Here is a 48,918-nt window from a genome sequence, read left to right on the forward strand (position 1 = left end):
TTTATTCGCGGTTTAGCTAAGTCAGAATCGTTCCGCCGCTTGGTGGTAGAAACAAACTCGAACTATCGACTCGTAGATATTGCCCTAAAGCGGTTGCTAGGACGTGCATCTTACAACAAAGACGAAGAAATTGCTTGGTCGATTAAAATTGCTACCCTTGGCTGGGGTGGTTTTGTCGATGCACTAATTGATAGCGAAGAGTACCAGCAGAATTTTGGCGATACTACCGTACCCTACCAGCGGCGACGGTTCAAAGACAGACCGTTTAACTTGGTGACACCACGTTACGCCGACTACTGGCGCGATAAAGAGGAAACCGAACGCTATAAATCTGGTGCGATTAGCAACTTCTTTGATATGGCGCGATCGCTGAATATTAGAACCGTAACACCCCAGCCAGTTAGCACGGCTAATATTAGCATTCCTGATACGTCACGGAAGGAAAAATCAGCAACGCCAGTTTCAATCAATCCCTCAGCAAGTTTTCCCGTGCGGCTGTAATTTTGCAAGTTTAATAGTAGGAAAATCTAACAGCCACAGATTGACTTACTCACGAACCAACATTCTGCCTACCCTACGTGGGATAATAAGCTAGAAAGCTCTATATATATAGGCTTTGCTTGTTTCAAAAACTTTCCAATTCATGGAAAGCGATCGATAAATTCAGTTTGAATTTATCTGTTTTCATTTTGTGCGATTAACCTAGACGGGAGAATCCCTCATGGCACTGCCGTTACTCGATTACAAACCAACTACGCAAAATCACAGAGTTCGCAGCTTCGGCATTGCGGATCAAAACGAAGACACTCCATACATCTATCGTGTGGAAGATGCTAACTCTCCAGCAGAGATTCAAGAGTTAATTTGGGCTGCTTACCGTCAGGTATTTAGCGAACACGAAACTCTTAGAATCAACCGCCAAACTCAACTAGAATCGCAGTTGAAGAATCGTGCAATTACCGTGCGCGACTTCATTCGCGGCTTAGCTAAGTCGGAAAGATTCTACGAAATGGTAGTTTCAGTTAATAATAACTATCGGCTTGTAGATATTTGCCTCAAGCGTTTCTTAGGTCGTTCTTCTTACAACAAAGAAGAACAAATTGCTTGGTCAATTGTCATCGGTACGAAAGGATTCTACGGTTTAGTAGATGCCTTGCTAGACAGCGATGAATACACCGATGCATTTGGGGATTACATCGTTCCTTTCCAGCGCAAGCGGATGGAAGGTAGACCCTTCAATCTCGTTACCCCTCGTTACGGTGACGATTTCCGCGAAACTGCTGGTACAGTCAAAACAGACTGGCGCTTTACCCTGGATCAGTTCTACAGCCGCAAGTCGAAAGAACGACAACTACGGGAAGGCGATCCTCGCAAGTATGCTGATATGGCAGCATCGATTAATAACAAAGGTAATTACGCTCAGCGCGTTTCTGCCTTTGACCTTGACTATCTAAGTCTAGTACCATCCCGTGGTAGAAAATAGAGTTGATTAAATTTCAGCTTTATTTTTGATTTAATTCACTGGGTCTAGTTTCCACGCTGATTCGACTTATAACTAACGGTTTTGCTGTAAGTGATGAGTTGAGTCAAGTGGCGATTAGATCCAGTAATTTTTTGTCCTCGATCTTTAGTCATCTGTCATTGGTAAGATATTTTATAGTCAGCTTGCATGTCTGGGCGGGTAAAGATGCCCAATCCAGAAGAGTGGGAATGGAGAACCATTTTACAATTGAAGAAAGAATTCAGTTTCTAATTAGTAAGTTGCGCAAGCAAGTTAAGCCAATACACAGAGATAATGCTTTGCGATTATCGGCTGATGCCTTGGAACAAGTTGAAACGATCGCCGATATTGCTACTAAAGCACATTACTTAAACGAATTGGCGATCGCGTGTATAGAAATAAAATTAGCAGATAAGTGTTTGGAAATTTTAGATCGAGCCTTAGAAACTACTCAAGCAATTCCCACTCGAATTACAAAAGTAACTGAACTTATTAAAATAGGTAGTATGTATGTCAAGCTCGGTATAGAAGATCGAGGATTAGATCTATTAGATCGAGCTTTACAACTTGCCAAAACATTAGAAAGTGTTGACGAGCGAGATTATGCTTTAAGCGATTTAGTCTCTGCTTGCGAAGACATTGGATACAATACTTTAGCAATTTCGATTGCTAAGCTAGTATAGCAGTTCTAAATGATTTGTAAAGTAGGCTTCTAGCCTGCTCCACGTTCATGAATCAAATAGGATTGCTTATAGAAGATAAATAACAAGCTGGTGCGATCGCAAACGGAACAAACTTACCCTCGCAACATCTCTAGTTCTTCTCTTACAGAAAGCGGCTGATATCCCAAATGAAAAGCCTTAGAACTATCTAAAGAAACATCAGCAGGTCGAGGTGCAGCCATTTTTACATCTTGCTGACGACACGATTTTAACCTAGTTGCAGGAAGTTGAAATACCTCTACCAATAACCGACCAAAATCATAACGCGATAACCGCTCTTTTCCACCTAAATGAATCATACCTTGAACCTGCTTCTCTAACACCATCAACAACCCTTTAGCCGCCGTCGTACCGCTAGCAGGAGTACGAAATTCATCTGTAAATAATGCTAATTCTTTTCCATCTTTTAGAGTTTGCATAAAAGGCTGTATAAAACTAGTAGCTGTTGGCGTTGCCATACCAAACATTAAAGGCATTCGGCAAATTGTTGCTAGAGGATAGCGTGCTAAAATTCCCTCTTCAGCTTGAACTTTTTGTTCTCCATAAGCATTCACAGGAGATACCGGATCTGTTTCCCGATAAGGCGCATTTAAACCGTCAAAAACTAAGTCAGTAGAAGTAAAAATAAAGGGGATGCCAAAATCTGCACACAATCCAGCAATATTTAAAGAAGTCGTAACATTGATCGCGTATGACTCTTCTGCATGAGTTTGGCAATAATTGGGACTTGATTGCGCCGCAGTATGGATTGTAGCTGAAGGTTGAATTTGTTGAAACAGATGCTTGAGTGCTTGAAAATCCCGTAAATCGATTTTAAGCATCGTCACGCCTGGAATTTCTATTTCATGGGAAAAGTATGTACTATATACATCCCATTGCTGTTTTGCCAACTGACATAAATGCCAACCTAAAAAACCACTTGCGCCAGTAACTAGAAGTTTTTTCATGCGATCGCTTTATGATAACTAGCGGATGTTACCCCTTTTTTCAGGGGGTTAGGAGATCGAAAATCTGCGCTACTCACGAAAAGAGCCGAATCGGTTGGATATTTCAGTAGGACGTATGGATGTTAAGTTGTTATTAGATGAGCAATTTTATTGACTATCACGACTATCTAAACATATAATTAGAGATTGTCTGTCTAATTCTGGCTCGGATCAGGTAGACCGAAAACAAAAGCTGAACTGTTCTCAAATCTGAGCAATCAGCTACCTGTACGGCACAATCCTTATAATCTCATGACCTACGCAATTATTGAAACCGGTGGTAAGCAGCTGAGGGTAGAACCAGGGCGTTTTTATGATATCGAACTCCTGGCAACCGAACCTGATGCAACAGTGACTATTGAAAAAGTTTTGTTGGTGCAGCACGATGGCAATGTTACCGTCGGGCAACCGTTAATTAACGGAGCAACCGTAGAAGGAACGGTGGTGCGCCACCTGCGGGGACGTAAAGTCTTGGTGTACAAGATGAAACCCAAGAAAAAGACGCGCAAAAAGCGGGGACATCGGCAAGAAATCACCAGACTGATGATTGACTCGATTAACCTTAATGGTTCCAAGTTGACAGCTCAAGCAGCGGCTACGACTGAGACTTCAGCTAGTCAAGCACCTGCTGAAACCACAGAGGAAACTGCATCAGAATAGAATGAGGGCGCGATCGCTACATTCTTAAATCTTGGGTAGATCGCGCTTGGCTCGCAATAATGAAGTAGAGATAGAAAAAATAGCGCAGAGGACACAATGGCTCATAAGAAAGGAACAGGTAGTACTCGCAACGGTCGCGACTCTAATGCTCAACGGTTAGGTGTTAAGCGTTTCGGCGGTCAAGTCGTGCGGGCAGGTAATATTTTGGTACGGCAACGGGGAACGAAGTTTCACCCTGGTAACAATGTTGGCATCGGTAGCGATGATACATTGTTTGCCCTGATTGATGGCGTGGTGACATTTGAAAGAAAGGGTAAAAGCCGCAAGAAGGTGAGCGTATATGCTCCTGCAACTGCGGCTGAACCCGCAGCAGCTACGGCGTAGAAATATTAGGGGCGAATCGAATTCGCTTCTACACAGGCAAAGTCTGCCAAGCGGACTAAGAGTTATTAAGGCTACTGGCTACGTGCAGTAGCCTTATTTAGTAGCAATGTGTTTCAGCTCAAGTTGACCAAAACAATTCAAAATTCAAAATTCAAAATTCAAAATTTAAGAGAGTACAGTCGAGAACAGCCATCTACGATTGAGCGTGGTTTTCGGTCAGTAGCGTCTACAAGCTCAAACGCGACCGTAATGCGTGAATTTTGAATTCATAATGCGCGAATTCCAAGGGAGGGGTTGACTGCCTACTTTTTTGGTGTTTACAATGTAATTACAATATAAGCATACTCAAAATTATGGGTACGGGTATCAGAACTCGCATTGTCAGAATTGGTAATTCTCAAGGCATCCGCATTCCTAAACCACTATTGGAGCAAAGTGGTATTGATACAGAAGTAGAGATTGAAGTTCAAGACGAGTGCTTAATTGTGCGTGCAGCATCGCGATCGCGTATCGGCTGGGATAAAGCATTTGCTGCAATGGCAGAACAAAAAGATGATATTTTACTTGATGATGTCAATATAACAGAGTGGGATCGGACTGAGTGGAAATGGTAGTTAAGCGTTTTGATGTGTTTCTGATTAACCTCCATCCTCCCACAGTTGGTAGTGAAATTCAAAAAACAAGACCGTGCGTCATCGTCTCACCAAATGAAATGAATCACTACATTGCCACTGTTATCGTTGCGCCGATGACAACAAAAGGTCAGCCGTATCCTACAAGGATCGCTTGCCAGTTTCAAGGTAAAGATGGGCAGATCGTTTTAGACCAAATTCGCACTGTTGATAAAACTCGATTGGTCAAAAAACTCGGTCAAATCAATTCCAACGAACAAAAAGCTGTTTTGGATATCCTCGCCGAAATGTTTGCAGAGTAAAAATGACTATCAATTGCTACCAGCAACTCGCTCAAGCATTAGAAAAAGGAGCAGTCGTAATAGCAACCGCGATCGCCATTCAAGGCTCGGTTCCCAGAGAAGTAGGAGCCAAGATGATTATCTGTGCTGACGGTCGTACCTACAATACCATCGGTGGGGGTGCGGGAGAGGCAAAAGTCATTCGCCAAGCCATGATAGTGCTGGAAACAGGCGAAAAGCAATTGGTAGAGATCGATCTGACTGGCGCACCCCAACGGCAAACTCAAGGAATTTGCGGTGGAGTCATGCAGATATGGTTGGAAAGGTGGTCTGGTCAAGAGGCGATCGCCCTTGTCGATCGAATTCTCGATTTACTCCAGTCGGGACAGACAGCTACTCTCGTCACTCCTTTTACCCTTGACAAATCGCCATATTTATTATCAAAAAATATTTTAATTGCCACCGAAGAAGCTTTTATTGAAACTCTACAACCGCCACCAACTTTATTAATTGTCGGAGCGGGACACGTAGGAGAACAATTAGCAAAAGTCGCTCATACAATTGGATTTCAAGTTATTATTCAAGACGATCGCCCTCAGTGGGCAAATAGAGAACGCTATCCCCAAGCAACCGCAATTTTTAACCAAGCGATCGCCTCAGCTGTGGCACAATTAGCAACTCATACGCAACTTTATGCAGCACTGGTAACGCGGGGTTTTCAGTACGATTTAGCAGCTTTAAAAGTCTTATTAGCTCGAAATCCTGAGTGTAAATATATTGGTACGATCGGCAGTGAAAAGCGGGTACGTCAGGTGATTCAAGCGTTAGAAACAGAGGGTATGGCTGCAAATAAATTGCGATCGCTCTATGCACCAATAGGTTTAGATATTGGGGCGCTGACACCAGAAGAAATTGCTGTAAGTATCTGCGCTGAATTAATTTTAGTTCGTCGAGGTGGTACGGGTCGCCCTTTATCGCAGCTAAGCTTGGGCGAATAGAATTCGCCTGATGCTAAATTTAGCGCCTTCATTATCAGATAGTGTTACTTCGACATCAGATTAAGTCTCATGTAAAATTTGCCGTTTCTAATTGCTTCGCCTGCCTTACCAGCCTGCTGAATACTCATTTCATTTTTAGAGTTCGCAATCAGATTAGCACGCAGCGGAAAAGGGCGATCTAGTTGCATCATCAATCGCCCATCACCTTTGGATTCAAGCGATTTTAGAGTTACAGTAGCTCCATTTGGTATCCCTGGTAGAGTTAATTTTTGTGGGTTAGCGTGCTGCTCAAACCATAGATTTAGAGTTGCTATATTATCTTTTAGATTGACTAACTCATATGTTATTGTTTGCTTAACGCTCATTCGCAAAAGAGAAGGTTTAGTTGTGACACGCCATTTGGCTCCAATACCAATAGCTTCTTGAGGTAAAGGTGAAGACATTTGGTCGAAAGAAGTTGACATCTGCTCTGAGAATTGTTTTAAGTTTGCATCTGACTTCTGAGATGACGCAAATTTAGCTGTTTGAATTTGTCCCCGATTATCAATTATGAAAGATCCACTCGTGCCAACCATCTTTTTCATTTGCGATCGCATTGCTTCCAATACCTGCGGTGGCAAACTGCTAGAATTCATCACATCTACATTAGAGTAAGACGATTTAAAGTGAATGTTACCGTTAGGTTCGACTTTTGTTACTACTGTATCTATAGCAACTGTTATCGGTGGTAGATCGACTTTCGGCATTGTTTGACCTGCCATAGATACATCTGTATCCATTTGTAAGGTCATAGTAGATGTTTGTTTTGCATTTGCCTGGGGACGAAAGCGTAGTTCTTGCCGTGGTTCATTTCCTGCTTCTAAAAGTTCGACTTGAGGCTGTGCCGTAGCAGATGCTATTTGAGTTTTTGCTTGTTGCTTAACTAGGGATGGTGTTTCTGCATTTACCGTTAATCCCGCAGCAGTAACTAGACAACAAATAGAACTGTATAACAATAGTTTTTTCATATGTTTTTGGGTAATTGATAATTGGTAATTGGCGATCGTGTGTCACGCACCAAGCACCATTCTCTACAAAAACATATGCTTTATGAAGATATATTTCCAACAGTGAAAATACAGATTTAAATATCTGGTATTCTCACGGAAGCAAATTTAGCGCGATCGCACGGATTATCGAAATAATTACCGTTTGCATATCTATGGTTTTCTATTTATGAAAAAGAACTCTATCACTTGGTTTCCCGCTACAGGTGCTTGGATGAGTGCCATTCTACTAACACTGTTGATGGGAGTCGTCACGCTAATTATTAAACAAACTAGTATTCCCTTGAGTCGATTCATTGGCGAACATTTATCGACTAAGATGAGTTGGTGTTTATCCGTTTTATCTTTGCTTGCACCAATTCTGATTATTGCCTTCATTCATCATTGGCTCCACCTCTTATTAGACCGCTTTTTCCCCGATACTCAATCTGCTACAACAGAGGAAAGCGATAGCTTTTTTCCTGGTTTAATGAGTTGGTGGGAAGGGCTATTTGCTTGGTTGGCGATCGCAGTATCTACAATCTTGGCTATAGCAATTATTATTGCAATATGTCCCTACGATTCTTCAGAAAATTCTGTAATTAAATACTTATTAATGTTGTCTGCTTGGGACGATCCAAAACATTTATTTTCAGCACCAGTTATCGGGCGGACTATTATCGCCGCTTACCTATATCATTTTGAATATCTCGTTCGCTGTCGCGTCCAGGCTGAAGTCACTTCCAGCCGTTGGTAATGCTATTGGTCTAATTTCCAATTAACTCTACCGCATCTCTGCCATCCAAATCTTGCAAAAATACCTTGACTTGTTCGTCTTTTGCCGTAGGTAGCTGTTTGCCGATAAAATCTGGATGAATTGGCAATTCTCGATGACCGCGATCGACAAGTACCGCTAACCAAATCGATTCTGGTCTACCATACTCGTTCACAGCATTGAGGGCGGCGCGGATCGTCCGCCCTTTGTAAATGACATCATCTACTAATAAGACTATTTTGCCAGTTAGATCTAGCGGAATGTCACTCTTAGCTGGTGTTCGTACACCAATTTTATCTAAATCGTCCCGATAGAAAGTAATATCTAACGCCCCCACATGGACAGAAACACCTTCTAGCATTTCAATTTGACTGGCTAAGATTTGCGCCAAAGGAACGCCTTTAGTGTGGATGCCTAAAATCACCAACTGGGAAAGGTCGCGACATCTTTCCACAATTTGGGAAGCAAGGCGGTTAACTGTTCGCCGGAGTTCATCGGCGGAGAGTATCTCAACGACTTTTGGAGACATATGGGGGACAAGGGAGACAAGGAGGACAAGGGGGACAAGGGGGACAAGGAAGCAACCACCAATTACCACTGGTCACTGGTCACTGGTCACTGGTCACTGGTCACTGTTATTTGGGTACTCCTGCGGTTAAGATTTCGTGTCCGGTTTCGGTGACGAGGACATCATCTTCAATCCGAATGCCGATTCCTTCCCAGCGCGGCTCGATCGCGGGTTGTCCTTCGGCGGGTTGAGTCTGCGGTACAATGTAAAGTCCTGGTTCTACTGTCAGTACTTGTCCTGGTTGTAAAATTTGAGGGGAGTCACCGTGTTGATAAACACCGACATCGTGAACGTCTAACCCTAGCCAATGTCCGGTACGGTGCATGTAGAAGGGTTTGTATTTTTCTTCTTTAATTAAATCGTCAATTTGCCCTTGCAGGATGCCGAGTTCGACTAGACCTTCGGTGAGGACGCGGACGGCGGTATCGTGAAAAGCGCTGTAGGGATTGCCTGGTTGAACTTGGGCGATCGCTTGTTTTTGCGCTTCTAGTACAATGTCGTACAGTGCTTTCTGCTCGCCTGTAAACTTGCCATTCACGGGAAAGGTACGGGTAATATCGGAGTTGTAATAACCGTAGGCGCAGGCTGCATCAATTAATAGTAAGTCGCCATCCTGCATCTGGCGCGTATTTTCGATGTAGTGCAGGATGCAAGCATTGTCTCCCGAAGCCACAATTGAAGGGTAGGCTACACCCGTCCCACCCCGCAAGCGAAAGATGCGTTCCATTTCCGCTTGAATTTCGTACTCGTAACGTCCTGGACTGGCGATTTCTTGGGCGTAATTGTGTGCCTCAACAGAAATAGCAGCAGCTTGTCGCATCAATTCTAATTCTGCTTGACTTTTTACTAGTCTCATGCTGTGTAAAATTACGCCAGCATCTTCAATGGCGATTGGTCCCGTACCGCGTTTGGGATAAGTTGCCATGAGACGCTGCCAGTGGTGCAGGACTTTTTCGTTGAAATTGCGATCGCGTCCCAGACGATAATAGATTTTGTCTGCTTTTTCTAAATACTGCGGCAGCTTTTCATCAAGTTCGGTAATCGGATAAGCTTCGTCTGCCCCATAGATTTCTTTTGCCCCTTCTACGCCGCAACGATAGCCCGTCCAGACTTCTTTTTCTCTTTCTTTGGGGCGGACAAATAAAATAAAGCGATGTTCGGTGTGGTGAGGTGCTAAGACAGCCACGGCTTCTGGTTCGTCAAACCCTGTCAAATAAAAGAAGTCGCTATCTTGGCGAAAGTTATATTCTACATCGTTATGCATGACTGCCATTGGCGCACTGCGAAAAATTGCCGTGCCGTTGCCAATCTTAGCCATCAATTGTTCGCGACGCTGGCTGTACTCTGCTTGCATAGCTGCTCGATCTGTAGGCTTTTATCAGTATTGTAGATGGAACAGCTATTTTCAGTTATCAGGGAGCAGTGACCAGTGACTTCTGACTTCTGACTTCTATACGGGCGGGTTTACCAATTGTCTTTGACTCTGACCAGTATTTCTGGTGAACCCGCCCCTAAAATTTTTGACTTTTAACTTTTGACTTTTGACTTACTAGCCAGCATATCCCTGAATGTTTTCTGGTTCAAACGATCGCAGTATCCGTGTTGCCTGTCGGGTTAGTTCTTCTGTACCTTCTATGACAATTAGATACTTGCCTGCGTTCAGGCGGTTGCGATATGGTAATGCGTCGCTACTACCTACAGATAAACCTACGCCTCCACCGACGAAATACGCGCCTAATCCGCCGGAAACTGAGCCTAAGACACCTGCAATTAGATGGTTGCCGATCGCGCCTATTGCAGGGATAATTTCAATACCCGTGAGTAAGTTGAAGAGATAGCCTGCGGCAAAGCCAAAGGGTACGAGCCAGGTTACGAGTCTACTTGCTCCTTTACGGGCTTGTTCGTTGGGGTTGATGAAACCGAATTCGTCTGCACTTTTGTAGCCTTGACCTAAGATGTTAATTTGAGCTTTGGGTAGTCCTTCTTTTTCAAGTGCTGTATAGGCTGCTTCTGCTTGGATGCGGTTTGGTAAGACTGCTACTAGATAATTCATGGTTTTAAAGAAAATGTCACGCAAAGACTAGCCAGTGCGTTGCGGGGGTGGCGCTATCGCGGACTTCGTCGCCCCCCGTTGTAGCAACTGGCGTGCAAAGGCGCAAAGGGTTGCCTTAGATTTTTGTAGGGATTGGGAAGGTTTTTAAGAGAGAATGTGCTAGTGAAAGTCAATAATAGGTTGGAGAAGTAGCATAATTGCACCTACAATTACAAAGGACAGAGTTGTCCAAAAAAAGATTCTCATATTGTTTTCCTAATTTATTTAGATATTATCTAGCTGAACAAATATAAATAGAGATGACATCTTTCTATAGAGCCACTTACAAAATGTATGTGTCAGACTTTAGATAGAAGCGATCGCTGAAAATAGCGATCGATGATAGTTATAAAAAATAATAAAAAAGATGCGAAATTTCGCATCCTACAGGAAATTTAACTTAGCATAATTTTCAGCAATCGCTACAATAACGCTGATTTCATTACCCCCTTTTTAAGGGGGGTTGGGGGGATCTTCCATGCCGGAGTCTGAAAAAAATGGTAAACCTTTGGCAATCTATCGATTACTATTGGGCGTTTGAACTTTGCGATTTTGGCTGCGTTCTAGCATTTGACGCGCATCAGGACTGGGATTATAGTTATATCCCATAGATGACGATCGCTCTGAATCGTCGATAATTTGAGGAGTTAGCAACACGATAACTTCTTGACGCTGATTCTGTTTATTAGTGCTTCTAAACAATGCGCCAAGAATTGGAATATCTCCCAGAATGGGAACCTTATCGACGCTGGTTCGGTCTGACTCTTGAATGATACCTGATAATATTAACGTTTGATTATCTCGGAGACGAATTAGCCCAGAAGTCAGCGATCGCTCGTTAATTAAAGCAATCAAATTACCAGTTGTATCTCTATATTGATCTTGTACTGCTCTGACTGTAGGAGCTACAGATAGGGCAACAAAACCATTGTCATCAACCCGTTCGATCTTAATTCCAACAGTCAAACCTACTCGCTCTTTTTGAATCGTTGTGGTATCCTGACCGAGACCACCCGTACCCTGAGTAATAGTTCTAGTAATATTACCCACGACTTCTTGTGTCAGGTTGACGGCAGCTTGTTGTCCTTCTTGAACGATCAAGGTAGGATCGGTTAAAACTTTAGCATTGCCACTTGTAACTTGAGCTTGCAAGCGAGATAAAAACTGTCTGGCGAACCCGGGAGGATTTTCTCCTGGAAGACCTCTCACAGCTAGCGGGCTTCTCGTGCCGAAGTTGATGATTCCAGCACCCTGAGCGTTTTGTATAAAAGTGTCACCCAGCCCAAACGAAAAGCTGGTATTAATGTCCTCAGTTGCTAAGAGGTTAATATCAGCAATCTTGACGTTAATTGCAACCTGACGACGGCGAGAGTCGAGTTGGATCAATTGAGCGCTAGCCACCTGAACTTGCTTGGGAGAACCAATCAGCGTAACGGAGTTCGTCCGCTCGTCACCGACGACTTCTAATCCCCGTAGTAGGGGTGTAGAATCTTGAAAATCGATCCGTTGGGTTTCAATCCGCGTCTCTGTACTCGTTTGGGTTTGGGTTGCGGGAGCTTGTCCGCCACCTACAGGTACGGCTTGAACGCTGGTGATCGTGCGTTCGCGACTAACGGCACTTTCTGCACCCATCGCGACTAAAAAGTTAAGTGCTACGCCTACCGTGACTTGATTTAGCCTGTAGCTGCGCGTGACTAGATTACGAGCATCATTAGGCAGTCTGGGACCGACAAAAATCGTGCGTCCTTCCCGATTGGCTTGCAAGCCTGTAATCCGCAGTACGTGATTGAAAACATCTTGTACGGACTCGTCTTGAATATCGAGAGTGACTCTGGGTCCCTCAGCCCCCCCTGCTCCAGGCGCAGTCGGAACTGGTTGACCTTGTTGTCCTTGAGGTGTGGCTGTCGTGTAAGCTAAGTTGAGACCAGCAGCACGGGCGAGTAAGGAGAGGACTTCGCGCACGGGAGCATCCCGCAAGACTAGGCGCGGTACTCGTTCTTGGCTACCAAGATCGATCAGAGCTGGAGAAGCATCGGTGTTGGAAATTGCCATATCTCCCACGGGTGGGGCAACCGCTCTCGGTAAGAATGGCGGTTCGGCTTGATTTCCGCGCATTGGTGAGGGTGGTACTGGCTTTCCGTCAACCGTAATTTCTGGATTGGGAAAAAGGGGTTTTTGAACTGTTACCGATTGCCCTGGTTTAAATGTCGTACTAGATGTTGGAGCGGGATTTGCTTGGGCAATTCTTTCTGGCGTAGAGCTAACGCTAAACGTTACACCTTGACCATTACGTTGCATTTGACCGCTGGGAGCATTGGTAGTACCAGTGACCATCAGCCGGATGCTATTAGAGTCGAGTCGGGTAACAACTACTGAATCAATGCCTGAAGCTGGCTTGGTTTGACGGAAATCTTGTCCTTCTGGTAAGTTCAACTGAGCGTTACTAATATCTGCAACTAGAGTTTTACCCTGCTGGCTGGTTAAGACTTGGGGACGAGCCGTAGTGGAAGTCTCCAAAACCACATTTAAGCCGTTATTTGTTGGATCTAGCTTGACTCCTGTTACCTTTGCAGGTTTTGCCCATACTGGCGGCGCTGCAACGAGTGCGACTGCTACCCCGATAAATAGTATGTTACTACCTTGAAGCTGTTTCACAGTTCTGTTTCTACTTTGAGTAAAGTTTAGGTATTCTACGCGCATTGCAGGCGATCGCCTTAAATTTGAAAGCGAATAAACGCAAATTCGCCTGACAATTTACAGAAATAGAATGAGTTATAACAGTTATCAGTTATCAGTTATGATTTCATTCCTTAGATGAAAGAACTATTTTTTAAGAACTGGAAAGCGCTTTTGTAGGATAAATTCCTGACTATGCACTTGATAACTGTTTGCTGAATTAAGGAGATAATTTCACCTGAAAAACTCCACAAGCAAGCTAACTTTATTTCGGCATTTTTCCCAAGCGAATTTTTACTTATAAATCTTTGACTTCATCTTGGTATTATCTCTAATCTCAGTAAATATACGGTAATTTTGTTACATAATGATATCTACAAAATTAGATAATTAGATTGCGATCGCAACCTCATATTTTAGCTCCAATGCCACATAGCGATCGCAATACCTTTATAGGACGAATATAGTAGTATTCCTCGAATTTATCCCGAGATTTCACTAGAAAATCCACCCCTATTAACAATTCAAAATTATATAGCAAGCCTAAATCATTCATGAATAATAGATGATTTAGCTTTGGTGGGCAACGCCCACCCCTACATCTCGATTAGTGATGCAAAGATCTTGGAAGATCCCCCAACCCCCTTAAAAAGGGGCTTAAGTTCCCCCCTTAAAAAGGGGGGTTAGGGGGGATCTTGTCTTAACCGAAAAGTATTGTTGCCCACCCTACTCACTTTGACGACTTGATTGCAACATCTATAAGGGCGGGTTTATCGATGTCTTCAGTTAAATTCAGCGATTTTTGATAAACGCGCCCCTACAAACTGACCGCTATTTAATTCCAAATTCCGAATTTATTTCTTCGCTTCAGCTGCCTTAGCCGCTGCCGCTGCCGCTGCTGCTGCTTCCTCTGGAGATACGGGAATCAGTGCCTGTAATTTAAAGGAAGTATCGATATTTGGCGCACCGCCAGCACGTTTTCCATCCTTATCGGTAGCAGCTACCATTGTCGATTGATAGTCTCTCACGATTAATAATGGTTGCAATCGTTCAATACTTCGGAAAATCTCTTGAGTTTGGTCAAATGTTCCAGAGATATTAATATCAACTATTCGACGTTTGAGTTTGCCATTGACATCAGAACCAAGCGAACCATCAGCGATCGTTTCGGCTGATTGATTGGCGGGAGTAAATTTTTTCAATTTAGCAGTAGCGTTTTGCTTGCCATTAACCGACTGTACGAGTCGATTTAAATCGATTAGTAGCGTATCGAGCGTACTTTCGTTGGCAAATAAAGTTAAAACATCTGCTTTTTGCTGTTTCGCTTTCGTTAATTCTGTTTCTACTTGCTGCTTCTGCGCCATGCTAGCGGATTTTTGCTGCACCAAGTTTTGCTTTTCATTTTGTTTTGCTGTTAGCTCGTCATGCTTTTGCATTGCTGGCGTGACGAACGAAGTAAACAAGTAACCTCCTAAACCAAGACCAACAACTGCTAGCAGCGCGCCGCTAATCGTTGGAGTTAGAGTCACGCCAAAAACAGTAGGATAGGACGGTGCAGCCTCAAAATCTTCTTCTACAGAAATAAATTCTTCACTAATAGTCATGGTTGAATGACTCCTTTTTGTTGCAGGGTGCGAATCCGAGTCACCAGTCCTAATGTCCCTTTACGCTCTAACTCTTGGAGCAGATCGGCGGCTGGGACATTACTTAAGTTAGATTGAATTGTATATCTCACAAGTGACGGTGGTTTTACGGCTGATTTTTCATTCGATGCCGCAGCCTCGGCTAGTTCTGCTGAAATAATTCGCGTGTCAGTCGCTTGGAAGAATGCTGACTGTTTCAGAGTTAATAGGAAATCGTTCACGTCGCTAAACGATCGCGCTTTGCCAGTAATTTCAATTCCACCCGCTGGGTTTGCAGATGGTGGTGGAGCTGCATTACCCGCTGCCGCAGGCGGTGGCGCTGCGCCAGATGAGGCGATCGCCGGAATTTGCTTGATCGATTCAATTTGCACTGCTCTGGGAATGCGATCGCGCAAGTCTTGTAACATTGCTGACCAAGGGCGAATTTGGTTGAAAACAGTAGCTAATGCTTTTGTATCCGTTTGCAATGTGCTAGTTTCAGCCTGAATTTTTTTCAATTCTTCTTCTTGCAAGCCCAAGCGGTTTAACTCTGCGTCTAACGCAGCTAGTTTGTTTTCCATCTGGGTGTTTTGCGTTTGTAACAACAACCACCAAGCCCCAACCACCACTGGAATCACCGCCGCTACAGCCGCTCCGACAAATAGAGGTGTTTGACCGACCGCTGACATCCGCGTTTTGCTTCCACCAGTCGCAAACCCTGACTTCTGGGGGGCGCGGTCTTTGAGAAAATTGACATCTAAACTATACATTGCCCCATGCACCTCTGAGTCCTAAACCGATCGCCGTTCCCAAACCCGGTCTTTGCATTGGAGTAATTTTCTCCTCGTCTACATCTAAAGACAGTGCTGCTACTGGATCGATTGGCGCTGTGGGAATGTTTAACTTTTGTTGGAAAAATTCACTCAAGTTGCCCAAACCACCGCCAGGTCCGCACAAAAGAACCTGTACCATTTCCAAATTCTCACTTTGACTGAGGTAAAAATCAATCGAGCGACGCAATTCGTCTGCTAATTCGGCTAAAACCCGCATCACTGCCAAAGTGCCAGAATCTACATCTGGCATATCTTCTGGTTCGTCATCATCATCTCCACTAGTCAGTGGTAGATTGAATGACTCCAACATTTGAGTATCCCTAGATGCAGGTAAATTCATCGATCGCAGGAGAGCGCTCTGCATTTGATACGTCCCAATCGGAATAGTACGGGAAAATTGCGGCACTCCATCAACAATAATGGCAATTTCTGTATTATCAAATTGAACATCGACCAGCGCTACGCCTTCATTCGAGTTATATGCCCGTAATTGCTCCCGAATCGTGCGAATTAAAGCAAAACTGTTAATTTCTATGACATTAACTTTTAACCCTGCATGTTGGAAGGTATCCATATAGGTGTCTGTAACTTGCTTGCGAGTCGCCACCAGCAATACTTGTACCTTCTCAATTCCATCTTCATCGACGAAGTAGCCTAGCTTTTGATAGTCAACATCAGCTTCTTCGCGCGGGTAGGGTAAGTACAAACCAGCTTCATGATTCAGTACCATTTCCCTTAGTTCTTGGTCATTTAGCTCTGCTGGCAAGGGAATTAGCCGCACGATTGACTCTCGCCCAGGCACGGCTGTCGCTACCCATTGGGCTTTGATTTTAGTGTCAGTTAGTGCCTTTTGAATTAATTCTGCCAGGGCTGGAGGGTCAGCAATTTGACCATCTTGAAACAGCCCTTCTGGAACCGGGGTGGAGGAAAAAGCTGTCAGTTTGTAACCCTGTCGCTGCTTTTTCAGTTGAGCTATATTAATTCGTTCAGGAGCTAGTTCAATGCCAACTCCACATCCACGCTTTGTCAGTAAACTTTTGAGACGGTCAATCACTGTTTTACTACTTGTCTATGAAGTAAAGAATTAGTCTAGCTGAAAGACTTGATACTCATTACAGCTACTCAATTTAACCTAGAATCACCAAGCTTGTTCAATGAATACATACGATCTTAAAAATGTCAATGACCAAAAGACTCGTAAATAGATTACAACCATCGAAGTTAATAATTCTTACCTTATTAGGTTTTGTTCTGAGTTGGGTAGTCAGTTGCGGTAGTGGGAACGTCGCTACTCAAGCACCTCAATCTAACTCTAACAGCCAAGAAATTGAGTTTTGGACGATGCAGTTGCAACCGGAATTCACCGATTTTTTCAACCAGAAGATTCAAGCTTTTGAAAAAGAAAATCCTGGGATGAAAGTCAACTGGGTAGACGTGCCTTGGTCGGCAATGGAGAGCAAAATTTTAACATCTGTCGCAGCAAAAACAGCTCCAGATGTCGTTAACTTAAATCCAGATTTTGCTTCTGTGTTAGCTGGTCGCAATGCTTGGCTGACATTGGATAATAAAATTTCGCCCGAGGTACGTTCCACTTATTTACCTAACATTTGGCAAGCAAGTACGCTCGACGGCAAAAGTTTCGGCATTCCCTGGTATCTCACCACGCGAGTTACGATTTATAACAGCGATTTACTCAAACAAGCAGGTGTTGCCAAGCCGCCAGCAACTTATGCGGAATTAGCGCAGGTGGCGAAGCAAGTTAAAGAAAAAACAGGCAAGTACGCCTTTTTTGCCACGTTTGTCCCAGAAGATTCATCGGAAGTGCTGCAATCTTTTGTTCAGATGGGGGTAACCTTGGTAAATGACAAAGGCAAAGCAGCATTTAATACACCCGCAGGCAAAGCCGCTTTCCAGTACTGGGTAGATTTGTATAAACAAGAACTCTTACCTCAAGAATCTTTAACCCAAGGGCATCGCCACGGAATTGAGATGTATCAAGCAGGAGAAACAGCTTTATTAGGGACGGGGGCAGAATTTCTCAAAACAATTTCAACTAATGCCCCAGAAATCGCGAAAGTTTCTGCTGTTGCACCAGAAATCACCGGAACCACAGGTAAAAAGAATGTTGCCGTGATGAATTTAGTGATTCCCAAAGATAGCGATCGCCCCGACGCAGCGATAAAATTTGCTTTATTTGTGACCAACAGCGATAATCAACTCGCCTTTGCCAAAGCCGCCAACGTCCTTCCTTCAACAATTCCCGCTTTGGCTGATAGCTATTTCAAATCCGTGCCTACAGGGGATAAATCCGAAATGGATCGGGCGCGGGTGGTGAGTGCTAGCCAGTTAAAACAAGCAGAGGTGCTAATTCCCGCAATGGAGAATATCAACGTCCTCAAACGCGCCATTTACGAAAACCTCCAAGCCGCCATGCTGGGAGAAAAAACAGTCGATGCAGCGATCGCGGATGCTGCGAAAGAATGGGATGCTAAGGCTGGAAAATAACGGTTCTATGTAGTGGCGCACAGATGTGCGCCCCTACCCAGCAATGCGTAAAAAATATCCAACCAAATACAACGAACCACAGAGAATCATTAAATTTGATGATTTTGTCGCCGCTTCTAATCCAGCGAAGAGATCTGAGTAGGTGTGACACGTAGCTAGTTGGGGACATTCACAGGCTAGCTTTGCTAGTGTTTCAGGATCGGCAGTACTATGATCTGGAACAGGGACGAGATGTAACTCATCCTTGGGGCGCAATAAGGCGCGTAAAATATCTGCGTGGTCTTTGGTAGATAGCATCCCCATCACCCAACAAACAGGCTGTTCGAGGGTATCGACATATTGACGTAAAGCTCGCGCCGCTGCTGGATTGTGCGCCCCATCAATCAAGAGTTTACGTCCTTGCCAAGTCGTCCATTGCAAACGCCCCAACCATTTTGCTTTTCCCATCCCATTTGCGATCGCCTCAGCCGAAATTTTCCACCCTTGTTGCTGCAAAATTCGTAAAGCTGCAATTGCCAAAGCGGAATTCATCAATTGGATGTCTCCTAACAGAGGTAGAGGATATTTGATGTCGTTGGTTGTTGGTTGTTGGTGCATCTTCAATTCCGAATTCCGAATTCCGAATTCCGAATTCCGAAATTCTGCCCAACCTGGTTCAATTTGACGCGAGGGTAGGGGAAAGACAGCGGGACATCCAAGTTCTTCGATCCGCGATCGCACGACGGTTTCTGCTTCTGGGGGTAATTGTCCGATGACTGCGGGACAGTTGGGTTTGAGAATTCCTGCTTTTTCTCGGGCAATATCTGCTACGGTTGGTCCTAGCTGTTGCCAGTGTTCGCGACTGATGGAAGTAATCACCGTGACTAAGGGGCGATTGCAAACGTTGGTAGCATCTAATCTTCCTCCTAACCCAACTTCTATGACTGCGATATCTATCTGAACTTGGGCAAAGTACAACCAAGCCGCAGCAGTAATAATTTCAAATTGAGTTGGGGTTTCCTCGTCTAGCGAAATTGCCTGCTGTACTTGTAGCAATATTTGCTGTAGGGTTTCTGGTGCGATCGGTTGTTCGTCTAGACAAATGCGTTCCGTCCAATCTACCAAATGAGGAGAAGTATAGCGCCCAACTCGATAGCCTGCTTCTTTAAGTACGGCAGACAGGTAAGCGCAGACAGATCCTTTGCCGTTTGTCCCCGCTACGTGAATGACTGAAACTTGCTGCTGAGGATTACCCAAATTAGCCAGCAGTCGTTGAATTCGTTCTAAACCAAGATGTACGCCGAAGCGCTGATATGGTTTCAGGATAGAGTCAATGTTTTTGTCGGTCATTGGTCAATGGTCATTTGTCATTGGTTAATTGCAGCCATTCTCCCTTGTCCCCCTTGTCCCCCTTGTCCCCCTTCGCCCCCTAATCCCCACTCCCTTCGGTCGTGGGGTCCCCGAGTTCCCCCTTGTCCCCCTTGTCCCCCTCACTCCTCACTCCTCACTCCTCACTCCTCATGCATCCACTTTTTGACAGATGCAGTTCCTATTTGGGTAAGTAAGGTGGTTATTAGTTACGATTTTGAATTTCGGAGGGTAAATCTATGACTGCTACTGGAAGTGAAAGAGCAATGAGCAATTTAGAATATGATTTGCTCACAGCGTTACATCATAAGGCTGAAGCCGTCAAAGCATATGAAACATACATCAATGACGCTCAGTCAATGGATTCTCAACCTTGTGTAGAGTTGTTCCAAAAATTACGCGAACAAGATAAACAGCAAGCGCAAGAGATCCGGCAACATTTACAAGAAGTGATGCAAAAAGGCAAGATGTAGAATAGTCATTGATCATTGGTCATTGGTCAAAAAGGTGCGTGTAAAACACTTATGTAAGGGCGGGTTTTGACCAAAAATTTATAACTCAGGTTGTCAATCTCTTTGCTAAACTCGCCCCTACTGACTTCGCTAGTTGCTTAATGCATCAGATAGATAATCAGCAGCAGCTTCGACTATGGCGATCGCAGTTTCGTAATCTAAACGAGTTGGTCCTAAGACTCCTACACTACCAACGGGAACTGTACCGCGTCGATAGGTAGATGAAATTAGGGTACAACCACGAATAGGTTCGAGCGTATTTTCTGAGCCGATGCGAATTGTGACTCGCCGCCTGGAGTTAGAATCTAATTCCGGTTCTTCAAAAATAAAAGGTAGTAGCTGCTGCTGTTCTTCTTCTAATAGATGTAGAATCGTTTGAACTTGCTGTAACTCGGCAAATTCAGGCTGACGCAAGACTTCGGATACGCCTCGGATGGCAATTTGCGTGCTAGCCGGGAGTGGCTGAGTTCGCCGACAAATATCTGCAAATACAGTTTTTAAGCGATCGCCATATTGTTGAAATTCGCGGTCTAATTGATTCCAGTCAAGTGATGCTAATTCATACAGCGATCGCCCGCGCAGTTGGCTATTGAGGAAGTTGGAAAGTATTTGTAGCTCTCTTTCTATAACTTCTGGTTCTGATTCTAAGACTGTTTCCGCTTCTGAAGTCGGCAAATCTAACAAGACTGATTGGGTTTCATAAGTATCGGTTACCACAATCAACATTATCCGCCCTGACTCAATTTGAATCAGTTGAATGTGGCGTAACCGTGCCATATTAGCGCTAGGCATGGTAATTAAAGTAATGCACCCACTCACCTTGGCTAAAATCTGCGCTGCGCCTCTTAATAAAGCTTCCAAGCTCCAATCTTCCCACTTTAATTGCTCTTGGAGTAGCTGTTCTACCTGTCGTCCCCAGACATCGGAAGGAGTTATGAGGCGATCGACATAAATTCGATAGCCAGAGTCAGATGGAATTCTTCCCGCCGAGGTGTGAGGTTGATAAAGTAAACCAGCTTTTTCTAGCACTCCCATCGCGTTACGAATGGTTGCAGAACTCACGCCGAGGTTATATTCTTCCAATAAAGCTTTGGAACCCACGGGTTCGGCAGTGGCGATGTAATGTCGTACCGTTGCCCAAAGTATATGCTGTTGGCGATCGTTTAGCTGCACTTGCATAGGTGAAATGAGAATAGTGAGATGAGAAGCGAATTTAAGAAATGTAAATGTAATCTCTAGATTTTTTTAATTTTTAGTTATTCAAGATAGCAAAAAAGATAGACCGTGTTAAATAAATACAAAGTTATATTTCGATTGTGCCTCAACTCCTGCACGGTTTTAGCTATTTCTCAAGAAAGATACCCTGAGTTTACATAAAACTTACTGTCTGTCAATATATACATGTTAAATCTTATGACCTATATCCGGCAGAGTTAAAACTTCTACCTAGACAAATTCGACCGGAGCTATACTCTGTGTAACTTCGGCAACCCTAAATCTAATATAGACTGTACTTTTGCTTAAAATTAAAAACTGTTTGGTAGCAATTATTACTGAAAGCGATTGGAATGGGGAACGGGAAACAGTGAGTAGTGAAGGGTTTGACGGTTGATGGTTGGCAGTAAACGCTACGCTACACTGCGTGAAGACAGTTGTTGCTCCTCTGTCCCTGCTCGTGCGCTCCCTGATAACTATCCTAGTATCTAGGAACAGATGGATCGATCGCAGTGGAGTAAGCATCAATTCCCCCTGCTAAATTTCTAAGATTTGTAAAACCTTGACGGCTCAACCACTGGCACATTTGAGCCGAACGAATACCGTGGTGGCACATAACTACGGTTTCTGCTTGAGGATCGAAGCGTGCGGGGATAGAATCAGCCCAATCAGCAAATTGACTCAAGGGCAGAACTTCAAACCCATCAATACGAGCGATCGCGACTTCATCCGGTTCGCGCACGTCGATCAATTGCAATTGCTCTCTAGCATCAGAACTTAACATCTGAGCCAGTTCTTCTACACTAATTTGGCTAAAAGGATTCATAATGAGGGGCTGTGGGTTAGGGACAGTGACCAGTGACCAGTGACCGATGACGATTAGCAAGACAGTTGTAAATTATCATGAAGCGAAGCTTATTTTTTTCTGCCATAGCAACTGTTGTGGTGGTGCTGCTACTAATTGGCGTTGGCGGTTTTTATTGGATTAATAGCCAAAGTCCTCTCAGCTTACTACGAGGTGGTACGACAAATACACCAGAAGCAGCGATATTTGTGCCTAAGCAAGCACCTGCAATGGTATCTTTGCTAGTCAATCCAGAAAAACTAGAGTCTTTGCGGCAGTTGGCAGCGCGTCCGAGCGATCGCAGGCAGTCGCGTCAGGAACTAGAACGCTTTAAGTCTAGTTTACTAGCTAGTAGCAGTCTCGACTATCGCCAAGATATTCAACCTTGGTTGGGGGAAGAAGTTACTTTGGCTTTGACGAGTCCAGATATTGATCGCGATGTGACAAATGGCAATCAGCCAGGATATTTAATGGTATTAACTAGCAGAAATCCAGCTAAAAGTAGAGAATTTTTACAATTATTATTTTCCCAACGAGCGATCGCGGGTAGAGATTTAGTTTCAGAAACTTATCAAGGTGTTAATATTTTCTCCGATCGCGATCGGGTAAATGCAGGGGCGCACAGCCGTGCGCCCCTACAAGAACGAATCTCTCTTGTCGGCGCAGCAGTGGGCGATCGCTTTATTTTATTTGCCAATCATCCTAAAGTATTGCGAGAAGCAATTAATAACGTCCAAGCACCCGATCTGAGTTTGAATGATTCTGCTCAATATCAACACGCATTAAGTTTATTACCGACTGAGCGAATTGGCATAATTTTCCTCAATTTGCCTCAAGTGACAACTTTGTTGGGGAAAGAACCGCAAGAGCAAATTTATGATAGTCAAATTATTGGCTTAAAATTAAATCCACAAGGAATTGTCGCAGAAACTTCAATCGCTGCTGCTAATCAGATAGAACTCGCTCCCACTGGCAAGATGCTATCTGAACCCGTGCAAGCATTACAATATTTACCTACTACAACCAATTTAGCGATCGCGGGTTTAGATTTAAGCTATTTACAAAATACCAACTTAAATCAGTTGTGGAGACAAATTACAACTGTCTTATCTGGTTCTAGTAATGATGCAATTTCGCGCTTAATCGCTCAACCTTTAGCTAAATTACAAGATAGCTGGGGTCTAAATATCTCGCAAGATATTTTTAGCTGGGTGCAAGGGGAATATGCTTTAGGAATGCTACCCCAAAAAGATGCTAGTACGAGTGCTGATTGGATTTTTGTTGCCGAGAAGTCTGAAGGAACAGATTTAGCGATCGAGCGCTTTAATGCAATTGCTGAAAATAGAGGTTTAAGTATTACACCTCTATTTTCTGGAGAGCAAAAAATCTATGCTTGGACGCAGTTAAATACAGTTCCATCTAGTCCATCCGAGTTAGGCGATCGCTCGCTACTCACTCTTAAAGCTAAAGTTCAAGGTGTTTATACTACCATAGATAAATACGAAATTTTCACGTCTTCAGTTGCAGCAATGGATGCAGCTTTAAAAGCAGCAGAAACCGATTCTCTATTGAAGAGTTCTCAGTTCCAATCTGCCATAAAAGCTATTCCTCAGCCGAATCAGGGTTATCTATATTTGGATTTACCTAGAAGTCGAGAAATTTTAGAACGTCAATTACCTTTAGTCAAACTATTAGAAGTGGCAGCAAAACCATTTTTTGACAAAACACAATCGATTACTGTAAGTAGTTATGGCGATCGCACCGACGTGCTTCAGGGTGGTATTGTTTTGCGCTTAGGCTCGAATTAATGTCTTATCTTGTTTGCAGCAAGGAATTACTGAGGCAAAAGAACTATGCAGATTCCTACTTAGCACTACAATGGCTTACAACAACTTGGGGTTGATTTTGAAGATCTCGCAGATGATTTTGAAACGCACGTTCGGGAAGAATACAGCACTTTTACTTGGATTATAGAAGGAATGCTGGCTCGCGTTGGATTTGAATTTGAATCAAACTATCTTTCACCAACTATGGCTGAATATATCTGTCGGAAAAGATGAAAGAGCAAAATGCGATCGCGATTTAATTTTCTCCTTCCTTAGCATCAAATTTGACTTGGCGATAAAGTGCAGTTACAGGTAAAGATAACCCTACACTTGTCAAAGTTATCGTATCTTCTGTCGCGTAAGGATAAAGCACCCACAAACCTTGTTCGTTGCGCCGAAAACACTCTACACCAATTTGTTCGGAATCGATTAAAACATATTCCTGCAAAGTTTCCAACTGACGATATCGAGCAAACTTACCACCGCGATCGTATGCTTCTGTAGAAGGGGAAAGAACTTCGACAATTAGGCAAGGATGTTGAACGATTGAATTAGATTCCCGATCTCTCAGATCGTAGGTAACGATAACATCGGGATAACAATAACTATTAGCAGTAGTAACTTGTACTTTCACATCTGAAATGTACACTTCGCAACTGCTTTGAGCCAGATGGCTATCTAAAGCAGTATAAAGATTTCCAGCAATACGATTATGGGGTTTTGTTCCCCCAGTCATGGCAAAAACTTCACCCTCGATATACTCGTGGCGTAGTTGTTGCATGGGTTCCCATTCTAAATACTCTTGCGGCGACATCCATTGTAATTGTGGACTAGCAACCATAAGCTTTACTCCGTTAATCAGTTACCCATTACCCATTACCCATTACCTATTACCAAAATGCTGTTTTACCACATCTAATCGCGAACAGTTCCAGTAATCGATATGGGAATCAATTAATCCTTGGGGATTGAGGTGTAACTCACTCCAGCCAGGAATAGCAATGCGGGGTTTCCAGGGGAGGGGAGTATTCCAACTCAACGTCCACTCTGTCTTGATGGTGTCTTCTTCCTGGCGAATATCATGTAAATCCATCTTGACTGCAATAAACCAGGTGTTGATGAAATTAATCATCTGTTTGTATCGCTCGACACCACGAAAACGGTTGAGGGGATCTTGAAAAAAGACATCTGAAGCATAGATGCTATATGTCTGGTTGTCTGGGAATCTTTGGTAATCTTGCCGGAGGATTTGAATAATATCCATTATGGTTCTACTTCCAACCACAACCTTTCTAGCTGATATTTCCATGCTGCCATGACTTGCTCCCGCGACTCCGCTGCTTGTTGTAAGTCGCCTAGCAATCCCTCGTCGTACATTCTGCTCAGATTTTGCAGGGTAGCTTCTAGAGATTGTCCTTGCTGCTTTTGCGCTGTGACGATTTGCCGTAGTTTCGTTTCTACCAATTGGCTAAATGCATTTGTTAACCCCGCTTGATTTAAGGAAATTAAGCGCGCGATCGCCTCGGTAAAATCTGTCGTACTCAAACTTTCACGACTGTGCTGAAAGACTCCCCACACGACTCCTTGATGTAAGGCGTAGCGCACTTCCTGAGTTTCGTCAAAGTTAGCTTCGAGTAACTGTTCCAAAAACGGTTGAGCTGCCTGCGCCGATAAAATTGGTAACAATACTCGCAGCCAAGAGCGATCGTCTGATAGCAGTACTAACAGGCGAAATTCCGGTGTTTCGATTTGCCAGGAACCAGGAGCGATCGCTTGTACGGGTGCAGAATGAAATAAATCTGTTAGGGTGTTGGCAATTTCTTCGGGTGTCATGAATTGCTAATACTATCGTTCTTATACGAGTAGTTTAGCTAATCAGTTGTCAGTGTAGAGACGTTACATGTAACGTCTCTACACAGTTGTCAGTCCATTTCCGATTTCCAATAGCTCATACAGCCTGAATCTGTGACGGTGATTTTTGAGCGATGCCAGCACGTTGACTCAGTTCTTCAGTCACAAAGCTAGGAACTTTTACTGTTGCTTGTAAAGCCATGCAGCAGTCTCGTACAGATAATAAAAATCTCTTCATCGCCACGCAATCGGGAACGGTGTCTACTCGCGCCAAGAACTTGCGCCAGTTGTTTTCATTGTCGCAGCATAATTCTACGAGATATTGGCTAGCTAGATATTCTGCTAACAGATCGTGAGTAAAGCGCACTTTATCTTGTGCCTTACCGATCGCTTGCAGCAAACCGAGATTCTGTTCTAAATGTTCTAGGTAAATTTTAGCGGTATCGTATCCCGCGATCGCCCCAATCTCACTGAGTAATTGTTCGCGTTTGACTGCGGCTGGCTGAAATGTCTGCTTGATACATTCCCAGGCGATCGCTTTGGCATATTTTTGCACGCTGTCTGCTTCTAACAACGGCACATCAGTAGGTTTGCTTGCAGAATTAGATTGAGCGAGTGCCTGCTGTGTCTGAGGATCGAGCGTTTGGGTAGCAAACCAAGCATTCAGCACTCTGGGATGATAGTGGAAAAAACCAACTAAAACTAACCAGTTAATTGGCAATTTCATTCTGCCGGAAAAACCAGGTAACCCAATGCTAGAGTATCGTTGTAATGCATTGTTGATACCTAAAATCCACAGCGGACGCTGCCAGAGGAGTAGCGACCAAAATAATGTCAGCGTAGCGATATATACTATGCCAATTGGTAGCCATCGATACTGTGAAAGCAATTTCAGTCCGTTCTCGCTCCAATTGGGGTATCGATGCGATTTGAGTATTTGCGATGACTGACGTAAGAGCGCTACCTCTGCTTCTGGAAATAACTCTTGACTGGTTTCAATAATTTTCAGCGCCGTTTCCAATTCTCGAATGTCTCGTTCTAATTGGAGATGGGAAAGCGTTGCGGCTTTTTGCTGCCAGCCAGTTGCAATTTTAGCCCAAGCATAGATAGCGTTCGATCGCACCGTGCGATCGGGATCGCGAAGCGTCTGGCTCAGTGCGGGAACGGCACTTTCTGCTGCTGCTCCCATGCTACCAATTGCAGATACGACCATCGATCGCACCGATCTATCTTCATCTTGTAGTGCGACTGTGAGCGCGGGGACGGCACTTTCTGCTGCTACTCCCATACTACCAAGCGCGTATGCTGCACTAGAACGTACTACGGGACTTTTATCTGCTAAAGCTGTAACGCTCAAAGTCGGAATTGCGGAGTGCGCCGCTGCTCCCAGACTTCCCAAAGCGGCAACCGCATTAATTCTAATGTTTTCGTCCTTTTGTTGTAATTCTTGACTCAATGCTTTTACTGCGCGATCGCCACACTTTTTCAGCGCTGCTACAGTAAATATCCATTCGTTAGTGTTGCCTAGTTTTGTTATATAAGAATTAATTTCCCGATCGGAACATGCTTCTGCTCTTACTATATCGATTGAAAGGAAATTGAAACAGAAGCAAAAACTAGATATAGGTAACCACAGAATTATTAATTGCAACTTGCGGCTTTTCTTCATACATTATTTCGGTAAATCTGCTAGCACTCAACCTATAAATTGCCGATTGGCTGTTGGTTATTAAGCTAGCTTTTACTAGTAGTGCGCGTCTCAAGACTGTAACGTTTTTTCTCTGACAACTGCATATTATATAAACGATCTTGATAGCGTTGTAAATTATTATACAGCCAATTCACTTCTAGTAAAGACTTTTTTAATGGAAGAACTTCTCTGAACGCAACACTCATCAAAAAGAGGCTAGAGGCAAGTTGCCAATCGAACTGCAAATTTTGAGCAGCTATCAATGCTACACTTTCCCCTATACGGACAGAGAAGATTTGAGGGCTAGCCGCAATTATCTGGAGTATAAAACCGATCAATCGCTCTTGAGTTCTGTGGTTTTTGCTCCTTTCAACTTCTGATTTTCTTGAGAAGAATTTAAGGTTTTTTTGGCTAAGGTGCGAATTTGTGGTTTCAGAGCATCTGGAGCTGCTTCTTCTGCTTGCTCAAATAACTGAGCCGCACCTTGACTATCTTTCTGAATTTGACGCAGCACGGCTTTGCGTACTAAAGCTTTAAGGTTATTGTTTTGTCTTGCCAAAATTTGGTCGTAAGTTTTTTCTGCACCAGCAGCATTACCTGTTAGCTCGTATTGCTCTGCTAAACGCAAACGCAAATCTATATTATCGGGATTGTTTTGCACTAGTTGTTCTAACGAAGCGATCGCTTTATCTAGTTTTCCAGCTTGTTGTAAAGCTTCAACATCGTACAATGCTTCACCCGTGCGAATCTGTGAAGTAGACCGTTGGTAACCGAGTAGGGACAATAGGGCTATTCCAACTATACCAATGCCAAGGAACCACCAGAGTTTCGACCCCATTTTCTCTCTAACAGAGGAGCGGCGATCGCTTTGAGTACTCGGTTTGCGGTTAGAATCGAATAAAGATTGCATCACTCCGTTAGGGTTCTTCGAGCGAGCGTTGGCATCGCCAGGAATAATGCGATGAATTAATCCCAAAAGCTGATTTTCTGCACTGGAGCTATGTATTTTGTTTAGCTCCCATACTAACCAAAGAAAAGCGATGGCTGTTCCTTTGGGTTTGAGAGTTACTGTGTTGTTTTCTCGCACTAGAGGTATAGAGGAATGAAAAATCTCGTAGCGCGCTTTGACGGTATTGAGATGAGCGATCAAAGGTTCTAACTTATTTTTTATGACTTTTTGAGTTGTTGCATTAGATTCTAATAGATCGTACTTAGTTAGCACTATAGCTAATGGATAATTTAATCCATTGAGATAAACTAAGCTCGTCAATGCCATGACTTGCTCAAAGATATTTTCCAATACTTGAATGTAAGCATCGCTGTGCCTGAGAGCGTAGGCATCAATAAACACGCAGCAGCCATGCGAGTTAAACACGAGTTCGCGAAAATCAGAGTTGTGAACGTCGCAGATTTCGCCAGGGATATCATTCCAGCGGAAATGGCATACTGTTTTTTCACCCCAAAAGCTTTGTCGTTTTAGGTTAAAGCTGAAGTTGACGACTTTCATCGTCGGTGGTGGATACTGATCCGTCTGGTCTATATATTTAAGAATTTTATCTACGTTTTCCTTTACCTGGTTGTCTTGGCATTCAAACCATAATTTGTGCGGCTGCTTTTTGGAATTTTCAGTCTGTAGCTCCGTATAGCTACCGACGAGGAAAACCGTTTTTCCTACGCCTCTTTGCCCAATGCTTAAAAGATTAAATGTTCTGTTTTTTGGTAAGTTTTGAGGTAACACGGTTAGATGCTGCTTGCGAAGTTTCACTGACATAGTTGGTTTGGCTCTATAGTTTTTGTAACATTAGCTTAAGTGCTAGGTGAGATTGATTAGCAGCAGCATACCACTAAGTTATTATTCCTGAAAGTTAAATACCATACATCACTATTCACTGCATCGCTAGCAAATAACTCCAAGGATTACACTTGATTTTGCTGCGGCAGCAGAATAAATATATTTGCGGTCAATCTACCTGCAATTCTGACGCTACTCCTAAAAACGCACATTTAGACTCTAAAGAGATTGCATATAGCGCGTTCTAGTTGAACGAGGCGTGCAACTCCGTGAAGTTCGCAGCCGTGTATCTCCATAATGTCTTGCATTTGAATAAAACAGTTGTTGGCGGTTATTAGGCTGACAAACCCTCTCTTTCGAGCATAGTGGCAAGTCATCAGCTAGTCCACTGTTTTAAAGAAAAAACTTAGAGTCTTCATTGAGCATTAGAGGCAGGCTAGACAATTCGTAAAAGCCAATATATTTAGATAAAAAAAGATTATCCGATAAAAGAAATCTCCAGACGTAAAAAAATAGATTTTTTTCACTTTTGCGAGTATTTAAAAGGTAAGATCTCAGCGTAGGCGCAAGGGGGCAAAACCAGCTTGCTCCACGAGTTGCTGTCCTTCTTCAGAAAACAATAAATTTGTGTAGGCAATCCCAGCGCGTTCGTCAACGCTGCCATCTCGCTTGACGATGATGTAAAGGCGACGAGTTAAGGGATAAGTACCGTTAGCAAAAGCTGTAGTATTAGCGACATTTTTGCGTTGCAGATCGAAAGGAGAAACAAAGCCACCGTTACTCGCAGCCAGTGGCAAGGGAGAGATGGTTGCTAAAGAAATAGGATCTATGCTCTGCTGGCGAACTGCTTCTGAGGCAGTAGCGTAGCTGATTCCGCCTGGAGTTTTGGCGACGGTACGGATAGCATCGGTTGTCGTGTTAACTAATCGCACGTTGGAGCCAAAGTTTTCTTCTGCTAGAACTTTTTCTTGCAGAAAATTAGCAGTACCGCTGACTTGAGGATCGCGGCTAATGGGTACGATCGGTAAATCCGAACCACCGAGTTGTTTCCAGTTAACGATCTTCCCAGTGAAAATATCTTTAACTTGGGACAGAGTTAACCCGGTAACGGCAACTTGAGGATTGGCATATAGAGCAATGCCATCAATCGCCACGGGAATTTGTTCTAAAGTAAAACCGAGTTGTTGGGCTTGTCTTAATTCTGCCGCTCGAATCGGGCGAGAAGATTGTGCGAAGCTGAGTTTACCTGTTAGCAACATTTGGATGCCTACGGTAGAGCCATGTCTATTTTGATAAGGATCGGTGTAGAGTAGTTCAAATTGTGGCTGAGCTTGGGCAATCGTCGCGACAGTTGTGGGCGATCGCAGTGGTGCAAAAGTGGTAGAGCCACCATATCGAAACGTACCTAAAGGGACGTTAGGAACTGCTGCCAAAGCTTTGTAGTTTCGATCGCGCTTGACTTGCGATGCTACGTAGACTTGCGAATCGGTATTAGACATACCCGAATGCATCAGACCGTATAGCGAAAACCCGAGCGCTACCGCACTTGCTAAAATGCCAACTTTGAGCCAAAGTTGAGAGTTTTTATAACCCCAAGTCAGGCGTTCGGCGTTACGATCGACTGTTTGTCCTAATGCCACCGGCTTCAAATCGACTGGGGAGAAGTTATTTCCTGCTAATGCCAAGCGACCGGAGTTAGTATTTGCCGACATAGAGTGGCGATCGCGGCTGGCAGTCGAATTTTTTTTGTATTTAGATAATAAATTTGTCGAACCGTTCTGAATCAAACTTTTTGACTCTCGATCTTTTCCTAATGTCTGTTTGTAGAACTGATACAACGGTAACTTGGGTTTTGACTGACTCTTAGAGGCGATCGGATCGACTGCAATAGTCGCAGCATCTGCTGTAATAACATGCCCCGGTTCAAGCCCTAAGCCATCAATTGCATAACTAGTATAAATAGAGAGATGCGCCATTTGCTGCTCGTAAGTTCTTTCTGGAAAATCGACGGCACTTTCCTGTGCGTCAATCGGCACAAATAGCTCCAACAAATTTCCTTGGCGCAAGTCTGTATAGCTTTGCTGTCGCAGGTACAGAGGAGTTGACACCCCTGCTTTTGCTGGTTGGTAGTCCCACAAATTTGATAAAACCTTGGTTTTTATATATGCGCGAGGTTGATGTCGATCTAAGATTGTTACTGGTCCTCGCTCCAAACAAGTAAATATATTTGCTAGTTGAAAATCAAACAGTGGTTCTGAAATGTAATAACAAATAAAATATGGTACGTTGCCGCGTCCTAGCTCGTCCACGCCATCGTTGTATAACCAACCAAACAAAGTTTGCTCTGAGTCGATTTGATATATGTAAGCCGCACGATATTTGGGTTCTGGAGGATTGTAAGAATCCCAATGTTGGGAAACTACATGTTGCAAGAAAGCTTGCTGAATTTCTGGCGAAACCTGCGGACTGCAAACAGTTTTGAATCCTTTGCCTGCAAAGCTGGTATAAACAAGTTGACCGAGAAGTAAGTACATATGTCTAAATTTAAAAAGCTAAATGCGGCTACCTATGTTGAAAAGTATTGCAAAAATTTAAAAATGACCTCAATATGCTAAATGTGAAAGTTTTTCGGCAGTAGTTTTCAGAGTATTAGCCAAGCGAGCGCACAATGAGTCAAATCCCTTTCCATTTTGCCGAGCAGTATTCCACCCGTAGACGTACCCCTACCTCTCAATGTATTCAAATTAATAATTTTAGCAGTATAAAAATTCACGACTCTAGAGATAATTATCCGCCATCTTGCCGGAATAATCCAGACCCAGGGACTAAGCTTTCCAAGCATCGCCTTTGGTGGCAAAAAAGCAGTTTTAGAACCAAGCTCGTAGCGTTAATTATTGCTGTTGGAATTTTGCCAGTTTTGACTGACAAAACCCTTGCGCAAGCCGACGATCGCCTAGTCCCGCAGTTTAATGCCCAAGCTGAAGCCCGCGTGGACAATCCAGACCTGGCTGATTCTCCCACTCAGCTACCAGTGACTCTTTTAATTGAAACTGTTGTCGCATCGCTGCTACTAATTGGTTTGTTGACTGCTTTTTTTGCTAATCGAGCTATGCGTCCAGCAAAATCTGCTGTCGATGCAGGTGAAAAGCCAAAATTAGAACCGGATGAATCTTACTCTCCGCTAGCAATTCTCAATAGTGCAGCACTGGAAAAGGTGGATGTTAGCCATCAACAAATTGCCACGATTGAGTCAGCTAAAATAGCGACGGAAATTTCGCTCAAATTTCGACAAGCACAATATCTCAACGAGTTATTAAAAACCGCTACGAAGGAACTACGTCGCGCTCTCAGTGCCGATCGAGTTTTCGTGTATCAATTTAATCCTGACTGGAGTGGTAATGTTGTCGCTGAATCTGTTTTACCTGGCTTACCTTCCTGCTTAAAGATTAAAATTACCGACACATATTTTTCTGAATCGAACGAGGGCGTAGAAAAGTATATCAATGGTCGAATTTGCGTAACTCACGATATTTATGGGGGAGAACTGACCGATTGTCATATTAAATTGTTAGAACAGTTTGCGATCAAAGCGCAGATGGTAGCGCCAATTACCAAAAACGGTCAACTATTTGGTTTATTGATTGTTAATCAATGTTCTGAACCTAGAGTTTGGCTACCTCATGAAGTTGAGTTATTCTCCCATTTGGCAAAACAGGTAGGAGTAGCATCCGAACAAGTTACATTTTTAGAAAAGCAGGAAGCCGATGCCGAACGTGCCGATTTACTCACAGAAATTACTTTGCGAATTCAGCAAGCTCAATTTTTAGAAGAGTTACTGAAAACTGCTGTGAAAGAAGTCAGGCGTGCGATCAAAACCGATCGCGTAGTCGTTTACGGTCTAGATTCTAGTAATTGGGATGGCATTGTCGTGGCAGAGTCTGTTGCCCCAGGCTGGCCCCAAACTTTAAGAGTGAGAATTGACGATCCTTGCATGAGAGAAAAGTATGCCGAAATCTACAAGCAAGGTCATGTCACAGTCATTGATGATATTTACCAAGCGGGACGAGTTGAAGACTGCTATCGCCGATTATTAGAGCAGTTTGCAGTTAAAGCTAATTTGGTAGCACCAATCTTGAAAAACAATGAGTTACTGGGATTATTAATTGCCCATCACTGTTCCGAACCGAGAAATTGGCAACAGGAAGAAATTGACTTATTTGTTCAGTTAGCGACGCAAATAGGATTTGCGATCGATCGAGTCAGCTTGATGGAAGAAATGGAGACAGACGAGGAGTAGGCAGTTATTAGGGAGCAGGGAGCGCACGAGCAGGGAAGAAGGGGACAAGGGGGACAAGGGGGACAAGGGGGACAAGGGGGAACTCGCTCTTCCCCGCGACCGAAGGGAGTGGGGATAAGGGGGAGAAGGGGGCAAGGGAGCGGTCAACCAACAACCAACAACCAACAATTACCCATTACCCATTACCCATTACCAACAACTATCAACTAGTCTTTAATTTATCGATCGCCGCGATGAGTTCTGCTGGTTGGTGAATGAGAAAATCGGGCTGATATTGTTCCAGGGCTGCGGCGGAGTTGAAACCCCAACTAACGGCGATCGCAGTGACTTTACTTCTTTTTGCTGCTTCTATGTCTCTGGTTTCATCTCCGATATAGACGCTCTCTGACGGTGCAATCTTCTCTTGCTTCAAAATCTTTTTGATGACTCTACTTTTACTGAAGAGAGCGGCTTCTGTATAAATAAAATCAAATAAATAATCCATATCATTGAGTTCCAAAAAAGCAAAAATATTATCTTTAGAGTTAGAACTCAGGATGCCGACTTTATCGACTCGTTTTCTCAATTCGAGTAAAGTTTCTTTAATCTCGGGAAAAGGTTGAATTTTAGAAATTTCTGCATTCAGCTCTGATTTGACTTTAGCAACTAACAAGGGAAATTTGAGAATTGAAATTCCTGATTGTTTGATAATTTGACGCGAACTCAGGTTTTTAATCTGAGCAATTTCTGCGGTGCTAATGGGTTTATGTCCGAATTCTACAGCTAAGCGATTAGTAATACCGACAATGGAGTGAAGTGTATCGGCAATAGTACCGTCAAAATCAAAAAAGATCACCTTAATGGTCATTACAGTGAATCGGAATAAACAATCGTAGCCGACGATTCAAGATTAGCACGGGCGTTCCTTCTCAGCATTTCGGGTTTGACCCGCCGCAAGGCTGAACCTGTAAAGCGCCGATCCCACTCGCCGTCTTCTATTGTTGCTAGTTCTGTGAGTTTTGGTGCGAGATTGTGTGCATAAGGATGAAATTCATTGATATCTGTCGTGCGAGCAAAACGCTGGTTCCAAGGACAAACATCTTGACAAATATCGCAACCAGCTACCCAACCGTCAAGACGGGAAGCGATCGCTTCAGGTAGCTTTTCGGCACGATTTTCGATTGTATGATAAGCAATGCAGCGATTGGCATCGACAACAAAAGGCTGCGTAATTGCTTGTGTGGGACATGCCTCTATGCAGCGAGTACAATTACCGCAATGTTGCGTATGGGGTCGATCTGGGGTCAAAACTAGGTCAGTCAACACTTCACCCAAAAATACCCAAGAACCATATTCTCGTGTAATCACATTACCATTTTTAGCAATCCAACCGATACCTGCCTGTTGCGCCCACGCTTTATCTTGAATTGGACCCGTATCAGCATAGAACCGCGTTTGGATATCTGCTGCTTGCGATCGCAACCACTGACTCAAGGCTTTGAGCTTTTTATACAATACTTTGTGATAATCTCTACCCCAGCCATAACGAGAAATTTTTGCATTTGTTGGATCTGTAGAATGCTGGTGAGGAGTGTAATAGTTGAGCGCCACGCAAATTAGCGATCGCACTTCTGGCATGACTAAACGAATATCCTCGCGCTTGGGGTTTGCCATCCATGCCATATCTGCTTGGTATCCCAGTTGCAGCCAAGCTTGCAACCTCTGCCGCTCCGCAGTTCCTACTGCTTCCACTGCGGCAATGCCGACTTTGTGAAACCCCAATTCTAAGGCTTTTTGTTTGATTTGGTCGCTGGTTAAGTTAGTCATTGGTTGATGGTTGTTGGTTGATGGTTGTTGGTTGTTGGTTGACAGTTCTTGCTCCCTCAGCTCCCTCAGCTCCCTCAGCTCCCTCAGCTCCCTCAGCTCCCTCAGCTCCCTACTGATAATTAATAACTGTTTCATTGATTTGTTAATTTTATTTGCTTTTCGTAAATAAGTGTTGCAGTATATGAAATAGGAGGAGAGATTTGAGCATTTTTTCACCACTTTGTCAAGAATCTCTAGTGCAGACATGACGTATACAACCGAATCAGCTTTTTCTTTTGCTTCCAATCGCCTTAACTCTGATTTTCAGCTAGCTGATGCCGTGCCTGCTACCATTTCTTTGGTGAAGCGCCTCAGCACCGACGACCAATTAGCACTGCTATGGTACGCTTACACGGAAATGGGTCGTTCTATCACGCCTGCGGCTCCTGGTGCGGCTCGATTGCAACTTGCAGAAGGTTTGCTCAATTCTTTGAAACAAATGTCTCACGCTCAGCAGTTAGAGGCAATGCGCGACTTGGTAGAGCGAAAAAACACTCCAATTAGCCGCAGCTACGGTATTTTAAGCAATAACACTAAATTAGCTTTTTGGTATGAGTTATCAGAGCTAATGGTTCAAGGTTTTGTCGTTCCTATGCCTACAGGATACCAGCCTTCTCGCGATGTGAATGAAACACTGGCAACGATTAAACAGCTCGATTTCGGTCAACAAATCACCGTTTTGCGGAAACTTGTCGCTGATATGGGTGTCGATCCTTTGGCAGATTAGTTGTTCGTTATTTGTCATTGGTCGTTTGTCATTCGGATAGTACCCACAAATAACTGATAACGAATGACAATTCCTAGAATCCTTCTATAGGGGCAGGTTTTGACCTGCTCTTATATGCGATCGTGAGCGTTAAGAGCAGGCTGTTTTTGTCAAGAGGGATGAATGAATCGCATGGAAGCATCAACGCGATCGCCGCAGGATACGGTACAACAAATAGCAGGAATTACAGAATCTACCATTATTCGTTACTTTGACACATTAAACACAGAAAATTATCAAGCCTGTGCAAATTTATTTGCTACAGATGGAGTGATGTATCCTCCTTTTGAAGAAGGAATTGTGGGACGAGAGGCGATCGCTTCCTTCTTGCAACGGGAAGCCCAGGGGATGAAGTTGGAGCCAGAGCGAGGAATTTCCCAGGTTGTGGAAGGCGATTTAGAGGTGCAAGTCGTGGGGAAAGTGCAAACCCCTCTGTTTGGCGTGAACGTTTCTTGGTTCTTTTTACTCAATTCTCAGCAAGAAATTGCTGCCACCAAAATCAAACTCTTAGCCTCACCGCAGGAGTTGTTGAGTTTGAAGCGGTAGAAAGTTGTATATCTTAGGTACTTTAAGCCAACACTTAGGTACTTTAAGCCAACACTTGCTGAAAAGATTTTGCTAGGAGTTGGCGACCCATTTCAATATCTTTAGGACTGCATTGCCAGTCTGGATATGCAGTCATTAGCAGACTTTCTAAAGTTTCATAATCGAATAAGTGCCATACAGTAGCACCATTCACCTTTGCGGAGATGGCATAACAGTTAGAGCTGATGCAGTAAATAGTAGAAGTACTGGCTGCCCGCGCTACAGTCATTTGTTCCCCTGCTTGCAAGGCTCTAAATTGACGAATTGCTTGCTTGAACTCGTCAAAAGAGGAGACTGTTAGCCCTGGAATTGCTACGATCGCGCTGCGATCGCCATTAACAGCAATCCAGTAGTGATGGCTAGGATCGATTGCTTCCAACCAGGGTAGTTCATCATCAAGACGGTAGCGCGGAGACAAAGCAAATAACTGTGTCATGGGTATATCTGGGTTCTGAATCTTACGCCCAATTTCAAGCGATCGCATAGCTTGCCTCGTTTGACCTTGCCATGCAACCCTTTACCCTACTATTAGACATTCACTACCGATTGATAAACCTAACTTAACAAAATTTATAGTAATACTCGCTATAAGTTTAACTTTTGCAAATATCTATCTGTAGAGACGCGATGTATCGCGTCTCTACAAAAACCTAACCAACCAATCCAGATCTGAGAGCGCGGACTGCGGCTTGAGTGCGGTCATCGGCACAGAGCTTATTCAGAATGTTACGGACGTGGGTTTTTACCGTACCAACGGTAATGTATAGTTTTTCCGCAATTACAGCATTACTACAACCTTCTACAATTAGTTGCAATACCTCTAATTCCCTTTCGGTGAGGGGGTAAGCAGCTAACATTTGGTCGTAGTCTTCATCAGCTGCATGGATAGCAACAGTTTTGTTGTCTTTGTCTTCTTTACTAACTTCAGCGACTACAGCAGCAGGAACTTCAGCAGGTGCGGGTTTGACTTGCTGTAAAACAATGCGGGCGATCGCGGGATCGATCCAAGCATTACCGCTGTGGGTGACGCGCAATGCTTCTAGTAAGTTATCGAAACTAATATCCTTCATGCAATAAGAATCAGCCCCCGCCGCAAAAGCAGCTAACACTGCTTCTCGATTGTCTCGCAAAGTCAAGATCAAAACTTTGGTAGTGAATCCTTCTCCCTCGCTTGCGGCTGCCTTAATCTCCCTAGTTAGTTCAATGCCATCTTTATCAGGTAAACCGATATCCACGATCGCAATATCGGGATGGACTGTCTGCAATAACTGCAAACCCTCGCTAGCGTTGGCAGCTTCGCCTACCACTTCAAGTTCTTGCCGCTGTTGTAGTGCTGTTCTGATCCCGACGCGAGTGAGGTCGTGGTCTTCAATTAAAGCAACGCGAATTTTACTCATGTTTTTTACATTGTTCATTTGTCATTGGTCATTTGTCATTGGTCTGGTACTAAATGACAGATGATGCTTTGGCTGCATGTCCTACAACTGAAAGTCAAGTGGGATTCAAAGCGAGGTAGACGCAGCCCTTACTCACTGCTCTAGCCATTCCATAAACTCTTGTAGGAGTGCTATATGAAGTAAGTTTTTAACTCTAGCTTTGTTCAACAATTCAATCTTAGTACTTTTATTTACATTGCCATCCTCATCAGCTTTCATGCTCCATCATTGCCTAGACAATCTTTTGCTATCCTGCAAAAACCTCTACTTATGGCTTTAATACTTTTGCCCGGGTTTTTTCATCCCCCTCAAGAGAGAACTTTTGACTCTTCTCTTATTTTAAATTTTTTTAAATTTAAGGTATTCTAGCTTAAATTTATCATAAAACTTAATTCGATAATGGTTGTAAATTTTTTGGCATAAAGGACAACAATTTTTATTAAAAACTGCCGAAAAGGCTATATGTAAAGACTTTTTGAAAATTCTAATATTTAGATTTTACCCTTCCATACCACTCTAGTAAGTTAATATTTTAGCTGAGATACTGGTAGGATAAATTTTATGAATCGAGCAGTGTCATAAAATTTTCTCTAGCATAAAAATAAAGTTGCTAATACAGTCAAAAACTAAATGAGCCAAATAGAAACAGTTCCTGGGGAACTTTGGCAGACCATCCATCCTGAAGATCGCGATCGCTATTACCAGCAACGGCAGCAAGCGATCGCTTGCCAGCAGGCTTACACTGTCTCCTACAGAGTTTTGGCAGCAGATGGAAACTATTATTGGTGGCAAGAACAAGTTATCCCAGAAGCGAGTGACGTACCGGATCGGCAAGTCACTTGTATCAATCGAACCGAAGTAAACTCGACCGAGCCGGAATCGGTAAAGACACCAATAAAAACAGCACAACTAGAAGCCGTACAACAGAGATTTCAAGATTTAGTCAACGGGCTGGAAGACACAATCGTTTGGGAATACGATGCAGAAACGGCACGATTTACCTTCGTCAGTCAAAGTGCAGCAGAAATTTTAGGCTACCCGGTGGAACAATGGTTAGAGCAGCCGAACTTTTGGCAAAATCTCATTCACCCTGAAGATCGGGTAAATATAGGACATTTTTACCACCAGGAAAAGCGAGAGCGCGATTGTAGTTTGGAATACCGTTGCATAGCCGCAGATGGACGTGTGGTGTGGTTGCGCGATCGCCTGCACTTTGCCCGCGATCGCGAGGGAAAATCTAAACTGCGGGGATTGATGTTGGATATCACCGCAGCCAAGCAAACAGAAGCAGAATTACGGGAAAGCGAAGCTCGATTTCGCACGATGGCAGACGGCGCACCCGTGATGATCTGGATGGCTGGGACTGACAGTTTGTGGGAGTTTGCCAATCAGTCTTGGTTAAATTTTACCGGACGCAGCTTAAAACAGGAATTGGGAGAAGGTTGGACGGAAGCAGTACACCCACAAGATGTCTCTCGTTGCGTGGAAACTTATTTATCAGCTTTTCACAGTCGGCAAGAGTTCGCGCAAGAATTTCGCCTGCGACGGGCGGATGGTAAGTACCGTTGGATCTTTGAAAAAGGCAGTCCTCGGTTTACCCCCGACGGAAGTTTTGCCGGATATATTGGCTGCTGTTTGGATATTAGCGATCGCAAAGTTTCGGAAGACGCACTCAAAACGCGGGCAGAGGAATTAACTTATCTCACAACCGTACTAGCGCAAACTAACGCGACGTTAGAAAAGCGCAATCAAGAATTAGATCAGTTTGCTTATGTTGCTTCTCACGATCTCAAAGCACCATTGAGAGCGATCGCTAATTTATCAGGATGGATTGAAGAAGATCTATCAGACAAACTGACAGCAGACACGCGCCACCAAATGAACTTACTACGGGGGCGCGTCCATCGCATGGAAACCTTAATTAACGGATTGCTGCAATATTCCCGCGTCGGACGGATGGACACGCCAAAATTTGAAGTTTCTGTAGGAGATTTGTTAGCAGAGGTCGTTGACTCCCTCTCTCCACCTGAAACGTTCTCAATCGAAATTGCACCCATGCCGACAATCGTGACTGAAAAATTGCCTTTACAACAAGTCTTTACTAACTTAATTAGCAACGCCATTAAATACCACCCCAGGCAGGATGGCAGAGTCAGTATTTCCGTGCAAGAGTATGCCTCAAATTATGAATTTGTCGTAGCCGATGATGGGGATGGAATTGCGCCCGAGTACCACGACAAGGTATTTGGTATTTTCCAGACCCTGTCGCCCCGTGACACAATCGAAAGCACGGGAATCGGCTTAGCGATCGTCAAAAAAATTGTCGAACAACAAGGAGGTACTATTCGGCTAAAATCAAAGCCAGGACAAGGAGCAGCTTTTTATTTTACTTGGAAGAAGTGAGCAGTTATCAGTGACTAGTGGCTGGTGGCTAGTGACTAGAGAAAAGTCCAGCCACTAGCCACCAGCCACTAACTACTCAATACTCCCTGCTCCCTCAAAAATACTACAAACGATTGAGGTGTATATGCTCCAATTTTAGTCAAGATGGAATATATAAAACTTCATAATGAAAGACAAAATGATTCATATTCTACTTGTCGAGGATGACGAAGTGGATGTCATGAACGTAAAAAGAGCGTTTAAGAAAAATAACATTACCAATTCACTCTACACAGCTAGTGATGGGATAGAAGCATTGTCAATCTTGCGAGGAAGTGAAGGCGAACCATCGCCAATCCCGCAAGAGCGGCGATTAATTTTATTAGATTTAAACATGCCCAGAATGAATGGAATTGAATTTTTACGAGAATTGCGAGGTGATGACAATCTCAAGCAGATCCCTGTCGTTATGTTGACGACATCTAACGAAGACAGAGATAAAGTTGAGGCTTACAACCTGAATGTTGCTGGATATATTCTCAAACCAGTCACGTTTGATAACTTTGTCCAAGTCATGGCAACGCTGAATAATTATTGGACCTTAAGTGAAATGCCTTAAATGAGTGGTGCGTGGTGCGTGGTGCGTGGTGAGTGAAAAACTACCACTCCCGGCTCCAGACTCTCGATTCCTGATTTTTATGGAAGAACCAGTCAAAATTCTAGTTGTAGATGATGATGAAGTCGATCGCATGGCAGTGAGGCGAACGCTAGTTACTGCTGGGGTGAAGATGGATTTGTCAGAAGCAAATGGCTGTGCTGAAGCGATCGCCCAGTTGCAACAGCAGCAGTTTGACTGCGTATTTTTAGATTATCGCTTGCCTGATGGCGATGGATTGAGTTTAGTGCAACAAATTCGCTCTTTGGGCTTTACCGTTCCTTTGGTGGTATTGACAGGGCAAGGAGACGAGCAAATCGCCGTCCAGCTAATGAAAGCGGGGGCATATGACTATTTATCGAAATCTAAACTGTCGGTAGAGGGACTAAGCCAGACTCTCCGCAATGCCATTCGCTTGCATAAAGCAGAATTGGCAGCTCAAGAGGCAAACAATCTTTTAAGAGAAAGCGAGGAACGCTATCGATTAGTAATAGAAGCTGCTAATGATGGGGTGTGGGATTGGTACTGTACTACCGATGAAGTTTATTGTAACGATCGGTTATTAGAAATTATTGGGGTCGAGCGGGCAGAATTTACTCACACCCCCACAGCGCTATTAGATTTAATTCATCCAGAAGATTTACCCGAGATCAAAACTGTAGTTAGAAATCACCTGCTACACGGAGAAAAATGCGAAGCTGAGTTTCGGATTATGCATTCCTCTGGGGAATATCGTCATTGCGTGGCTAGGGGAAAAGCTCAAAGAGATGCTCGCGGCTATCCGTACCGAATGTCGGGAATTGTGAGCGACATCACGGAGAGTAGAAGGCTGGATGCTGCGCTTAAAGCTAGCGAATCTCGGTTCCAGCGCTTGGCGGAAACAAATATCGTAGGTGTGATATTAACAAAGTTGAGTGGAGAAATTCTTGAGGCAAATCAAGCTTTTCTACAAATGGTGGGTTACACTGAGCAGGACTTAAAAGCGGGAAAGTTGCACTGGCAAAAAATGACCCCACCAGAATATGCCGAGCAGAATCGACTTGTCATCGAACAACTGCGCACGGCTGGTAGTTTTAATTATTATGAAAAAGAGTATATCCGTAAAGACGGAACGCGAGTGCCAATACTATTAGGTGCGGCAGTTGTAGAGCAGTCACCCGACACGGCAATTTGTTTTACTGTCGATTTGAGCGATCGCAAACGCTCGGAAGCTGAAATTATTAGCCTCAACCGAGATTTGGCGCGACGAGTCAATGAGTTGGAAACGCTGCTCGACGTGATTCCCCTGGGAATTGCGATCGCCCAAGATCCGAAATGCCAGTATATTCGCGTCAACTCAGCAATGGCAAAGCTAATGGGGCTATCATCAACTGCTAATGCTTCTAAAAGCGCGCCATTAGAAGAACGACCGACATACAAAGTCTTCCGTCAAAGTCAAGAAATTCCTGCTTCCGAGTTACCCATGCAACAAGCAGCAAGCAGCGGTAAACCAGTGCTGGATGTGGAGTTAGACTTAGTAACCAAAGAAGGTACGCCCCCAGTCAAATTACTTGGCAACGCCGCACCTTTGTTTGACGAGCAAGGTCAATGCCGAGGCAGTATCGGAGCGTTTGTTGATATTACAGAGCGCAAACGGATTGAAGATCAAGAACGATTCCTAGTTGAAGCTAGCAACATTCTGGCTGCTTCTCTGGACTATCAAACTATTTTGAATAACCTAGCTCAATCGATCGTACCGCAGCTAGCAGATTGGTGTAGCATTCACATTCTCGAAGCAGACGGCTCGATCCGGCAGGTGAGCGTGGCTCATTCCGCATTATCTCAGGTACGGTGGCTAGAAGCTTTAGCTTGCCACTATCCTGTTAGTTCAAATAGTACGTTGGGCGTATCCCAGGTGATCCATACTGGGGAGTCAGTTTTATACCCAGAGATTGACGATCGCTTACTCCAAAATCTCGCCCGCGATCGCGACCATTTGCAGAGTTTACGTCAAATTCAGATGAAATCGGCGCTGTGCGTCCCAATTCAAGCGCGCGGTAGGACGCTTGGAGCAATTAGTTTTGTGGCAGCTGAGTCACAGCGAGTCTATACTAATGCCGACTTAATATTTGCCGAGGATCTCGGTCGTCGAGCTGGGTTAGCAGTAGATAACGGGCGGCTTTACCAAGAGGCGAATGAAATTGGCGAAAATCTGCGTCAGGCGATCGTAATTTTAGGCGAACAGCAGCAACAACTGCGCGTCTTGCAGCGGATTGGCAACCTGCTCAACCAACGCCTAACCGACGTATCCGAGCTACTACACGTTATCGTCGGAGCTGTCTGTGATGGAATCCCCGATGCAGATTTTGCCGCGATCGCCACTTACAATTCTGCGACTGACGAATTAGAAACTTCTGCCACAGCAGGTATTGGCAAGGAAAGATTGCTCTTAACCGAAATTCTCGATCCCGACTTGGGAGTCTTGAGGCAGGTATTTGAGACTGGGAAAGCGCGGCTGATTAGAGGGCGAAGGGCGCAGGGCGCGGGGAGTAGGGAAGAGGGACAAGGGGGACAAGGGAGTAGGGCGAAGGGCGCAGGGAGTAGGGAAGAGGGACAAGGGAGACAAGGGGGACAAGGAGGACAAGGGGGAAGAGGAGAATTTAATTCCGAATTCCGAATTCCGAATTCCGAATTCTCTTTGGCTCCTAGTTCCTTGTATGCAGTGCCGATCGCTTCGGTGAATGGAGAGCGTTTGGGTGTATTGGTGGTGGGAAATTGGCAAAATCTTGATGCTTTCGATCCTGAAGACCAAAATTTAATGGCAGCGGTAGGAGAACAGGCGGCGATCGCGATCGGAAATGCCCGTTTAATCCAGGCTTTAGAGGAACGGGAAGAACGCCTAGCTGCTCAAAATTTGACTTTAGCCCAGCAAAATCGAGAATTAGAGTTAACTAGACAACGGATCGAGCAGCAAAATCTCCAGTTGATCGAAGCAGCACGGCTGAAATCTCAGTTTCTCGCCACCATGTCTCACGAACTACGCACGCCCTTGAATGCCGTGATTGGTTTTGCGCAAGTTTTGTTACGTCAGCGTTCTGCGGCTTTGTCTGCAACTCAATCTGGCATGATCGATCGCATTTTGAGTAATGGCAAACATCTCCTTGCTTTAATTAACGATATTCTCGATCTATCTAAAATTGAATCAGGTCGGCTAGAACTGCAATTAGAATTAATTAGCTTAGATCGTCTGGTCTCATCAACTATTGACGAACTTAGACCTCTAGCGGAGCAGAAGCAGTTACCTATACATGTCGATTTGCAAACAGAAAATGTGACAATTGTTAATGATAGTAACCGCCTGCGTCAAGTATTAGTCAACTTACTTTCTAATGCAATTAAATTTACTGAATCTGGTTGTATAGAAATCAAAACTTGCGAACTTTCAAATACGCAATTTATGCTGAGTGTCAAGGATACTGGTATAGGCATTGCTACATCGGAACTAGATCATATTTTTGAAGAATTTCGTCAAGTCGATCAAACGATAACCCGTAAACATGGTGGAACTGGCTTAGGTTTAGCAATTACCAAATCGCTAGTCCACATGATGCAAGGCAAAATTTCAGTTGAAAGTCAATTAGGTAAAGGTTCGACATTTAACGTTGAGTTACCGAAGACAGTGACTGGTGAGTAGGAAGCAGGGGACAAAATTCAAAATTCAAAATTCAAAATTCAAAATTGATTCACGCACCACGCACCACTTATTCCAGATTCCCGACTCCCGACTCTCTAAAGAATGAAGCTATTAGTTCAATATTCTGTTAGCGTGAACTTAGTTCGATCGCTCCCTTGTCCCCCTTGTCCCCCTTGTCCCCCTTGTCCCCCTTGTCCCCCTTGTCCCCACTCCCTTCGGTCGTGGGGAAGAGCGAGTTCCCCCTTGTCCCTCTTCCCTACTCCCTAATTAACCAATGCCTGGACACGACATAATTGTAATCGGTGCTTCTGCTGGTGGGGTAGAAGCTCTATCTCAATTGCTGAGCCATTTACCGTCGGATATTCCAGCGGCAATTTTTGTCGTGCTGCACGTTCCCTCTGAAAGTCCCAGTATTCTCCCGAAAATTCTCAATCGGGCGATCGCTAAGCGTCAGCAACAATCTTCACTCAAGGCATTACATCCTGAAGATGGCGAGCCGATCAAATATGGCAGAATTTATGTCGCACCACCCGATCGCCACTTGCTCCTCAAACGCGGCTCGATTTCTCTGGCTCGCGGTCCCAAAGAAAACGGTCATCGCCCAGCGGTAGACCCACTGTTTCGCTCGGCAGCACAGGCATACGGACAACGGGTTGTGGGTGTAGTGCTGTCGGGGACGCTAGATGACGGGACAGCAGGACTAATGGCGGTGAAGCAACGAGACGGCGTGGCGATCGTTCAAGACCCTGAAGAGGCAATGTATTCGGGAATGCCTCGCAGTGCAATTGAAAATGTAGAAGTCGATCGCATTTTACCTGTAGTAAATATAGCAGCCTCGATCGCAGAGCTAGCTCGCCAGCCTGTAGCAACAGAAACAACAGGTGTATCTGATGATATGGAAATGGAGGCTGACATGGCAGAACTAGAGTTAAATGCGATGCAGAACCCCGATCGCCCTGGCAGACCCTCCCCATATGGTTGTCCAGATTGCGGTGGCGTGCTGTGGGAACTGAATGAAGGCAAGCTCGTCCGATTCCGCTGTCGCACGGGTCACGCTTACTCTACAGATAGTTTGCTTGCCGCGCAGTCAGAGTCATTGGAAGACGCACTGTGGAACGCACTGCGGGCATTAGAAGAAAAAGCTGCCCTGACAGAGCGATTGGGAAACCGCGCCCGCGATCGCCAGCAAACTTATTCTGCTAAACGGTTTGGAGAACAAGCGCGAACCGCACATCACCAGGCAGCTTTAGTGCGCCAACTGATCTTGAGAAACGGAAGTAATGGCAGCGACACATCAACAGCGAATGGACAGGTGGTAGGATCGCAGAGTAGTGCAGCCACAGGAGGTACTCCTGAAGCAGAAATGAAACATCCTGCCGTGGAAGACTCCTCCTCGCTGCCTCAGAAAGTTGTAGCGATCTGTGCCTCTGCTGGAGGATTGAATGCTCTGAGCCAAGTTCTATCGGCATTACCAACAGAATTTCCAGCTGCTATTACAGTAGTTCAGCACGTCAGCCCTCACTACCCTAGCATGATGGCAGATATTCTCAGCCGTCGCACAAAAATGCCCGTCGTAGAAGTCCGAGCGGGAGATAATTTGCGATCGGGAGCAGTTTATATTGCGCCGCCAGACCATCACCTACTGGTCAATACAGATGGTAGCCTGTCGTTGACTCATTCAGAACTCGTACATTTTGTCCGTCCTTCAGCAGATTTACTCTTTGAATCGGTAGCCGCTAGTTTTAAACAGCAGGCGATCGCAGTTGTCTTGACGGGTACGGGTAGCGATGGTGCAATGGGAGTCAGGGCAATTGCAGAAATGGGCGGGACTGTAATTGTTCAAGACTACAAAAGTGCTGAATTTGGGGGAATGCCAGAAGCAGCCATTAATACTGGCGTTGTCGATCTGGTTTTACCTTTAAACGAGATTGCCCCTACCTTAGTAAAACTAGTTGCAGTTGAGGTGAAGGGATGAGGGATGAGGAATGACGGATGAGGCTAATGCTGAGTTTGAAGCATTAATTAACTACATTAAACGCAATCGCGGATTTGATTTTACAGGTTACAAGCGTTCTAGTTTGATGCGGCGAGTGCGCAAACGAATGCAGGCACTCGACCTTGAGAACTTCAGCGATTACATGGATCGCCTAGAGGTAGCGCCAGAGGAATTCGTCCTTTTGTTCAACACAATTTTGATCAATGTCACGTCCTTTTTTCGCGATCGCGCTACCTGGGACTACGTGACGACAGAAATTGTGCCTCGAATTACTGCCCGCAAGGAACCTACAGAACCAATTCGGATTTGGAGTGCTGGCTGTGCTTCGGGACAAGAGGCTTACACTTTAGCAATGGTGATGGCTGAAGCAGTGGGAGTCGAGCAGTTGCGTCAGCGCGTCAAAATTTATGCAACAGATGTGGATGAAGAAGCGCTCAACCAAGCCCGCCAAGCTACTTTCAACGAACGAGAGGTGAGTTCCGTTCCGCCGGAAATGTTAGAACTTTATTTTGAGAGTTTCAACGGTGTTTATACTTTTCGTAAAGACCTCCGCCGTTCGGTGATTTTCGGTCGTCATGACTTGTTACAAGATGCACCTATTTCCCGCATTGACTTGTTGTTATGTCGCAACACGTTGATGTATTTCAATGCTGAAGCTCAATCGAGAATTATTGCCCGCTTTCACTTTGCTTTAAATGATGCTGGCTTCTTATTTTTAGGTAAAGCAGAAATGTTACTCAGTCACGGCGATTCTTTCACGCCAGTCGATTTGAAGCGACGAATTTTCATTAAAGTCCCTAAAGGAAATATGCGCGATCGCTTGTTGCTTATGGGTAACAATCACGTCGATGACGAAGCAAATTATTTAGCTAGCCACGTCCGCATTCGGGATACAGCATTCGACCTCAATTCCACCGCTCAGATCGCGATCGATGTCAATGGACTACTCACATTAGCTAACGAACGCGCCCGCAACTTATTTAACATTCACCCTAGAGATTTGGGTCGTCCCCTGCAAGACCTGGAAATTTCTTACCGCCCTCTAGAACTGCGCTCTCGGATCGAGCAAGCCTATGCCGAACGGCGTGCTATCAGCCAAACAGAGGTAGAGTGGATTTCTGCCTCTGGAGAGACTTTATATTTTGACGTACAAGTATTGCTCCTGCAAGATATTAACGGGAGAATGCTGGGATGCAGCATTGTTTTTATCGATGTCAGTCGCTCTCGGCGGTTGCAAGAGGAACTAGAACATTCCAATCAAGAATTGGAAATGGCTTATGAAGAATTACAGTCAACCAATGAAGAATTAGAGACAACCAACGAAGAATTGCAATCTTCTAATGAAGAACTGGAGACAACGAACGAGGAACTGCAATCGACTAATGAAGAATTGGAAACCATGAATGAAGAACTGCAATCTTCCAACGAAGAATTGCAGACAATTAATGAAGAACTGCGATTGCGCAGCGAGGAACTGAATCAAGTCAACGCCTTTCTAGAGTCGATCCTCACCAGTCTTCGCGGTGGAGTGGTAGTCGTGAATCGCGAACTGCAAGTCCAAGTTTGGAATAATAAAGCTGAAGATCTATGGGGCTTGCGCAGTAACGAAGTTGAAGGACAACATTTTTTAAACTTGGATATCGGTCTACCAGTCGGGCAGATGCGACAGCAAATTCGCTCTTGCCTAGCGGGAGAATCTCGCTCTATTGAAGTGTTTCTAGATGCAATCAATCGGCGTGGTAAGGCGATCCAATGTAAAGTCACTCTCACCCCTTTAATGGATTATCGGCAAGGAATTCACGGGGTCATCATGTTGATGGAAGAACAAGGGTCAGTGACCAGTGACTCCTCGATAACTGATAACTGATATAGCACTACGCATATACATTAGGACACTGTTTGAAAGCAGCATCGACACAATCACGAAAACTATCAAATTCATTCCA

At 44.3% G+C, this 48,918-nt stretch carries 42 protein-coding genes (1 of these 42 running past the window's edge); 20 read left to right on the forward strand and 22 right to left on the reverse strand.

Annotated features, from left to right (window positions below; genetic code table 11):
* From DSM107010_RS14240 to DSM107010_RS14250, 3 genes are all read left to right on the forward strand, one after another.
* Nucleotides 1–501 carry the 3' portion of a phycobilisome rod-core linker polypeptide gene (locus tag DSM107010_RS14240; RefSeq protein WP_106167415.1) on the forward strand. Its footprint begins 243 nt before the window's first position, so the window shows 501 of its 744 coding nt (coding positions 244–744); its start codon lies off the left edge, out of view; the stop codon is at nt 499–501.
* Nucleotides 502–721: 220 nt separating this feature from the next.
* Complete coding sequence (locus DSM107010_RS14245; RefSeq protein WP_015155419.1) at nt 722–1,483, forward strand: phycobilisome rod-core linker polypeptide; 762 nt, start codon at nt 722–724, stop codon at nt 1,481–1,483.
* Nucleotides 1,484–1,710: 227 nt separating this feature from the next.
* A complete protein-coding gene (locus DSM107010_RS14250; protein ID WP_106168164.1) occupies nt 1,711–2,184 on the forward strand; it encodes a hypothetical protein in 474 nt (157 codons plus the stop codon).
* Between the two features lie 113 nt (nt 2,185–2,297).
* On the opposite strand, the gene DSM107010_RS14255 is transcribed toward DSM107010_RS14250, so the two are convergent.
* Complete coding sequence (locus DSM107010_RS14255; RefSeq protein WP_015155421.1) at nt 2,298–3,170, reverse strand: SDR family oxidoreductase; 873 nt, start codon at nt 3,168–3,170, stop codon at nt 2,298–2,300.
* A gap of 291 nt (nt 3,171–3,461) precedes the next feature.
* Between DSM107010_RS14255 and rplU the strand changes: the two genes are divergently transcribed.
* The 5 genes from rplU (at nt 3,462) to DSM107010_RS14280 (ending at nt 6,164) form a co-directional block, all read left to right on the forward strand.
* Nucleotides 3,462–3,869: a 50S ribosomal protein L21 gene (gene rplU / locus DSM107010_RS14260; protein ID WP_106168163.1), complete on the forward strand. Its 408-nt coding sequence runs from the start codon at nt 3,462–3,464 to the stop codon at nt 3,867–3,869.
* 96 nt (nt 3,870–3,965) lie between these two features.
* Nucleotides 3,966–4,253 carry a 50S ribosomal protein L27 gene (rpmA, locus tag DSM107010_RS14265; protein ID WP_015155423.1) on the forward strand — a complete coding sequence of 96 codons (288 nt, stop codon included), beginning with the start codon at nt 3,966–3,968 and terminating at the stop codon, nt 4,251–4,253.
* A gap of 353 nt (nt 4,254–4,606) precedes the next feature.
* Nucleotides 4,607–4,867, forward strand: a complete 261-nt coding sequence (locus DSM107010_RS14270) for an AbrB/MazE/SpoVT family DNA-binding domain-containing protein (protein WP_106168162.1) — start codon at nt 4,607–4,609, stop codon at nt 4,865–4,867.
* The gene (locus tag DSM107010_RS14275) at nt 4,861–5,187 is read left to right on the forward strand and encodes a type II toxin-antitoxin system PemK/MazF family toxin (protein WP_181246392.1); all 327 of its coding nucleotides are present in this window, start codon (nt 4,861–4,863) and stop codon (nt 5,185–5,187) included. The genes DSM107010_RS14270 and DSM107010_RS14275 overlap by 7 nt, the downstream gene beginning before the upstream one ends.
* Nucleotides 5,188–5,189: 2 nt before the next feature.
* Complete coding sequence (locus tag DSM107010_RS14280) at nt 5,190–6,164, forward strand: XdhC family protein (RefSeq protein ID WP_106168160.1); 975 nt, start codon at nt 5,190–5,192, stop codon at nt 6,162–6,164.
* 44 nt (nt 6,165–6,208) lie between these two features.
* Here DSM107010_RS14280 and DSM107010_RS14285 read toward each other — a convergent pair whose 3' ends face one another.
* Entirely contained in the window at nt 6,209–7,171 is a 963-nt protein-coding gene (locus DSM107010_RS14285; protein WP_106168159.1) for a DUF6263 family protein, read from the reverse strand.
* Between the two features lie 208 nt (nt 7,172–7,379).
* Here DSM107010_RS14285 and DSM107010_RS14290 point away from each other — a divergent pair, with 208 nt between their 5' ends.
* Nucleotides 7,380–7,946 carry a hypothetical protein gene (locus DSM107010_RS14290; protein ID WP_106168158.1) on the forward strand — a complete coding sequence of 189 codons (567 nt, stop codon included), beginning with the start codon at nt 7,380–7,382 and terminating at the stop codon, nt 7,944–7,946.
* Between the two features lie 10 nt (nt 7,947–7,956).
* Here the strand turns inward: DSM107010_RS14290 and pyrR are convergent, their stop codons facing one another.
* The 7 genes from pyrR to pilM all read right to left on the reverse strand — a co-directional run bounded on the left by pyrR (nt 7,957) and on the right by pilM (nt 16,809).
* Nucleotides 7,957–8,493 carry a bifunctional pyr operon transcriptional regulator/uracil phosphoribosyltransferase PyrR gene (gene pyrR, locus DSM107010_RS14295; protein ID WP_015155429.1) on the reverse strand — a complete coding sequence of 179 codons (537 nt, stop codon included), beginning with the start codon at nt 8,491–8,493 and terminating at the stop codon, nt 7,957–7,959.
* Nucleotides 8,494–8,599: 106 nt separating this feature from the next.
* Nucleotides 8,600–9,886, reverse strand: a complete 1,287-nt coding sequence (locus DSM107010_RS14300) for an aminopeptidase P N-terminal domain-containing protein (RefSeq protein ID WP_106168157.1) — start codon at nt 9,884–9,886, stop codon at nt 8,600–8,602.
* A gap of 195 nt (nt 9,887–10,081) precedes the next feature.
* Nucleotides 10,082–10,585 (reverse strand): hypothetical protein, encoded by a 504-nt coding sequence (locus tag DSM107010_RS14305; RefSeq protein WP_106168156.1) that lies wholly within the window; start codon nt 10,583–10,585, stop codon nt 10,082–10,084.
* Nucleotides 10,586–11,140: 555 nt separating this feature from the next.
* A complete protein-coding gene (locus DSM107010_RS14310) occupies nt 11,141–13,324 on the reverse strand; it encodes a type IV pilus secretin family protein (protein WP_127023211.1) in 2,184 nt (727 codons plus the stop codon).
* Nucleotides 13,325–14,154: 830 nt separating this feature from the next.
* Complete coding sequence (locus DSM107010_RS14315) at nt 14,155–14,904, reverse strand: pilus assembly protein PilO (RefSeq protein ID WP_127023214.1); 750 nt, start codon at nt 14,902–14,904, stop codon at nt 14,155–14,157.
* Nucleotides 14,901–15,692: a PilN domain-containing protein gene (locus DSM107010_RS14320; RefSeq protein WP_015155434.1), complete on the reverse strand. Its 792-nt coding sequence runs from the start codon at nt 15,690–15,692 to the stop codon at nt 14,901–14,903. Before DSM107010_RS14320 ends, DSM107010_RS14315 begins: the two co-directional genes overlap by 4 nt.
* The gene (pilM, locus tag DSM107010_RS14325) at nt 15,685–16,809 is read right to left on the reverse strand and encodes a type IV pilus assembly protein PilM (protein ID WP_106170308.1); all 1,125 of its coding nucleotides are present in this window, start codon (nt 16,807–16,809) and stop codon (nt 15,685–15,687) included. The genes DSM107010_RS14320 and pilM overlap by 8 nt, the downstream gene beginning before the upstream one ends.
* A gap of 128 nt (nt 16,810–16,937) precedes the next feature.
* Here pilM and DSM107010_RS14330 point away from each other — a divergent pair, with 128 nt between their 5' ends.
* On the forward strand, nt 16,938–18,260 hold the full coding sequence (locus tag DSM107010_RS14330) for an ABC transporter substrate-binding protein (RefSeq protein ID WP_106170311.1): 1,323 nt from the start codon (nt 16,938–16,940) through the stop codon (nt 18,258–18,260).
* A gap of 33 nt (nt 18,261–18,293) precedes the next feature.
* On the opposite strand, the gene DSM107010_RS14335 is transcribed toward DSM107010_RS14330, so the two are convergent.
* Entirely contained in the window at nt 18,294–19,589 is a 1,296-nt protein-coding gene (locus DSM107010_RS14335; protein WP_127023217.1) for a bifunctional folylpolyglutamate synthase/dihydrofolate synthase, read from the reverse strand.
* 257 nt (nt 19,590–19,846) lie between these two features.
* Between DSM107010_RS14335 and DSM107010_RS14340 the strand changes: the two genes are divergently transcribed.
* Complete coding sequence (locus DSM107010_RS14340) at nt 19,847–20,080, forward strand: hypothetical protein (RefSeq protein ID WP_015155438.1); 234 nt, start codon at nt 19,847–19,849, stop codon at nt 20,078–20,080.
* A gap of 129 nt (nt 20,081–20,209) precedes the next feature.
* Here DSM107010_RS14340 and hrcA read toward each other — a convergent pair whose 3' ends face one another.
* Together hrcA and DSM107010_RS14350 are read right to left on the reverse strand one after the other, a co-directional pair.
* Nucleotides 20,210–21,298: a heat-inducible transcriptional repressor HrcA gene (hrcA, locus tag DSM107010_RS14345; RefSeq protein WP_015155439.1), complete on the reverse strand. Its 1,089-nt coding sequence runs from the start codon at nt 21,296–21,298 to the stop codon at nt 20,210–20,212.
* A 517-nt stretch (nt 21,299–21,815) separates the two neighbouring features.
* Complete coding sequence (locus DSM107010_RS14350; RefSeq protein ID WP_015155440.1) at nt 21,816–22,160, reverse strand: rhodanese-like domain-containing protein; 345 nt, start codon at nt 22,158–22,160, stop codon at nt 21,816–21,818.
* Between the two features lie 77 nt (nt 22,161–22,237).
* On the opposite strand from DSM107010_RS14350, the gene DSM107010_RS14355 reads away from it, so the two are divergent.
* Complete coding sequence (locus tag DSM107010_RS14355; RefSeq protein WP_127023220.1) at nt 22,238–23,986, forward strand: DUF3352 domain-containing protein; 1,749 nt, start codon at nt 22,238–22,240, stop codon at nt 23,984–23,986.
* 274 nt (nt 23,987–24,260) lie between these two features.
* Here the strand turns inward: DSM107010_RS14355 and DSM107010_RS14365 are convergent, their stop codons facing one another.
* The 6 genes from DSM107010_RS14365 to DSM107010_RS14390 form a co-directional block, all read right to left on the reverse strand.
* Nucleotides 24,261–24,845 (reverse strand): Uma2 family endonuclease, encoded by a 585-nt coding sequence (locus tag DSM107010_RS14365; RefSeq protein WP_015155442.1) that lies wholly within the window; start codon nt 24,843–24,845, stop codon nt 24,261–24,263.
* A gap of 42 nt (nt 24,846–24,887) precedes the next feature.
* Nucleotides 24,888–25,268 carry a C6orf136 family protein gene (locus DSM107010_RS14370; RefSeq protein WP_106171187.1) on the reverse strand — a complete coding sequence of 127 codons (381 nt, stop codon included), beginning with the start codon at nt 25,266–25,268 and terminating at the stop codon, nt 24,888–24,890.
* Nucleotides 25,268–25,837 carry a hypothetical protein gene (locus DSM107010_RS14375; protein ID WP_106218721.1) on the reverse strand — a complete coding sequence of 190 codons (570 nt, stop codon included), beginning with the start codon at nt 25,835–25,837 and terminating at the stop codon, nt 25,268–25,270. Before DSM107010_RS14375 ends, DSM107010_RS14370 begins: the two co-directional genes overlap by 1 nt.
* Nucleotides 25,838–25,952: 115 nt before the next feature.
* Nucleotides 25,953–27,524 (reverse strand): HEAT repeat domain-containing protein, encoded by a 1,572-nt coding sequence (locus DSM107010_RS14380; RefSeq protein WP_015155445.1) that lies wholly within the window; start codon nt 27,522–27,524, stop codon nt 25,953–25,955.
* 355 nt (nt 27,525–27,879) lie between these two features.
* A complete protein-coding gene (locus tag DSM107010_RS14385; protein ID WP_015155446.1) occupies nt 27,880–29,316 on the reverse strand; it encodes a tetratricopeptide repeat protein in 1,437 nt (478 codons plus the stop codon).
* Nucleotides 29,317–29,891: 575 nt separating this feature from the next.
* Entirely contained in the window at nt 29,892–31,871 is a 1,980-nt protein-coding gene (locus DSM107010_RS14390) for a PstS family phosphate ABC transporter substrate-binding protein (RefSeq protein ID WP_127023223.1), read from the reverse strand.
* Between the two features lie 134 nt (nt 31,872–32,005).
* Between DSM107010_RS14390 and DSM107010_RS14395 the strand changes: the two genes are divergently transcribed.
* Entirely contained in the window at nt 32,006–33,634 is a 1,629-nt protein-coding gene (locus DSM107010_RS14395; protein WP_015155448.1) for a GAF domain-containing protein, read from the forward strand.
* A gap of 202 nt (nt 33,635–33,836) precedes the next feature.
* Here the strand turns inward: DSM107010_RS14395 and DSM107010_RS14400 are convergent, their stop codons facing one another.
* Both DSM107010_RS14400 and queG read right to left on the reverse strand, forming a co-directional pair.
* Nucleotides 33,837–34,481 carry an HAD hydrolase-like protein gene (locus DSM107010_RS14400; RefSeq protein ID WP_015155449.1) on the reverse strand — a complete coding sequence of 215 codons (645 nt, stop codon included), beginning with the start codon at nt 34,479–34,481 and terminating at the stop codon, nt 33,837–33,839.
* The gene (gene queG / locus DSM107010_RS14405; protein WP_106169501.1) at nt 34,481–35,440 is read right to left on the reverse strand and encodes a tRNA epoxyqueuosine(34) reductase QueG; all 960 of its coding nucleotides are present in this window, start codon (nt 35,438–35,440) and stop codon (nt 34,481–34,483) included. Before queG ends, DSM107010_RS14400 begins: the two co-directional genes overlap by 1 nt.
* Nucleotides 35,441–35,684: 244 nt before the next feature.
* On the opposite strand from queG, the gene DSM107010_RS14410 reads away from it, so the two are divergent.
* Both DSM107010_RS14410 and DSM107010_RS14415 read left to right on the forward strand, forming a co-directional pair.
* Entirely contained in the window at nt 35,685–36,206 is a 522-nt protein-coding gene (locus DSM107010_RS14410; protein WP_015155451.1) for an orange carotenoid protein N-terminal domain-containing protein, read from the forward strand.
* Between the two features lie 162 nt (nt 36,207–36,368).
* Nucleotides 36,369–36,791, forward strand: a complete 423-nt coding sequence (locus tag DSM107010_RS14415) for a ketosteroid isomerase family protein (protein WP_015155452.1) — start codon at nt 36,369–36,371, stop codon at nt 36,789–36,791.
* Nucleotides 36,792–36,834: 43 nt separating this feature from the next.
* Here DSM107010_RS14415 and DSM107010_RS14420 read toward each other — a convergent pair whose 3' ends face one another.
* Entirely contained in the window at nt 36,835–37,266 is a 432-nt protein-coding gene (locus tag DSM107010_RS14420) for a hypothetical protein (RefSeq protein ID WP_041463227.1), read from the reverse strand.
* 214 nt (nt 37,267–37,480) lie between these two features.
* On the reverse strand, nt 37,481–38,227 hold the full coding sequence (locus tag DSM107010_RS42230; RefSeq protein ID WP_039717060.1) for a response regulator: 747 nt from the start codon (nt 38,225–38,227) through the stop codon (nt 37,481–37,483).
* Nucleotides 38,228–38,896: 669 nt separating this feature from the next.
* Here DSM107010_RS42230 and DSM107010_RS14430 point away from each other — a divergent pair.
* The 5 genes from DSM107010_RS14430 to DSM107010_RS14450 all read left to right on the forward strand — a co-directional run bounded on the left by DSM107010_RS14430 (nt 38,897) and on the right by DSM107010_RS14450 (nt 48,839).
* Nucleotides 38,897–40,669 carry a PAS domain-containing sensor histidine kinase gene (locus tag DSM107010_RS14430; RefSeq protein WP_127023226.1) on the forward strand — a complete coding sequence of 591 codons (1,773 nt, stop codon included), beginning with the start codon at nt 38,897–38,899 and terminating at the stop codon, nt 40,667–40,669.
* Nucleotides 40,670–40,835: 166 nt separating this feature from the next.
* Nucleotides 40,836–41,267, forward strand: a complete 432-nt coding sequence (locus DSM107010_RS14435) for a response regulator (RefSeq protein WP_015155457.1) — start codon at nt 40,836–40,838, stop codon at nt 41,265–41,267.
* Nucleotides 41,268–41,274: 7 nt separating this feature from the next.
* Entirely contained in the window at nt 41,275–44,976 is a 3,702-nt protein-coding gene (locus DSM107010_RS14440; RefSeq protein ID WP_241994217.1) for a PAS domain S-box protein, read from the forward strand.
* Nucleotides 44,977–45,250: 274 nt separating this feature from the next.
* On the forward strand, nt 45,251–46,951 hold the full coding sequence (locus DSM107010_RS14445; protein WP_106171506.1) for a chemotaxis protein CheB: 1,701 nt from the start codon (nt 45,251–45,253) through the stop codon (nt 46,949–46,951).
* A gap of 10 nt (nt 46,952–46,961) precedes the next feature.
* Entirely contained in the window at nt 46,962–48,839 is a 1,878-nt protein-coding gene (locus tag DSM107010_RS14450; RefSeq protein WP_127023229.1) for a CheR family methyltransferase, read from the forward strand.
* Nucleotides 48,840–48,918: the final 79 nt, after the last annotated feature.

Origin of the sequence: Chroococcidiopsis cubana SAG 39.79 (genome assembly GCF_003991895.1) — a bacterium.
GTDB lineage: Bacteria > Cyanobacteriota > Cyanobacteriia > Cyanobacteriales > Chroococcidiopsidaceae > Chroococcidiopsis > Chroococcidiopsis thermalis.

What these genes read in the sequence shown, in the direction of transcription:
- DSM107010_RS14245 (WP_015155419.1), top strand. Translation starts at nt 722, where the DNA reads ATGGCACTGCCGTTACTCGATTACAAACCAACTACGCAAAATCACAGA.
- DSM107010_RS14250 (WP_106168164.1), top strand. Translation starts at nt 1,711, where the DNA reads ATGGAGAACCATTTTACAATTGAAGAAAGAATTCAGTTTCTAATTAGT.
- DSM107010_RS14255 (WP_015155421.1), bottom strand. Translation starts at nt 3,170, where the DNA reads ATGAAAAAACTTCTAGTTACTGGCGCAAGTGGTTTTTTAGGTTGGCAT.
- rplU (WP_106168163.1), top strand. Translation starts at nt 3,462, where the DNA reads ATGACCTACGCAATTATTGAAACCGGTGGTAAGCAGCTGAGGGTAGAA.
- rpmA (WP_015155423.1), top strand. Translation starts at nt 3,966, where the DNA reads ATGGCTCATAAGAAAGGAACAGGTAGTACTCGCAACGGTCGCGACTCT.
- DSM107010_RS14270 (WP_106168162.1), top strand. Translation starts at nt 4,607, where the DNA reads ATGGGTACGGGTATCAGAACTCGCATTGTCAGAATTGGTAATTCTCAA.
- DSM107010_RS14275 (WP_181246392.1), top strand. Translation starts at nt 4,861, where the DNA reads ATGGTAGTTAAGCGTTTTGATGTGTTTCTGATTAACCTCCATCCTCCC.
- DSM107010_RS14280 (WP_106168160.1), top strand. Translation starts at nt 5,190, where the DNA reads ATGACTATCAATTGCTACCAGCAACTCGCTCAAGCATTAGAAAAAGGA.
- DSM107010_RS14285 (WP_106168159.1), bottom strand. Translation starts at nt 7,171, where the DNA reads ATGAAAAAACTATTGTTATACAGTTCTATTTGTTGTCTAGTTACTGCT.
- DSM107010_RS14290 (WP_106168158.1), top strand. Translation starts at nt 7,380, where the DNA reads ATGAAAAAGAACTCTATCACTTGGTTTCCCGCTACAGGTGCTTGGATG.
- pyrR (WP_015155429.1), bottom strand. Translation starts at nt 8,493, where the DNA reads ATGTCTCCAAAAGTCGTTGAGATACTCTCCGCCGATGAACTCCGGCGA.
- DSM107010_RS14300 (WP_106168157.1), bottom strand. Translation starts at nt 9,886, where the DNA reads ATGCAAGCAGAGTACAGCCAGCGTCGCGAACAATTGATGGCTAAGATT.
- DSM107010_RS14305 (WP_106168156.1), bottom strand. Translation starts at nt 10,585, where the DNA reads ATGAATTATCTAGTAGCAGTCTTACCAAACCGCATCCAAGCAGAAGCA.
- DSM107010_RS14310 (WP_127023211.1), bottom strand. Translation starts at nt 13,324, where the DNA reads ATGCGCGTAGAATACCTAAACTTTACTCAAAGTAGAAACAGAACTGTG.
- DSM107010_RS14315 (WP_127023214.1), bottom strand. Translation starts at nt 14,904, where the DNA reads ATGACTATTAGTGAAGAATTTATTTCTGTAGAAGAAGATTTTGAGGCT.
- DSM107010_RS14320 (WP_015155434.1), bottom strand. Translation starts at nt 15,692, where the DNA reads ATGTATAGTTTAGATGTCAATTTTCTCAAAGACCGCGCCCCCCAGAAG.
- DSM107010_RS14330 (WP_106170311.1), top strand. Translation starts at nt 16,938, where the DNA reads ATGACCAAAAGACTCGTAAATAGATTACAACCATCGAAGTTAATAATT.
- DSM107010_RS14335 (WP_127023217.1), bottom strand. Translation starts at nt 19,589, where the DNA reads ATGACCGACAAAAACATTGACTCTATCCTGAAACCATATCAGCGCTTC.
- DSM107010_RS14340 (WP_015155438.1), top strand. Translation starts at nt 19,847, where the DNA reads ATGACTGCTACTGGAAGTGAAAGAGCAATGAGCAATTTAGAATATGAT.
- hrcA (WP_015155439.1), bottom strand. Translation starts at nt 21,298, where the DNA reads ATGCAAGTGCAGCTAAACGATCGCCAACAGCATATACTTTGGGCAACG.
- DSM107010_RS14350 (WP_015155440.1), bottom strand. Translation starts at nt 22,160, where the DNA reads ATGAATCCTTTTAGCCAAATTAGTGTAGAAGAACTGGCTCAGATGTTA.
- DSM107010_RS14355 (WP_127023220.1), top strand. Translation starts at nt 22,238, where the DNA reads ATGAAGCGAAGCTTATTTTTTTCTGCCATAGCAACTGTTGTGGTGGTG.
- DSM107010_RS14365 (WP_015155442.1), bottom strand. Translation starts at nt 24,845, where the DNA reads ATGGTTGCTAGTCCACAATTACAATGGATGTCGCCGCAAGAGTATTTA.
- DSM107010_RS14370 (WP_106171187.1), bottom strand. Translation starts at nt 25,268, where the DNA reads ATGGATATTATTCAAATCCTCCGGCAAGATTACCAAAGATTCCCAGAC.
- DSM107010_RS14375 (WP_106218721.1), bottom strand. Translation starts at nt 25,837, where the DNA reads ATGACACCCGAAGAAATTGCCAACACCCTAACAGATTTATTTCATTCT.
- DSM107010_RS14380 (WP_015155445.1), bottom strand. Translation starts at nt 27,524, where the DNA reads ATGAAGAAAAGCCGCAAGTTGCAATTAATAATTCTGTGGTTACCTATA.
- DSM107010_RS14385 (WP_015155446.1), bottom strand. Translation starts at nt 29,316, where the DNA reads ATGTCAGTGAAACTTCGCAAGCAGCATCTAACCGTGTTACCTCAAAAC.
- DSM107010_RS14390 (WP_127023223.1), bottom strand. Translation starts at nt 31,871, where the DNA reads ATGTACTTACTTCTCGGTCAACTTGTTTATACCAGCTTTGCAGGCAAA.
- DSM107010_RS14395 (WP_015155448.1), top strand. Translation starts at nt 32,006, where the DNA reads ATGAGTCAAATCCCTTTCCATTTTGCCGAGCAGTATTCCACCCGTAGA.
- DSM107010_RS14400 (WP_015155449.1), bottom strand. Translation starts at nt 34,481, where the DNA reads ATGACCATTAAGGTGATCTTTTTTGATTTTGACGGTACTATTGCCGAT.
- queG (WP_106169501.1), bottom strand. Translation starts at nt 35,440, where the DNA reads ATGACTAACTTAACCAGCGACCAAATCAAACAAAAAGCCTTAGAATTG.
- DSM107010_RS14410 (WP_015155451.1), top strand. Translation starts at nt 35,685, where the DNA reads ATGACGTATACAACCGAATCAGCTTTTTCTTTTGCTTCCAATCGCCTT.
- DSM107010_RS14415 (WP_015155452.1), top strand. Translation starts at nt 36,369, where the DNA reads ATGAATCGCATGGAAGCATCAACGCGATCGCCGCAGGATACGGTACAA.
- DSM107010_RS14420 (WP_041463227.1), bottom strand. Translation starts at nt 37,266, where the DNA reads ATGACACAGTTATTTGCTTTGTCTCCGCGCTACCGTCTTGATGATGAA.
- DSM107010_RS42230 (WP_039717060.1), bottom strand. Translation starts at nt 38,227, where the DNA reads ATGAGTAAAATTCGCGTTGCTTTAATTGAAGACCACGACCTCACTCGC.
- DSM107010_RS14430 (WP_127023226.1), top strand. Translation starts at nt 38,897, where the DNA reads ATGAGCCAAATAGAAACAGTTCCTGGGGAACTTTGGCAGACCATCCAT.
- DSM107010_RS14435 (WP_015155457.1), top strand. Translation starts at nt 40,836, where the DNA reads ATGAAAGACAAAATGATTCATATTCTACTTGTCGAGGATGACGAAGTG.
- DSM107010_RS14445 (WP_106171506.1), top strand. Translation starts at nt 45,251, where the DNA reads ATGCCTGGACACGACATAATTGTAATCGGTGCTTCTGCTGGTGGGGTA.
- DSM107010_RS14450 (WP_127023229.1), top strand. Translation starts at nt 46,962, where the DNA reads ATGACGGATGAGGCTAATGCTGAGTTTGAAGCATTAATTAACTACATT.